Here is a 53,583-nt window from a genome sequence, read left to right on the forward strand (position 1 = left end):
GTCGCGTCGCTTCGCGATGTCGCTGCGCTCCACCCTTGACCGCCCGTCCCGCCACGGACATACGAGGACAGCCGGGAAGCCCCCAAAGGAACGGGCCGGTTCCAGATTTCAGGGACGGGGCGTCGGAGATGCGCGGCGGCGGTCGAGGGGCGCGTCAAATCGCTACACGCTCCTGCGAGACGGCGCCTGCGAGCCCCTTGGGCTGGGCAAAAGCCGCCCACGATCGCTACACGCGCCTGCATCACGCGTCCGCGAGCCTCCGTGGCCGGGCATAAGCCGCCATCGATCGCTACGCGCTCCTGACAGACGGCGCCTGCCAGCCCCTTGGGCTGGACATAAGCCGCCATCGATCACCACACACGCCCCCATCACGCGTCCGCGAGTCTCCGTGGCCGGGCATAGGCCGCAGAAACCTTCCGCCACCCCTCATAGAGGGCGTCCACCCCTGTCGTAGGGGAGGAAAAGCGTCAGATGACGGCTGGAGCGATGCCAATCCATGTCTGGGCGAATCCGCCCCCCAAAGAGCCCTCAATATGCCCCAATTACCCCTGTCTGTACCAGCAGGTGGGATCTCACCGTGACCTTGGTGGGGGTTGGCATCGGCTGAGCCGATGCTTCGCCCTCCCGCCCCCCAATATCGCCCCTCTCAGCCCCGGACAAGGGCCGGACGCCGTCAGCGAGGAGCGCGTAGCGATCGATGGCGGCCTATGCCCAGCCCAAGGGACTCGCAGACGCCCTCTCGCAGGAGCGCGTAGCGATTGTTGGCGGCTTATGTCCAGCCCCAGGGGCTCGCAGACGCCGTCCGTCAGGAGCGCGTAGCGATTTGGGGCGCCCGGGGCTCCGCCCGGGCATCTCCGACGCCGGGTCTCGGAAAGGGAACACCCGGCCCGTTCCTTCGGGGGCTTCCCGGCAGTCTTTCGGATTTCCGTGGCGGGACGGGCGGTCAAGGGTGGCCGAAGGCCATCACGAAGTGACGCGACCGGAGGGAGCGCCCTTGACGGGCCGGCCCGACGCGGAGAGACGATGGGACTGACGGGAAACCCTCGAACCGTCCCTGATCCCGCCCCAGCGGCTCCCGACCCCCGAAGCCCCCATCAAGGCCCCCGCCCCCGCCCCGCGAATCCCGCCCCGCCTCCGTCCCCTACAGGTAGTCCTCCAGTCGCCCTATCCGGTAGCCCTGTTCCTGGATGCGCTGGAGCATGCGGGTCGTCATCTGGATTTCCGTCGCGCCTTTGAGTTCGGACGGGCCGCGGAAGTGGGCCAGGATGATGTCACCGGGCTGGAGGGCGGAGCCCTGGGCGTACTGGAAGTTGTTGATCTGCATCGACACCCGCCACAGGAGCACCGACGAGACACCGCACTCCGAGGCCGCCCGGAGGGTGTCGTCGTTGTAGTTGCCGAAGGGCGGGCGGAAGAGCGGCGGGCGCTGGCCGAAGCGCTTTTCCAGCTTGTCCTGCTGGCCGCAGATCTCCTTCTTCTGCGCCTCGAAGGAGAGGGTCCGCAGGTTCGGGTGGGTCAGCGTGTGGTTGTTCACCGTGCTCGCCGAGCCGTTGTCGCGGAGCTTCTCGAAGTGCCCGTAGTCCGACGAGGCCACGCTGTCCGTGAGGAACATGCTGATCGGCAGCTTGAGGTCGGCCGCCATCTTGAGGAACTCGGGGTCCTTCTCGGCGCCGTCGTCAAAAGTCAGGAAGACTATTTTCTCCTCGGCCGGCAGGGGTATTCGGTCTATCACCGGGACCTTGCCGGGGGCCGCCTTCGGGATCTGCGGCTTCTGGGCGGGCTTCGGCGCGTACTGGACGGGGGCCGTCAGGCCCCACTTCTTGTACGCCTCGTCGGAGGCACCCCCCTGCGCACCGGCGGAGTCCGGCGCAGGAGCCGTCGCAGACGCCGATGCGGACGGCGTCTGCGACGGCTCCTGCGTCGCCTTGCGGCCCAGCCGTTCGATGGGGTCCACGCTCTCCCCGCACCCCGTCAGGGAGAGCGCGAGCGCGCCGGCCGCCAGCGTTCCGGCTACCAACCGGCGCGCATACCTCACAAGTAGTCCTCCAGGCGAGCCACGGCATATCCCTTGTCCGTGACGGTCTTCATGACATGACGGATCATGTCAGGCATCGTGCCCTTCCAGTCCTCCTTACCCCGGAAGTGCGTGAGGATGATGTCACCGGGGTGCAGGTCGCGGTCCCACTCCCGGTAGTCCATGCGGTTCGTGAACGCCTCGGCGTTCCACAGCGGGACGGCCTTGATGCCGCAGGACTTCGCCGCCTTGAGGGTGTCGTCGTTGTAGTTGCCGTACGGCGGCCGGAAGAGGGTCGGCCGCTTGCCGAACGTCTTCTGGATGGTGTCCTGCTGGCCGCAGATCTCCTCGCGCTGCTGCTCGTACGACAGCCCGGGCATGTAGCGGTGGTTGAGGGTGTGGTTGTTCAGGGTGACGCCGGCTGCCTGCATCTGCTTGAAGTACGGGTAGTCGTCCTTCACCAGGTAGTCGCTGAGGAAGGCCGTGTACGGGATCTTCAGCTCCTGCATCATCTTCAGGAACTCGGGGTCCTTCTCCGAGCCGTCGTCGATGGTCAGGAAGACGACCTTGTCCTCCGTGGGGACGGTGGTGAAGACCGGGGGCAGTTCGTCCTCTTCGTGGTTCCACACCTCGAAGCCGTCGCGCGTGCTGATGTGCGGCTTCTCCTTCGGCGCCGCGGGGGCGGCGAGCGGCACCTTGCGCAGCCCCCACTTCTTCGCCGCGGCGATGCGCGCCTGCTGCAGCGCCTTGGCCTTCTCGGCGGCGCTGAGCGCACCCGCGGCGCCCGCCTCCGAGCCCTTGGCGGCCTTCGACTTCTCGACCTTGTCCGGGGCCCCCGACTGCCCCGAGCCGCACGCCGTGCCGAGGGCGGCTACCAGCAGGGCGGCCACGGCCACCCCGAACCGGCCGCGCGGACCCGCCGCGTACCGGTGACCCAGTTGCGTCTTATCTTCCCTTTGTCCGACTAGCTGCATAGCAGCGCATCCTGGCACCCGACACGCGGGCTTCCCGGACGACACCGCGCACCGGGGTGCGACGTTCCTCCGACCGGCCCACACACCCCGTCGCCGACAATGGACCCGTGACCCCCGAAGACTTCGCCGCCCTCCTCACCCCCGAGGGCCGCGCCCTCCTCGACTCGCTCCGCGACTACGACCCCGCCCGGGAGCTGGCCGTCGCCACCCGGCTGCGCCGCGAGCACCCCGCAGGGCTGGTTTCCGCGGCCCTCGGGCAGGCCCGGCTGCGGCAGCGCGCGGTGGCGAAGTTCGGGGCCGAGGACGCCTTCCGGATGTACTTCACCCCCGGCGGTGGCGAGATGGCCACCCGCGCGTCCGTGGCCTCGTACCGGGCCGAGCGGCTCGCTGCCCTCGGCGTACGCAGCCTCGCGGACCTGTGCTGCGGCATCGGCGGGGACGCCGTGGCCCTGGCCCGGCTCGGCATCCGGGTGCTCGCGGTGGACCACGACCCGCTGACGGCCGCCGTCGCGCGGGCCAACGCCGAGGCGCTGGGCCTGGCGGACCTGATCGAGGTCCGGGAGGCCGACGTGACGGAGGTGGACACCTCCGGCCACGACGCCGTCTTCATCGACCCGGCCCGGCGCGGGGGCCGCGGCCGGATCTTCGATCCGGAGTCCTACTCGCCGCCGCTGTCGTGGGCCGTGGAGGCGGCCCGCGCGGCGAAGTACGCCGCCATCAAGATCGCCCCCGGGATCCCGCACGAGGCGGTCCCGGCGGAGGCCGAGGCCGAGTGGATCTCCGACCAGGGGGACGTCAAGGAGGCCGTGCTGTGGTTCGGCACCGCCCCCGGGACCGTGCGCGCCACCCTGCTCCCCGGGCCGCGCGAGCTGCACACCGCCGATCCGCTGCCCGATCCGGAGGCCGGCCGGGTGGGCCGCTGGCTCTACGAGCCCGACGGCGCCGTGATCCGCGCCCACCTGGTCGCCGAGGTCGCCGAGCAGCTTCAGGGCCGGCTCATCGACCCGACCATCGCCTACATCACCGCGGACGAACTGCGCGCGACGCCGTACGCGACGGCGTACGAGATCACCGACGTGCTGCCCTTCGGCCTGAAGAAGCTGAAGGCCCTGCTGCGCGAGCGCGGGGTCGGGATCCTGACCGTGAAGAAGCGCGGTTCTGCGGTCGAGCCCGAGGAGCTGCGCAAGAAGGTCAAGCCGCAGGGCCCGAATGCGGCGACGGTCTTCCTGACCCGGGTGGCGGGAGCCCCCTCGATGCTGATCGGCGCCCCTGCAGCGGCCGTACCGCCCGGGGCGTAGGCGCCCCGGGCCGGGCTCAGCCCCCCTCGACCTCCACCGACTCGAAGCGCCAGCGGTGCACCGCGCGCGTGATCAGGTCGGCGGCCGGTTCGGGCAGTTCGGGGAGGTCCGCCGCGAGGCCTTCGGCCGCTTCCCACCAGGTGATCACGAGCACCCGGTCCTGCGGGGCCCGGAACACCTCGCGGCGTACCGGATCCCGGGCGAGGACCTGGGCGCGGGCCCACTCCAGCAGCTCGTTGCCCCGGCCGTCGGCGGCCCGGGCCTCCCACATCAGGACGACGGTGCTCACGAGTACAGGTTGTCCTTGCTCAGCTCGTGCACGTGGTCATGGTCGTGGCCGTGGCCGTGGCCGTGCGAGTGGCCGTGATCGTGGCCGTGGGACGTCCCCGGCACGTGCGGGTCCGTGACCGGCAGCGAGGAGTCCGCCGACAGGTCCCAGTCCGAGGCGGGCCGGTTCCGCTTGACCATCTCCGCGCCCAGCGCGGCCACCATCGCGCCGTTGTCCGTGCACAGCTTCGGCCGCGGCACGCGCAGGACGATCCCCGCGGCGTCGCAGCGCTCCTGGGCGAGCGAGCGGAGCCGGGAGTTGGCCGCCACACCGCCGCCGATCATCAGGTGGTCGACGCCCTCGTCCTTGCACGCCCGGATCGCCTTGCGCGTCAGGACGTCCACCACGGCCTCCTGGAAGGACGCGGCCACATCGCGCACCGGCACCTCCTCGCCCGCGTTCCGCTTCGCCTCGATCCAGCGGGCGACGGCCGTCTTCAGGCCGGAGAAGGAGAAGTCGTACGCGGGGTCGCGCGAGCCCGTCAGGCCGCGCGGGAAGTTGATCGCCTTCGGGTTGCCCTCCTTCGCGAGCCGGTCGATGACCGGGCCGCCGGGGAAGCCGAGCTGCAGCACGCGCGCGATCTTGTCGAAGGCCTCGCCCGCGGCGTCGTCGATGGTCGCGCCGAGCGGTCGTACGTCGGAGGTGATGTCCGGGGCCAGCAGCAGCGAGGAGTGCCCGCCGGACACCAGGAGCGCCATCGTCGGCTCGGGCAGCGGGCCGTGCTCCAGCTGGTCGACGCAGATGTGCGAGGCCAGGTGGTTGACGCCGTACAGGGGCTTGCCCAGGGCGTACGCGTAGGCCTTGGCGGCCGAGGTGCCCACCAGCAGTGCCCCGGCGAGGCCGGGACCGGCCGTGACGGCGATGCCGTCGAGGTCGCGGGCGCTGACGCCGGCCTCCTTCAGGGCGCGCTCGATGGTGGGGACCATCGCCTCCAGGTGGGCCCGCGAGGCCACCTCGGGCACGACGCCGCCGAAGCGGGCGTGCTCGTCGACGCTCGACGCGATCGCGTCCGCGAGGAGGGTGGTGCCGCGGACGACGCCGACGCCGGTCTCGTCGCAGGACGTCTCGATGCCGAGGACGAGCGGTTCGTCAGCCATTGCTCTCACTGCTCTCAGTTCGTGCTTGTGCGGGGTCGGTCAGTCGCATGACGAGCGCGTCGACGTTGCCCGGCTGGTAGTAGCCGCGCCGGAAGCCGATGGGCTCGAACCCGAAGCGCTCGTAGAGCTTCTGTGCGCGGGTGTTGTCCACGCGCACCTCCAGCAGCACCTCGGCGCATTCGAACGCGGTGGCGGCGCGCAGCAGGTCGGTCAGGAGCCGGGCGCCGAGCCCGGTCCCCCACTGGTCGCGGGCGGCCGCGATGGTCTGTACGTCGGCCAGGTCGCCGGCGGCGGCCAGCCCGGCGTAGCCGACGAGGCGGCCGTCGGGCGTCTCGGCGACGACGTAGCGGCGGGTGGCCTGCGGGCCGCGCGCGTGGGCCAGTTCGGACCAGAACATCCCGGCGGACCAGGCGTCCTCGGGGAAGAGGTCGTGCTCGAGTTCCAGCACCGGCGCGATGTCCCACCAGCGCATCTCGCGCAGAACCGTCTCGGCCGTGGTCACTGCGGGGTGACCACCTTGTAGTTCTTGGGCACCTGCGCGTCGGGGCGGCGCAGGTAGAGCGGGGTCGGGGGGAGGAACTCCGCGCCCGCAGCGAGTCGTTCCGCGGCGAGGGAGGCCAGCGCGGCGGCCGACTGGTGCTCGGGGCCGCGGGCGTCCGGGAACACCTCGGGGTACAGGAGCGCGCCCTGGCCCACCGCGGGCACTCCCGCGACCTGCTCGGCGATCTCCGCCGGGCGGTCCACGGCGGGCTCGCCGACGCGCGTGCGCGGGTCCTCGTAGCGTGCCCAGTAGACCTCCTTGCGCCGCGCGTCGGTGGCGACGGTGAAGGGGCCCTCCATCCCGGCGGTGCCCGCGGCGTAGGCGAGTCCGTCGAGGGTGCACACGCCGTGGACGGGCACGCCCAGCACGGCGGCGAAGGTGGAGGCGGTGACGAGGCCGACGCGCAGTCCGGTGTAGGGGCCGGGTCCGACGCCGACCACGATGCCGGTGACGGCGTCGAGCTTCAGCCCGGCCTCGGCGAGGATCCGGTCCACGGAGGGGATGAGCAGCTCCCCGTGGCGGCGGGCGTCGACCTGGCTGGACTCGGCGACGACGGACTCGCCGTCGTGCAGGGCGACGGTGACGGCGGGCGTGGCGGTATCTACTGCGAGCAAGAGCACGCGAACAGCCTACGACTCCGGCGGCCGCGCCCCTTGCGCCCGGTCGTTGAGCGGGGCGGCTGCTACCTTTCGACCGAGGGATCACGAGGGATCACGTCAGCGCGGAGAGGTGGAGCAAGGTGGCACGCAGCAGCTCGGGAATCGTGGCCGGGCTCACCGCCGCGGCGATCGCCGCCGTCGGCTTCCTCGGCTACCAGGCCTCCGCCACGGCGCCGGCACACCCCCCGCAGGCGGCCGCGCAGGAGCCGGCGCCCGCCGCGAGCCCGGCGGCCGCGGGCAAGCAGGATCCGGCGAAGCCGGTGCCCGTGCCGGAAGGTTCCGGCACGGGTGTGCGCGTCGTGTACTCGGTGGGTCAGAAGCGGGTGTGGCTGGTGGGGGACGCCGCGCAGCAGCCGCAGCCGAAGTCGTTCACGGTGATGCCGAGCACGGTGCACCCGAAGCCGGGCACCTACGTCGTCGGTTCGCGTTCGGGCTCGGTCACGGGCTCGGACGGTGTGCCGATCGAGCACGTCGTCCGGTTCGCCACCCAGGAGGGTGTGGCGGTCGGTTTCAGCGCGCGCGTGGACGGCACGACCCCGGAGCCCGACCCGAACAAGAAGACCGGCGGCATCCGCATGACGCGCGCCGACGGCGACGCGATGTGGGCCTTCGCGACGATCAATTCCAAGGTCGTCGTCACGCCCTGACGGGCCGGCCCCCGCTTCACCCGTACGGGCGACCCGCCAGGGCCCGTACGTTCGGTATGAGCCCCTCAGGCCCCTTCGGGCCCTTCAGGCCGCTTCGGATGCCGGAGCGGCCTGTTCGCGCACGCCGCCCTCGGGCCCGTCCTCGCGCGGCGGGCGTTCTTCGCGCGAGGGCGGCGTCGAGACGGCGGTGGCGGCCATTCCGGCGGCCAGCAGCACGTGCATGGAGACGGCGGACGGGCGGGGGTGGCGCTGTGCTCCTGCTGGTGCCGACATGGCTGCCTCCTGGACCCCGGGACACCGTACTTAGGCATACCTAAGAAACTCTCGGTACCATGTCATCACGAGCGCCGCCGCCCGCGCAATATCTTGCCGACGCGTTGTCGGTACGTTTACTCCGAGAGCGCTCCGGCCAGGGCGTCCAGCCCCGCTCCGGCGCCCCAGCGCGCCCCGACCCCGCGCACGGACACCTCGCGCACGTCGTCCAGGACCTCCTCGTGGCCGACGGCCCGCGCGATCACCACGTGCAGCCTGTCGTCGGAGAGGTCCTCGACCTTGCCGTCGCCCCACTCGACGACGACCACGGACTCGGGCAGCGAGACGTCGAGGTCCAGGTCCTCCATCTCGTCCAGTCCGCCGCCCAGGCGGTACGCGTCCACGTGCACCAGCGCCGGGCCGCCGGTCAGCGAGGGGTGCACCCGGGCGATCACGAAGGTCGGCGAGGTCACTGCCCCGCGCACGCCCAGGCCCTCGCCCAGGCCGCGGGTCAGCGTGGTCTTGCCGGCGCCCAGTTCACCGGTCAGCAGGACGAGGTCGCCGGGGCGCAGCAGGCCGGCGATGCGCCGGCCCAGCTCCTGCATCGCGTGGGGTGAGTCGACGGTGATCCGGGTCCGTGTGCCGTGCCCGGACTCAGCTGCCGGTGCCTGGCTGCGCTGTGCTTCCAGCGGTACTTCTTCCATGCACGCCAACGTTAGTCGCTACCGGGACCGGCACCGCCCCGGTGCGGGCCAGCAGCTCGGTGAGCAACCGCGTCACCGTCTCCGGGCGCTCCAGCATCATCAGGTGCCCGGTGGACTCCAGGACGACGAGCTCGGCGGCGGGCAGCACGTCCTTGATGGACACGCTGTGCCCCGGCGGGGTGATCATGTCCTTGTCCCCGGCGATGACGGTGACCGGGATGCCGGCGAACTGCTGGAGCGCGGCGGTCTTGTCGTGGGTCTGGAAGGCCGGGTAGAACTCCGCGACGACGTCGATCGGCGTGCCCTCGATGAGCCGCTCCGCGAAGCGCGCGACGCCCGGGTCCACGTCGCGGGAGCCGAACGAGTACATCTTGATCATGCCGGCGAAGAGGTCCGCGGTGGCCCGGCGGCCCTTCTCGACCAGTTCCACCTGCGATCCGAGGGCCTTCAGCACGCCCGGCAGGATCCTGCGCACGGCGCCCATGCCGGCGGCGGGGAGCCCGTACGTCACCTCGTCCAGGCGGCCGCTGGAGGTGCCGACCAGGGCCACGCCGACGACGCGGTCGCGTACGAGGTCGGGGTACTGCTCGGCGAATCCCATGATGGTCATTCCGCCCATCGAGTGACCCACCAGGATCAGCGGGCCCTCGGGAGCGGCGGCGTCGATGACGGCCTTCAGGTCCCGGCCGAGCTGCTCCATGGTCAGCGGCTCGCCGTCGGCCTGGGCCAGGCCGCGCCCGCTGCGCCCGTGGCTGCGCTGGTCCCAGTAGACGGAGCGGACCACGCCGCGCAGGGCCGCCCGCTGGAAGTGCCAGGAGTCCTGGGCGAGGCAGTAGCCGTGGCAGAAGACGACGGTGGCCGGGGGCTCGGCCTTGCGCCGCAGCCGGCGCCGCTTGCCGTCCTCGGGGAGTTCGTCGACCTCGTAGTAGAGCTCGGTGGCGTCCTCGGCCCGGCAGGTGCCCTCGGTGCCGCGCAGGGAGCCGTAGTCGCCCGCGGCGTCGAGGGCCAGGCGGGCCTTGCGGCGCATGCCGCGTCCGACGGTGATCCGCTCGACCGCGACACCGGCCGCCGCGCCCGCGGCTATCACGCCGATGGCGGCGCCGGCCCAGCCGGCCCTGCGCCAGTTCTCGCTCACGCCGCCGCCCTCACTCCGTTCAGCCGCCCAGGTACACCCGGGGCACGCGTCCACCGATACGGGTGACGATCTCATACGCGATCGTGTGCGCCGCTTGTGCCCAGTCCTCGGCGGAGGGTTCACCGCGTTCCGCGTCCCCGAAGATGACGACCTCGTCACCGGCGCGGGCCCGGTCTCCGTCCAAGTCGACCACGAACTGGTCCATGGCGACGCGTCCGGCGACGTGGCGGATCTTGCCGCCGACGAGCACCGGGCCGGCGCCCGACGCGTGGCGCGGGATGCCGTCGGCGTAGCCGGCCGGGACCAGCGCGAGGGTCGTCTCGCCGCCGGTGACGTAGTGGTGGCCGTAGCTGACGCCGTGCCCGGCGGGCACCGTCTTGACCAGGGCGAGGGAGGCCTTGAGGGTCATGGCGGGCCGCAGGCCGAGCTGGGCCGGGGTCCCGATCTCGGGTGCGGGCGAGACCCCGTAGACGGCGAGGCCGGGGCGCACCAGGTCGAAGTGCGACTCGGGGAGGGTGAGGGTGGCGGGCGAGTTGGCCATGTGCCGGACCTCGGGGTCGATGCCCTCCTTCTCCGCGTACGCGAGCATCTCGCGGAAGGCGTCGAGCTGGAGCTTGATCGAGGGGTGGCCGGGCTCGTCGGCGCAGGCGAAGTGCGACCAGACGCCGGTGACCTTGACGGTGCCCTCTGCCTCGGCGGCGACGGCCGCGCCGACCAGGGCCTCCCAGTCGGCGGGCTGGCAGCCGTTGCGGCCGAGGCCGGTGTCGGCCTTGAGCTGGACGCGTGCGGTGCGGCCGGCCGCGCGGGCGGCCTCGCGCACCTCGTCGAGGGCCCACATTCCGCTGACGGAGACGTCCAGGTCGGCCTCGACGGCCTCGCGCCAGGGCCCGCCGGGGGTCCAGAGCCAGCACATGATCCGGCCTTCGAGCCCGGCGGCGCGCAGCGCGAGGGCCTCGTCGGGGGTGGCGGTCCCGAGCCAGGTGGCGCCGGCCTGCCGGGCGGCCCTGGCGCACTCCACTGCCCCGTGCCCGTAGGCGTTCGCCTTGACGACCGCCATCAACTCGGACCGGGGCGCCCGCTCGCGCAGTGCGCGCACGTTGTCCCGTACGGCGTCAAGATCGATCTCGGCGTACACGCGCGTCGCTGTCTCGTTCATCGCCCACAGTCTCTCAGAATCCCTGCCGGGCCCTGGTGCGGGCGGCCGATGAGGCGGACAATTCCGCCGGCGCGGCGCGCGGGGGTGCGGGTCGCCGCTGGGGGCAGGGCCGCGCAGTCAGGGGTGGGTCGCGTCCTGCCAGGCGGTGGGGAGGGCCTCGGCCAGCTGGTGGGCCAGCAGGGGGCCGCCCGTGCGGCGGGCCGCCAAGCCGTGGAGGTACGCCGCCACCGAACCGGCGTCCGCCCCGGACAGTCCGGCCGCCAGGAGGGAGCCGGCCAGTCCGGACAGCACGTCCCCGCTGCCCGCGGTGGCCAGCCACGGCGAGCCCGTCGGGTTCACACGGACCGGCCGGCCGCCGGCGGAGGCGACCAGCGTCGTGGACCCCTTCAGCAGGACCGTCGCCCCGTACCGCTCCGCCAGCCGCCGTACGGCCGCCAGCCGGCCCGCCTCCACCGATTCCCGCGACACCCCGAGCAGCGCCGCGGCCTCCCCCGCGTGCGGGGTCAGCAGGGTCGGGGCCGTCCGCGCGCGCAGCACCGCCGGGTCCAGACCGCGCAGCCCGTCCGCGTCGACGAGTACCGCCGCGTCGCCCGCGAGGAGGTCGGCGACCTCACCGGCGCGCCCCTCCCCCAGCCCCGGGCCGATCACCCACGCCTGTACCCGCCCGGGGCCGATGAGCGTCTCGGGGTAGCGGGCCAGGACGGCGTCCGCCGCCGGGCCGACGTAGCGCACCGCGCCCGCGCCGCCGCGGAGGGCTCCCGCCACGGCCAGCACTGCCGCTCCCGGGTACTGGGCCGACCCGGCGACGATCCCGACGACGCCGCGCCGGTACTTGTCGCTCGACGCCGTCGGCTCCGGCAGCAGCCCCGCCACGTCGGCGTGCTGGAGGACCTCCAGCTCCGGCTCCGGCAGCTCCAGCCCGATGTCCACCAGGTGCGGCGCGCCCGCCCGGGAGGCGCCGGGGTCGATCAGCAGTCCCGGTTTGTACGCCCCGAACGTCACGGTCACGTCGGCGGTGACGGCGGGCCCCGCCACCTCCCCCGTGTCGGCGTCCACGCCGCTGGGCAGGTCCACGGCGACCACGGGGATCCCGGACGGGATCCGCTCCGCCAGCGCGGCGCCCGCGGGCCGCAGCCCGCCCCGGCCGCCGATCCCGAGCAGGCCGTCCACCACCAGGTCCGCCCGCTGCGGTACGGCCTGCTCCAGCCGCCCGCCGGCGGCCCGCAGTGCGGCCAGGCCGCCCGCGTGCATCCGTTCGGGGTCCATCGGCACGGCCGTCACCCCGGCGCCGCGCCGCGCCAGCCGCGCGCCGGCGTACAGGGCGTCGCCGCCGTTGTCGCCGGGGCCGACGAGCAGCACGACCCGGGCCCCGTAGACCCGGCCGCGCCGCCGCGTCAGCAGTCCCGCGCAGGCGGCGGCCAGCCCGGCCGCCGCCCGCTGCATCAGGGCGCCCTCCGGCAGCCGGGCCATCAGCTCCCGCTCGGCGGCCCGTACGGTGTCCACGCTGTAAGCAGTACGCATGGGGTCAACCCTCGGCGATCACCACGGCGGAAGCCACACCGGCGTCGTGGCTCAGCGAGATGTGCCAGGACTTCACGCCCAGCGCCAGCGCCCGCGCCTGGACCGTGCCCGACACGCGCAGCCGCGGCTGCCCGCTGTCCTCCACGTAGACCTCGGCGTCGGTCCACAGCAGCCCGGCCGGCGCGCCGAGCGCCTTGGCCAGCGCCTCCTTGGCGGCGAACCGCGCGGCGAGCGAGGCGGTCCCGCGCCGCTCGCCGCTCGGCAGCGTCAACTCGGCCTCGACGAACAGCCGCCCGGCGAGGCCCGGCGTGCGCGCAAGCGCCGCGCCGAACCGCTCGATCTCCGCCACATCGATCCCGACGCCGACAATCACTCGGCCCACCCCACTACCCGACTACTCCACCGTCACGGACTTTGCGAGGTTACGCGGCTGGTCCACCTCGTTGCCCCGGGCCGTCGCCAGCTCGCAGGCGAACACCTGCAACGGCACCGTCGCCACCAGCGGCTGGAGCAGCGTCGGCGTCGCCGGGATGCGGATCAGGTGGTCCGCGTACGGGACGACCGCCTCGTCGCCCTCCTCCGCGATCACGATGGTCCGCGCCCCGCGCGCCCGGATCTCCTGGATGTTCGACACGATCTTGTCGTGGAGCACCGACCGGCCGCGGGGGGAGGGGACGACCACGACCACCGGCAGGTCCTTCTCGATGAGCGCGATCGGCCCGTGCTTGAGCTCGCCCGCCGCGAAGCCCTCGGCGTGCATGTACGCCAGCTCCTTGAGCTTGAGCGCGCCCTCCAGCGCCACCGGGTAGCCCACGTGGCGTCCGAGGAAGAGCACGGTGTTCTTCTCGGCGAGGGAGCGCGCGAGTTCACGGACCGGCTCCATGGTCTCCAGGACCGTGTCCACGGCCGCGGCGATGTCCGACAGCTCGCGGATCACCGCCTGGATCTCGTCGCCCCACTTGGTGCCGCGGACCTGCCCGAGGTACAGCGCGACCAGGTAGCAGGCCACGAGCTGCGTCAGGAAGGCCTTGGTCGAGGCGACGGCGACCTCCGGACCGGCGTGCGTGTAGAGCACGGCATCCGACTCGCGGGGGATCGTCGAGCCGTTCGTGTTGCAGATGGCCAGCACCTTGGCGCCCTGCTCGCGTGCGTGGCGCAGCGCCATCAGGGTGTCCATGGTCTCGCCGGACTGCGAGATCGCGACCACCAGCGTCCGCTGGTCCAGGATCGGGTCGCGGTAGCGGAACTCGCTCGCCAGCTCCGTCTCGCACGGGATGCGGGTCCAGTGTTCGATGGCCAGCTTCGCGATCATGCCCGCGTGGTAGGCCGTACCGCACGCCACGATCACGACCTTGTCGACCTCCCTGAGCACCGAGACGGGGATGCGCACCTCGTCCAGGGTCAGCGAGCCGCTCGCGTCGATCCTGCCCAGGAGGGTGTCGGCGACAGCCTTCGGCTGCTCGGCGATCTCCTTGAGCATGAAGTAGTCGTATCCCCCCTTCTCGGCCGCCGAGGCGTCCCAGTCCACGTGGTACGCCCGCACGGTGGCGGGCGAACCGTCGAAGTTGGTCACCGTGACCCCTTCGCGGCGGAGTTCGACGACCTGGTCCTGCCCCAGCTCGATCGCGGACCGCGTGTGGGCGATGAACGCGGCCACGTCCGAGGCGAGGAAGTTCTCTCCCTCTCCAACGCCCACCACCAGGGGCGAGTTCCGGCGCGCGCCGACCACCACGTCCGGTTCGTCGGCGTGCACGGCCACCAGGGTGAAGGCGCCTTCGAGACGGCGGCACACCTGCCGCATCGCCTCGGCGAGGTCGCCGGTGGCCGAGAACTGCTCGGCCAGCAGGTGCGCCACGACCTCGGTGTCGGTCTCGGACTCCAGCCGGTGTCCGCGCTCGGCGAGCTCCTCCCGCAGCGCGGCGAAGTTCTCGATGATGCCGTTGTGCACGACGGCCACGCGCCCCGAATTGTCGAGGTGCGGGTGGGCGTTGACGTCGGTGGGCCCGCCGTGGGTCGCCCACCGGGTGTGCCCGAGTCCCGTGGAACCGGCCGGCAGCGGGTGCGCGACCAGTTCCTTCTCCAGATTGACGAGCTTGCCGGCCTTCTTGGCGGCGGCCATGCTGCCGTCGGCGAGCACGGCGACCCCTGCCGAGTCGTAGCCGCGGTACTCCAGTCGCTTGAGTCCGGCGATGACCACATCGAGCGCAGACTGCGCTCCCACGTAACCCACAATTCCGCACATACGGCGCAGCGTACGCCGTGGTCGGCCGTGTGCCCCGTAGCCGAACAAGACGAAAACCCCGCCTCGGCGCATACGCCGGGGCGGGGTTGACGGTCTGTTCGACGGCCGGACTCAGCCGAGCTTCTTGACCTGTGCGTCGATCACGGTCTTGGGCTGCTCCGCCGTCACGCCGAAGGCGTAGAAGGTGGCCAGCGCGTTGCCCTTGCGCACGATGACGAAGTGGTTGGCGGACTTCTCGCCGTCGTCCAGGTCCATGGTCAGGGTGAAGGCCGCGGCCTCGTCCCCGGCGGTGACAGCGGCACCCGGCTTGACGTCGAGGTACTTCACCTTCTCGCCGCCCTCGGTGACCGTGTAGCCGCCGGAGCAGGCCGCTGCAGCCGTCTTGAGGGCGGCGAACGCCTCCTCGGCGCCCTTCGCGTCGTACGAGCCGACGCTGACCAGCGTCTGGGTGGCGCCGAGCGCCTCCAGGCCCGCCTTCAGCTTGTCCTCGGGCGAGGCGTCGGCGGCCGCCTCCTTCGGCTTGGCCTTGGTCGTCGTACGGCCGATGCCGGTCGCGGTGCCCACCTTCTGGCCCGACTGGGCCTGCATCAGCGGCTTGCACTCGGCCTTGTCGACCGTGGCCCCGGCCGATTCGGTGGCGGCCTTCGCCGCGCCCTCGGCGGAGACGATCTGGTCCGGCAGATCGGCCTGGGTGACGACCAGGGCCGTGGCCTCGGCGTCCGTCTTGCCCTTGGCCGCGGGCGCGGCCTGCGAGGAGGCGGGGGCCGACGGCTTGGCGTCCGCCTTGGTGTCCGCCTTGTCGGAGCCGCAGGCGGTGGCCAGCAGGGCCAGCGAGACGGCGGAGGCGGACAGGACGGAACGACGGATCAGACTGCTGCGCACGGAAAATCTCCCCCATTGGGTGAAACGAAAGCGGTGGAACGGCCTCGGACGACGCCCCTCCCCAGGTGCGCGCCGGACCACGATGATCAGAAATGTACGCGGCCCCGCCGACAGCGACTCACCCGAACGCGCCGTTCCCGGCCGATCGTGACCTGGGCGAGACCGGTGACGCGCCGAATCGAGACCACCCCGGCCGTCCACCCCCCGGCCACGTGACCGACCCCACCACCCACGACGGCCCCCGAGCCCCGACAATGGCGGTGTGATCACTTCGCCGCCACGAAGCAACACGCCCGCGGGTGCAACGGAGCACACCGGCCGGGAGGGTCAGCCCCCGCGCGCCGCGCACCGCCGCGGCCCCGAGGCCTCGCCGTACGTCGACCTCACCCGGGCCGAGTGGAGCGCCCTGCGCGAGCGGACGCCGCTGCCGCTCACCGCCGACGAGGTGGAGCGCCTGCGCGGCCTGGGCGACGTCATCGACCTCGACGAGGTCCGCGACGTCTACCTGCCGCTCTCGCGCCTGCTGAACCTCTACGTCGGCGCCACCAGCAACCTGCGCGGAACCCTCAACACCTTCCTCGGCGACGCCGGCAACGGCCACGGCGCGCAATCCGGCACCCCCTTCGTCATAGGGGTGGCCGGTTCGGTCGCCGTCGGCAAGTCCACGGTGGCCCGTCTGCTGCAGGCCCTGCTCGCCCGCTGGCCCGAGCACCCGCGGGTGGAGCTGGTGACCACCGACGGCTTCCTGTACCCGATGAAGGAGCTCCAGCGGCGCGGGCTCACCTCCCGCAAGGGCTTCCCCGAGTCCTACGACCGCCGCGCGCTCACCCGCTTCGTCGCCGACATCAAGGCCGGCAAGGACGAGGTGCGGGCCCCGGTCTACTCGCACCTGATCTACGACATCGTGCCGGGCGAGGAGCTCGTCGTACGCCGCCCGGACATCCTCATCGTCGAGGGCCTCAACGTGCTCCAGCCGGCGCTGCCCGGCACCGACGGCCGGACCCGCGTCGCCCTCGCCGACTATTTCGACTTCAGCGTGTACGTGGACGCCCGCGCCGAGGACATCGAGCGGTGGTACCTCAACCGCTTCCGCAAGCTGCGCGAGACCGCCTTCCAGAACCCCTTCTCGTACTTCCGCAAGTACACGCAGGTCTCCGAGGAGGAGGCCATGGAGTACGCGCAGACGATGTGGCGGACGATCAACAGGCCCAACCTGCTGGAGAACGTGGCGCCCACCCGCGGGCGTGCCACCCTCGTCGTCCGCAAGGGCCCGGACCACAAGGTGCAGAAGCTGAGCCTGCGCAAGCTGTAGTGGTTAGGGTGCGGGCATGCTGCATCTGCGGATGATCACCCCGCACCACCTCACCGAGCAGGTGGTGGAGCTGATCGACCGGACGGTCGGCACCACCCACCTGGTCGTCCTCCCGGGCGCCGCCCGCGACCCGGCGGGCGACCTCGTGCTCTGCGACGTCGCCCGCGAGTCGGCCGACGAGCTGCTCCAGGACCTGCGCGGACTCGGCATCGACAAGAGCGGTTCCATCGCCGTCGAGAACATCGACCTGTCGATCTCCCGGCGCGCCGACGAGGCGGAGGAGGAGGCACCGGGCGAGGCCGCCGACGCGGTGGTCTGGGAGCAGCTCGCCGAATCGACGCACGAGGACTCCACCCTCACCATCACCTACGCCGCCTTCATGATCCTGGCGACGATGATCGCGGCGTGCGGTGTCGTGCTCGACAACGCCGTGCTGATCGTGGGCGCGATGGCGGTCGGCCCCGAGTTCGGCCCGCTCGCCGGCGTCTGCACCGGTCTGGTGCAGCGCAGGCCCGGACTCGCCTGGCGCTCGTTCGTCGCGCTGGCGGTCGGCTTCACGGCGGCGATCGTGGCGACGACGGTCTTCAGTCTGGCCATGGACGCGCTGGGCCTCTTCCACGAGCACCTGCTCGAGAACGAACGGCCGAACACCAGCTTCATCTGGCAGCCCGACCCGTTCTCGTTCGTCGTGGCGCTGCTCGCCGGCGTGGCCGGCATGCTGTCGCTCACGTCGGCGAAGGCCGGCGCCCTGGTCGGCGTGGCGATCTCCGTCACCACGGTCCCGGCGGCCGCCAACGCCGCCGTGGCCCTCAGCTACGGCGACCTCGGCCAGATGTGGGGCTCCGGCATCCAGCTGGCGCTCAACCTCGGCGGCATCATCCTCTCGGGCACGCTCACCCTGATCGCCTGGAAACTGCTGTGGCGCACCCAGCAGAACCGGATGATCCGGAAACCGGGTGCGCCACACAGGCCTGGCGGCGGAATCTAGCTCCGCGCAGGAGCTAGCCGAGCGCCGACTTCACGGCGTCCGCGAGCCGGCCGGCGACCGCGCGGGCCTGCTCGATGTCGGCGGCCTCGACCATCACCCGCACGAGCGGCTCCGTACCGGACGAGCGCAGCAGCACCCGGCCGGTGGTGCCCAGCTCGCGCTCGGCGTCGGTCACCGCAACCGCCAGCTCGGCCGAGGTCGTCACCCGGGACTTGTCCACGTCGGGGACGTTGACCAGGACCTGCGGCAGCCGCTGCATGACGCCCGCCAGCTCGGCCAGCGACTTGCCGGTGGCCGCGACCCGCGCCGCGAGCAGCAGGCCGGTCAGCGTGCCGTCGCCGGTGGTCGCGTGGTCGAGGATGATCACGTGGCCGGACTGCTCGCCGCCGAGCGCGTAGCCGTGCTCCTTCATCGACTCCAGCACGTACCGGTCGCCGACCCCGGTCTGGACGACGTGGATGCCCTCGCCCTCCATGGCCAGCTTGAAGCCCAGGTTGGACATGACGGTGCCGACCACGGTGTTCTCGCGCAGCTGGCCGGCCTCGCGCATGGCCAGCGCCAGCACCGCGAGGATCTGGTCGCCGTCGACCTCGGCGCCGCTGCCGTCCACGGCCAGGCAGCGGTCCGCGTCGCCGTCGTGCGCGATGCCGAAGTCGGCGCCGTGCTCGACCACGGCCGCCTTCAGCAGGCCGAGGTGGGTGGAGCCGCAGCCGTCGTTGATGTTCAGGCCGTCCGGCTCGGCGCCGATCGTGACGATCTCCGCGCCGGCCCGGGCGAACGCCTCCGGCGAGACGTAGGCGGCCGCGCCGTGCGCCTCGTCCAGGACGATCTTCAGGCCGTCGAGACGGTTGGGGAGGACGCCGATGAGGTGGGAGACGTACTTCTCGAAGCCCTCGGTGTAGTCCGAGACGCGGCCGACACCGGAGCCGGTGGGCCGGTCCCAGGGGGCGCCGGTGCGGTGCTCCTCGTAGGTCGACTCGATGCGGTCCTCCAGCTCGTCGGCGAGCTTGTGGCCGCCGCGGGCGAAGAACTTGATGCCGTTGTCGGGCATGGCGTTGTGGCTGGCGGAGAGCATCACGCCGAGGTCGGCACCCAGCGCACCGGTGAGATACGCCACCGCCGGGGTGGGCAGCACACCGACGCGCAGGACGTCCACGCCCGCGCTCGCGAGGCCGGCCACGACCGCGGCCTCGAGGAATTCACCGGAGGCCCGGGGGTCCCGGCCGACCACGGCGGTCGCCCGGTGGCCTTCGAAGGTGCCCGCCTCGGCGAGTACGTGGGCAGCCGCCACGGAGAGGCCGAGCGCGAGCTCCGCCGTCAGATCCGCGTTGGCGACGCCGCGTACACCGTCCGTCCCGAAGAGTCGTCCCACTGTTGTCCTCCCGAGTTTGCGCTTCGCGTATGACCGCTTGTGTCAGGTATTTGCCGCTTGTGGCGGTAAACGAACCGCCCCGACAGCACAGAGAGTGCTGCCGGGGCGGTTTCGTTGCAGAACAGCAGGCGCAGATTAACGCTTGCTGTACTGCGGAGCCTTACGGGCCTTCTTGAGACCGGCCTTCTTGCGCTCGACCGCACGGTCGTCGCGGGAGAGGAAGCCGGCCTTCTTCAGCGCCGGGCGGTTGTTGTCCACGTCCGCCTCGTTCAGCGCGCGGGCCACACCGAGGCGCAGGGCGCCGGCCTGGCCGGAGACGCCGCCACCCGAGATGCGGGCGATGACGTCGTAGCGGCCGTCGAGCTCCAGGAGCTTGAAGGGCTCGTTGACTTCCTGCTGGTGCACCTTGTTGGGGAAGTAGTCCTCAAGGGTGCGACCGTTGATCTTCCACTTGCCGGTGCCCGGAACGATCCGGACGCGGGCGATGGCGTTCTTGCGACGGCCCAGGCCGGCGGCCGGCTGGGGGTCGCCGAAGCGACCGGCAAGGGACTCGGAGGTGTAGTCGCCCTCGACGACGACCTCAGACTCGGTGGTGTACTCCTCGACGCCCTCGAACTCGTCGACGGGGGTCTCGGCGGTGGTCTCGGCCACGATGCTCCTCAGAATTCTCTGTGTCTTAGGGGGTGGCCGGAACTACTGCGCGACCTGGGTGATCTCGAACGGCACCGGCTGCTGGGCAGCGTGGGGGTGCTGGTCGCCCGAGTAGACCTTCAGCTTCGAGAGCATCTGACGGCCCAGGGTGTTCTTGGGGAGCATGCCCTTGACGGCCTTCTCGACGGCCTTCTCCGGGTTGTTCGCCAGGAGGTCGTCGTAACGCACGGCGCGCAGACCGCCCGGGAAACCGGAGTGGCGGTACGCCATCTTCTGGGAGGCCTTGTTGCCGGACAGGTGAACCTTGTCGGCGTTGATGATGACGACGAAGTCGCCCATGTCCATGTGGGGGGCATAGGTCGGCTTGTGCTTGCCCTTGAGGAGGGCAGCGGCCTGGGTCGCCAGACGGCCGAGGACGACGTCCTGGGCGTCGATGACGAGCCACTGGCGCGAGATGTCGCCGGGCTTGGGGCTGTACGTACGCACGCGTATGCCTTCGCTTCTTCAGTGGTGGGTCATCCCATAGGGCGCAAAGCCCAGCGGGAAGGGTCCTGACAGGGTCACCACGGACGATCACGACAGCCCACGTTCACTTCGGGGACGCAACCCGTGTGAACGGCCAACTGCTGGTCATCGGTCCGGTGGACCGGCGTAAGGCCCTTTCACGTGAGAATGAGAAAGCCAATACGCATAACAAACCAGCAGGATACCCAAGCAGACCCGTACGGGTCAAAACGCGGTCCGCGATGCCGATTCTGCTGGCGTCGCGGCGCACTCCGGTTCGGTCCTGGGTGGGGACCCCGCAGTTGTTACGGGCTCCAGAATAACCCGACCGGAGCGCAGTGCACGACGCGCCAGCACAATCGCGAGCCCGCACAGGGTGGCGCAGTCCTTGAAGGCGCGTCGCTTGTGGGCCAGCTCGGAGGGCCACGGGACCAGGGCCAGCTGCGGTGTCAGGGCCAGCCAGAACCAGGGAGAACGGGCCGTCGAGCCAGGTCGCACCACCGAGGCGAGCAGCAGCGGCAGCACCACGAGGAGGTAGTGGTCGAAGGACGGCCGCGACACCAGGAATGCGGCGAGCATCACCATGCAGGCGGTCTCCACGAGACGCAGCTCACCGCCGTCGCCGTCCCGATCCGTACGCCGCCACCGCGCCCAGGCCGCCCACAGCCCGGCCGCGGCCCCCGCGAAGGCCACCAGCACCGCCAGCGGCTGCGGCACCCCCAGCCGCGGCAGCACCGCTATCGGCGAGGCGTCCCAGGGCAGCGCGTACGCGTCCTGCCCCTGGAGCAGGAACGGCAGGGTCTTGGTGAAGAACAGCGACGGGCTCGGCATCATCAGCGCCCCGGCCAGCGAGATCCCCAGCGGCACCAGCACCGCCGCGGCCAGCCCCCGCCACTGCCGGGCCAGCAGGAAGAGCAGCCCGATCGGCACCAGCATCGGCTTGCAGGCGATGGCCAGCCCGACCACCAGCCCGGCCGTCCCCCACGACCGCCGGTGCGCGAGCAGCAGCGCCACGGGCAGCGCGGCCGCCGAGATGGCCGTCCAGTTGCCGATCAGCACCAGGTTCACGTACGGCTTGTAGGCCAGGGCGAACACGGCGAGACCGCCGACCGCGAAGCGCGAGCGCAGCGGCACCGAGAACAGCCGCAGGGCGGCCATCCAGCCGATGCCCAGCAGCCCCGACATCCCGACCGGCAGGATCCAGCGCAGCACCCCGCGCGGGACCAGCGCCTCCGGTACCGCCATGACCACGGCACTGGGCAGGTAGAGGAAGCGCTTGTCCTCGTACGGCGACCCGCCCTCCAGCAGCGTCTGCGCCGCCTTGACGACGAAGGCGTTGTCCGAGCCCCAGTTCGCCCGCAGGCTCGTGGAGACGCAGATCCCGAGGAGCACCGCGAGGGAGAGCACGCGCCAGGACCGGGGGGCCGGCCGCAGCAGCCGGTCGACGAGCCGGTTCCCGGACCTCAGCGCCTCCCACCTCATGAGCCAGATGCCAGGCCTCAGGCCCACGACGCCCCTCCCTCACCATCAGCGCTTGCGCTCGACCCTGCGTTCGTCCCAGACGGGCTCCTGAGTCTCCCGCACAACACCGTCCGAACCGAAGACCAGGTAACGGTCAAATGTGCGCGCGAACCAGCGGTCGTGGGTGACGCACAGCACGGTCCCGTCGTAGGACTCCAGGCCGTCCTGGAGGGCCTCCGCGGACTCCAGGTCCAGGTTGTCCGTGGGCTCGTCCAGCAGGAGCGCCGTGGTGCCCGCCAGCTCCAGCAGCAGGATCTGGAAACGCGCCTGCTGGCCGCCCGAGAGCTTCTCGAAGGGCTGCTCGGCCTGGCGCTCCAGCTCGTAGCGGCGCAGGGCCCCCATCGCCTGCCCCAGGGGCTTGGCCGCCTCCGTCCACAGGATCTCGACGAGGGTGCGGCCGAACAGCTCCGGGTGGGCGTGGGTCTGCGCGAAATGGCCGGGAACCACCCGTGCGCCCAGCTTCCAGTCGCCGGTGTGCTTGACGTCCTCGCCCGCCAGCAGCCGCAGGAAGTGCGACTTGCCCGAGCCGTTCGAGCCGAGCACCGCGACCCGCTCCCCGTAGAAGACCTCAAGGGAGAACGGCTTCATCAGCCCGGTGAGCTCCAGGTTCTCCACGGTCAGCGCGCGCACGCCCGTACGGCCGCCCTTGAGCCGCATCTTGATGTCCTGCTCGCGCGGCGGCTCCGGCGGCGGGCCGGCCTCCTCGAACTTCTTGAAGCGGGTCTGCATCGCGTGGTAGCGCGAGGCCATGTCGGGGCTGCTCGCGGCCTGGTTGCGCAGCCGCAGCACCAGGGCCTTGAGCCGGGCGTGCTCCTCGTCCCAGCGCCGCTTGAGCTCCTCGAAGCGGGCGAAGCGCTCCTTGCGGGCCTCGTGGTAGGTGCCGAAGCCCGCGCCGTGCACCCAGACGTCCGAGCCGGTCGGGCTCGCCTCCAGGCTGATGATCTTCTCGGCGGCCTGGGTCAGCAGCTCCCGGTCGTGGGAGACGAAGAGGACCGTCTTGCGGGTCGCCTTCAGCTGCTCCTCCAGCCACCGCTTGCCCGGGACGTCGAGGTAGTTGTCCGGCTCGTCGAGCAGCAGCACCTCGTCCGGCCCGCGCAGCAGCGCCTCCAGCACGAGCCGCTTCTGCTCACCGCCGGAGAGCGTGCGCACCTCGCGGAACTGGGCGGAGTCGTACGGGATGGCCAGGGCGGCCGTCGTGCACACGTCCCACAGGGTCTCCGCCTCGTAGCCCTGTACGTCGGCCCAGTCGCTGAGGGCCTGGGCGTAGGCCATCTGCGCGGCCTCGTCGTCCACCGTCATGATCAGGTGCTCGGCGCGGTCGACGGCCTTCGCGGCCTCCCGGATCCGCGGCTGGGACACCGAGACCAGCAGGTCCCGTACGGTCGTCTCGTCGCGTACGGAGCCCACGAACTGGGACATGACCCCGAGCCCGCCGCTGATGGTCACGCCGCCGCCGTGCGGCTGGAGCTCCCCGGAGATCAGCTTCAGGAGGGTGGTCTTGCCGGCGCCGTTCGCCCCGACCAGGGCGACCACCGCCCCCTCCCCCACGCGGAAGGAGACGTCGGGGAGCAGCACCCGGCCGTCGGGAAGGTAGTACTCCAGGTGGCTGGCTTCGAGATGTCCCATGCCGGGCATTGTCCAGGTCGGCGCGCGATACGCCCAAACGATTTGGCGGCGGCTCAGCAGCAGCCGGCTCCCGGCAGGGTCCGCATGTTGCGGGCTTCCCTGCTGCGGGCGGCCAGCAGCTCGTCGGCCGGGTAGCCGACCTCCTCCAGGGTCAGCCCGTGCGGCTTGACCACGTGCACCGAGGAGTCCCGTACGCCGGCCGCCAGCACCTTGCCGGGCCAGTCGGTGGGCCGGTGGCCGTCTCCGACGTGCAGCAGGGCGCCCACGAGGGAGCGGACCATGTTGTGGCAGAAGGCGTCGGCGCGGACGGTCGCGGTGACGATGCCGTCCTCGGCGCGCTCCCAGCTGAGCTGCTGGAGCGTGCGGATGGTCGTGGCGCCCTCGCGCTTCTTGCAGTAGGCGGCGAAGTCGTGCTCGCCCAGCAGCGCGGTGGCCGCCTCGTTCATGGCGTCCACGTCGAGGGGCCACTGGTGCCAGAGCACGTGGCCGCGGCGCAGCGGGTCCACGCCCCCCTGGTGGTCGCCGACGCGGTAGGCGTAGCGGCGCCAGATGGCGGAGAAGCGCGCGTTGAAGCCCTCGGGGGCCTCGGCGACCTTCCACACCCGTACGTCGTGCGGCAGGCGGCCGGCGAGGCGGCGCAGCAGCAGGGCGCCGTGCTCGGCCCAGACCTCCTCGGCGAGGTCGAACTGCGCGACCTGCCCGCGGGCGTGCACGCCCGCGTCCGTACGCCCGGCCACGGTCAGCTCGACCGGCTCCTTCAGCCGCATCACGGTCTGCAGGGCGCTCTCCAGCTCTCCCTGGACGGTCCGCAGCGTGCGCTGCTTCGCCCAGCCGGAGAAGTCCTTGCCGTCGTAGCTCAGGTCCAGCCGTACCCGGACGTGCCCGGGTTCCACCTCGTCACTCACGTGACCGATCCTCTCAGAAGGCCTTTGACCACAGGAAATGCAGAACGGGCCCGCCCCGGGAAGGGGCGGGCCCGTTCAGAGCCGATCAAGCAAGCTCGATCCCGTAGCGGGATCAGGCCTCCTTGGTCTCCTCGACCTCGGTCTCGGTGGCCTCGGCCTTGGCCTCCGCCTCCTTGACCGCGCGCTTCGTGGCGGCCTCGGCCTCACCGGTGGCCTGCTGGGCGACCGTCAGGGCCTCGACCAGCTCGATCACGGCCATCGGGGCGTTGTCGCCACGACGGTTGCCGATCTTGGTGATGCGCGTGTAACCACCGGGGCGGTTCTCGTAGCGCGGGGCGATCTCGGTGAACAGCGTGTGCACGATGCTCTTGTCCGTGATCGTCTGCAGCACCAGGCGACGGTTGTGGATGTCGCCCTTCTTGGCCTTGGTGACCAGACGCTCGGCGTAGGGACGCAGGCGGCGGGCCTTGGCCTCGGTGGTGGTGATGCGGCCGTGCTCGAAGAGCGCCTTCGCGAGGTTCGCGAGCAGGTGCTTCTCGTGTGCGGCGGAGCCGCCCAGGCGGGCACCCTTTGCGGGACGCGGCATTGTTACTCCTTCAAATCTGCACCGGCCGTGTCAGGTACCGGTGTCAGTTCCCTCAAGCGGTCGCGAGAGGGGGTGTGGGGGGCGCGAGCCCCCCACAAGCTTTCTCAGTACTGCTCGGTCTCGACGAAACCGGCGTCCGCGTCGTCGTCGGCGCCGAAGGCGTCGGCGGCGGCGGTCGGGTCGAATCCGGGCGGGCTGTCCTTGAGGGCCAGGCCCATGCCGGCCAGCTTCGCCTTGACCTCGTCGATCGACTTCGCACCGAAGTTGCGGATGTCGAGCAGGTCGGCCTCGGAGCGGGCGACGAGCTCACCCACGGAGTGGATGCCCTCGCGCTTGAGGCAGTTGTACGACCGAACGGTGAGCTCCAGCTCCTCGATCGGCAGCGCCAGGTCGGCGGCCAGGGCGGCGTCCGTCGGGGACGGGCCCATGTCGATGCCCTCGGCGTCGATGTTGAGCTCGCGGGCCAGACCGAACAGCTCGACCAGGGTCTTGCCGGCGGACGCCATGGCGTCGCGCGGGCGCATGGCCTGCTTGGTCTCGACGTCGACGATCAGCTTGTCGAAGTCGGTGCGCTGCTCGACTCGGGTCGCCTCGACCTTGTAGGTGACCTTGAGGACCGGGCTGTAGATGGAGTCGACCGGGATGCGGCCGATCTCCTGGCCCAGCTGCTTGTTCTGGACGGCGGAGACGTAGCCGCGACCGCGCTCGACGGTCAGCTCCATCTCCAGCTTGCCCTTGCCGTTGAGCGTGGCGAGGACGAGGTCCGGGTTGTGCACCTCGACACCGGCCGGGGGCGCGATGTCGGCAGCGGTGACCAGGCCGGGACCCTGCTTGCGCAGGTACATCACGACCGGCTCGTCGTGCTCCGAGGAGACGACCAGCTGCTTGATGTTGAGGATGATGTCCGTGACGTCTTCCTTGACGCCCGGCACGGTGGTGAACTCGTGCAGGACGCCGTCCACGCGGATGCTGGTGACAGCGGCACCCGGGATGGAGGACAGGAGGGTACGGCGCAGGGAGTTGCCGAGGGTGTAGCCGAAGCCCGGCTCCAGCGGCTCGATCACGAAGCGCGAGCGGTACTCGTCAACGACCTCTTCGGTCAGCGACGGACGCTGAGCGATAAGCATGTCTGTGTTCCTTCATTCGTGGACGCCCACTATTTGACGCCCGACGGGGCCGTACCGGGGTACGGCTACTGCAAGGGTACGGGCGGTACGTCCCCCGAAGGGGTCGTACCGCCCGGACACTCAAGAACGCACAGGTGCGTCCGCTGCGTCAGACGCGGCGGCGCTTCGGCGGGCGGCAGCCGTTGTGCGGGGTGGGGGTGACGTCCTGGATCGAGCCGACCTCGAGGCCGGTGGCCTGGAGGGAGCGGATCGCGGTCTCACGGCCGGAGCCGGGACCCTTGACGAAGACGTCGACCTTGCGCATGCCGTGCTCCTGCGCGCGACGGGCGGCCGACTCGGCGGCCATCTGCGCGGCGAAGGGGGTGGACTTGCGCGAGCCCTTGAAGCCGACGTGGCCGGCGGAGGCCCAGGAGATCACGTTGCCGGACGGGTCCGTGATCGAAACGATGGTGTTGTTGAACGTGCTCTTGATGTGGGCGTGCCCGTGAGCGACGTTCTTCTTTTCCTTGCGGCGCACCTTCTTGGCAGCGCCCTGACGACCCTTGGGGGGCATCTAAATCTCCTACGGGAGGTGGTCGGTCCTACAGCGCAAGACCGCTGAACAGGACTACTTCTTGCCCGGCTTCTTCTTACCGGCGATCGCGCGACGCGGGCCCTTGCGGGTACGCGCGTTCGTGCTGGTGCGCTGACCGTGCACCGGGAGGCCGCGACGGTGGCGGATGCCCTGGTAGCACTGGATCTCGATCTTGCGGCGGATGTCGCCCTGGATCTCGCGGCGGAGGTCACCCTCGGTACGGAGGTTGGCGTCCACGTACTCGCGGATCTTGACGAGGTCCTCTTCGGCCAGGTCACGAACGCGGGTGTTCGGGTTCACGCCGGTGGAGGCGAGGATCTCCTTGGACCGGGTGCGCCCGATACCGAAGACGTAGGTGAGTGCGATCTCCACACGCTTTTCGCGCGGGATGTCAACACCGGAAACGCGTGCCATTCAATGGCTCCTGTGTGTTCGGGGGTCTTCCACAGAACCGATCCCGACCGCCGACCACCCGTGTCGGGTGATGGTACGTCCGGGTCCCCGGCCCCCGCCGGAGGTGCCGCCGGCCCTTTGCCGGGCTGGGCGGGTTCTGCGTATGTACGTTTTCTTACGTCGCGCGAAGAACTGCGTTAAGGCAGGTCGGTCGGCGTGCGTCAGCCCTGGCGCTGCTTGTGGCGCAGGTTGTCGCAGATGACCATGACCCGGCCGTGACGGCGGATCACCTTGCACTTGTCGCAGATCTTCTTGACGCTCGGCTTGACCTTCATGTTGGTGAGGTTCTCCGGGTCAGTGCCACCACCCGCACCGGGACGGACGCCCAGGCAGGAGTGAGAGCAAGATCTACTTGTATCGGTAGACGATCCGGCCACGCGTCAGGTCGTACGGAGAGAGCTCCACAACGACCCGGTCATCGGGCAGGATGCGGATGTAGTGCATGCGCATCTTCCCGCTGATGTGCGCGAGGACCTTGTGACCGTTCTGGAGTTCCACCTTGAACATGGCGTTCGGGAGGGACTCGATCACGGTGCCCTCGATTTCGATGGCACCTTGCTTCTTGGCCACGCTTCGCCTTTCGAATCGGCTACCTTGATCGGCCCCGTGCGCCATGCAGGCATGGAAGTGCACGAGAGCCGACGAGTCAGTCTACGTCAGGGCACCCAGAAAGACGAATCCGGAAAGTTTGCCCCAGAGTCTAGATCATTAACCGAGGGGGTCCGGGGCCGTGGTGACCCCGTACTCCGCCAGCTTCGCCTTGCCGCAGTCCGGGCTGGTCAGGACGATCGGACCGGCCTCCGTCAGCGCGATGGAGTGCTCCCAGTGCGAGGACCAGGTGCCGTCCGTCGTGATGACCGTCCAGTCGTCCGAGAGGACCTCCGTCTGGGCGGTGCCCAGGGAGACCATCGGCTCGATCGCCAGGCAGACGCCCGGAACGAGCTTGATGCCCTTGCCCCGCTTGCGCGAGACGTAGTTCAGCAGGTGGGGGTCCATGTGCATCTCGGACCCGATGCCGTGGCCGCCGTAGTCCTCGATGATCCCGAACTTGCCGAGGCTGTGCTCACCGGTGGAGGGGCGGGGCTGGCGCTTGATGTACGTCTCGATCGCCTTGGAGATGTCCACGAGGCGGTTGCCCAGCTTCATCGCGGCGATGCCGGCCCACATCGACTCCTCCGTCACCCGGGAGAGCTCCACGAGCTCGGGCGCGTGACCGGTGCCGACGAAGGCGGTGTACGCCGCGTCGCCGTGCCAGCCGTCCACGATCGCGCCGGCGTCGATGGAGATGATGTCGCCGTCCTTGAGGACGGTCTTGTCGTCCGGGATGCCGTGGACGACGACCTCGTTGACCGAGGTGCAGATCGTCGCGGGGAAACCGCCGTAGCCGAGGAAGTTCGACTTCGCCCCGGCGTCCGCGATGACCTTGCGGGCCACCATGTCCAGATCCCGCGTCGTGGCGCCCGGCACGGCCGCCTCACGGGTCGCCGCATGGATCGCGGCGACGACCAGCCCCGCCTCGCGCATCTTCGCGATCTGCTCGGGGGTCTTGATCTGCACCATGTGGGCGTGCCTTCCGTCTTCTGCGGCTGGACCGCCGCCGCTCTCGCGGACGTGGTCGCTGTCCGCTGTGGTTGCTCAATTATTGGCTGATGTCGTGCCGCGGCGCGTCACGCAGACGGCCGCGGTGCCCCGAGGGGACACCGCGGCCGTGCCTGCACAGCAAGGGGGTGACTACTTCTTGAGAGCGTCCATGGCGCGCTTCGTGACGTCCGACACCTCACCGAGGGCCGGGATGGTCACCAGCAGGCCCTGGGCCTTGTAGTAGTCGATGATCGGCTCGGTCTGCGTGTGGTAGACCTCCAGCCGGTTGCGGACCGTCGCCTCCGAGTCGTCACCGCGCTGGTACAGCTCGCCGCCGCAGGTGTCGCAGACACCCTCGGCCTTCGGCGGGGCGTACGTCACGTGGAAGACGTGCGAGGAGTCGTTGCGGCAGATCCGGCGACCGGCGATGCGCTTGACGACCTCGTCCTCCTCGACCTCCAGGTCGAGGACGGCGTCGAGCTTCATGCCCTCGGCCTGGAGCATCACGTCGAGCGCCTCGGCCTGCGAGACGTTGCGCGGGAAGCCGTCGAGCAGGAAGCCGCCCGCGGCGTCGGGCTGCTCCATCCGGTCCTTCGCCATGCCGATGGTCACCTCGTCGGGCACCAGGTCGCCGGCGTCCATGAACGCCTTCGCCTGCTTGCCCAGCTCGGTGCCCTGGCTGATGTTGGCCCGGAACAGGTCGCCCGTGGAGATGTGCGGGATCGACAGGTTCTTGGCAAGGAACGCGGCCTGCGTTCCCTTGCCCGCACCGGGCGGTCCGACGAGGACGATTCGCATCAGCGGAGGAACCCTTCGTAATTACGCTGCTGGAGCTGGCTCTCGATCTGCTTCACGGTTTCCAGACCCACACCCACGATGATCAGGATGCTCGTCCCGCCGAACGGGAAGTTCTGGTTCGCTCCGAAGCCGGCCAACGCCATCGTCGGCACAAGAGCGATGAGACCCAGGTACAGCGACCCCGGCCAGGTGATCCGGTTGAGCACGTAGCTCAGGTACTCGGCGGTGGGTCGACCGGCACGGATACCCGGGATGAACCCACCATACTTCTTCATGTTGTCTGCAACTTCCTCGGGGTTGAACGAGATCGCCACGTAGAAGAACGCGAAGAAAACGATCAGGAGGAAGTAGGCCGCGATGTAGTACGGGTGGTCGCCCTTGACGAAGTGCTTCTGGATCCAGTTGGCCCAGCCCGCGGTGGAACCGCTGAACTGCACGACCAGCGCCGGGATGTAGAGCAGCGACGAGGCGAAGATGACGGGGATGATGCCCGCCTGGTTCACCTTGAGCGGGATGTAGGTAGAGGTACCGCCGTAGGCACGGCGGCCGATCATGCGCTTCGCGTACTGGACCGGGATCCGGCGCTGCGCCTGCTCGACGAAGACCACCAGGCCGACCATCGCGAGGCCGACCAGCATGACGACGCCGAACTCGACCCAGCCGTCGGCGATCTTGCCCTGGAGCTTGATCTGCCAGAGGGCGCCGATGAAGCCGGCGGCGATCGAGATGAACATGAGGATCGACATGCCGTTGCCGATGCCGCGGTCGGTGATGAGCTCACCGAGCCACATGACGACGCAGGTACCGGCGGTCATGGTGACCACCATGACGACCGTGGTGAAGATCGACCGGTCGGGAACGATCTGGCTGGCGACCTGGCAACCCTGGAACAGGGCGCCGGTACGGGCGGTGGCGACGAGGCCGGTGCCCTGGAGGATCGCGAGCGCGACCGTCAGATAGCGCGTGTACTGAGTGATCTTCGCCGTGCCGGACTGGCCCTCTTTCTTGAGGGTCTCCAGCTTCGGGATGACCACGGTCAGCAGCTGCAGAATGATGCTCGCCGTGATGTACGGCATGATGCCGAGCGCAAAGATCGTGATCTGCAGCAGCGCACCGCCGCTGAACATGTTGACGAGGCCGAACAGACCATTGCTGCTTCCGGCCTGTTCCACGCAGATCTGTACGTTCTTGTAGCTCACGCCGGGGACGGGGACATGAGACCCGAGCCGGAACAGCACGATGATGCCGAGCGTGAAGAGCAGCTTCTTGCGCAGGTCGGGCGTCTTGAACGCCCGGGCGAACGCGGTGAGCACGGTGCCTCCTGCGACCCCCGCGCTACTGCGTCAGAGGTGACGGTCTGAGGGATCGACGTATACGACAAAGCAATGGTGCACGCCACCTTACCGGCGAGTGTGCCCCCCGTGGAACGACCAACCGGGGATGCCCCATATGTGAGGCATCCCCGGTCGGGTTTTGAGCTATTCAGCCACTGAAATCGTCTTAGACGAGCTCGGTGACGGTACCGCCGGCAGCGGTGATCTTCTCCTTGGCGGAGGCGGAAACGGCGTCAACCGAAACCTGCAGCGCCACGGAGAGCTCGCCCTGGCCCAGGACCTTGACGAGGCTGTTCTTGCGAACCGCGCCCTTGGCGACCAGGTCGGCCACCGTGACTTCTCCACCCTCGGGGTAGAGAGCGCCGAGCTTGTCCAGGTTGACAACCTGGAACTCGGTGCGGAACGGGTTCTTGAAGCCCTTGAGCTTCGGCAGGCGCATGTGGAGGGGCATCTGCCCACCCTCGAAGCGCTGCGGGATCTGGTAACGGGCCTTCTGGCCCTTCGTACCACGACCGGCCGTCTTACCCTTCGACGCCTCACCGCGACCCACACGGGTCTTCGCGGTCTTGGCACCGGGGGCGGGACGGAGGTTGTGGGCCTTCAGCGGGCTGTTCTCAGCCATGATTAGTCAACCTCCTCAACCGTCACGAGGTGGCGGACGGTGTGAACCATTCCGCGGAACTCGGGGCGGTCCTCCTTGACGACGACGTCGTTCAGGCGCTTGAGCCCGAGCGAACGCAGCGTGTCGCGGTGGTTCTGCTTGCTGCCGATGTACGACTTCGTCTGCGTGATCTTGAGGCGGGCCATCAGACACCCGCCCCAGCGCGCGCACGGAGAAGAGCCGCGGGAGCGACGTCCTCGAGGGGCAGACCACGGCGAGCCGCGATCTCCTCGGGACGCTGCAGGCCCTTGAGGGCCTCCACGGTCGCGTGCACGATGTTGATCGCGTTGTCGGAGCCGAGCGACTTCGACAGGATGTCGTGAACGCCGGCGCACTCCAGAACGGCGCGCACCGGGCCACCGGCGATAACACCGGTACCGGGGGAAGCAGGCTTCAGCAGGACAACGCCGGCCGCCTTCTCGCCCTGGATCGGGTGCGGGATGGTGCCCTGGATGCGGGGAACCTTGAAGAAGTTCTTCTTGGCTTCCTCGACGCCCTTGGCGATGGCCGCGGGAACTTCCTTGGCCTTGCCGTAACCGACACCTACGGTGCCGTCACCGTCACCCACCACGACGAGCGCGGTGAAGCTGAAGCGACGACCACCCTTGACAACCTTGGCGACACGGTTGATCGCGACAACGCGCTCAACGTAAGCGGTCTTCTCGGCGGCAGCGCCACCGTCGCGACCCTTCCGGTCCCGCCGCTCGCCGCCACCGGCACCGCTTCCGCGGCGCTGGGGTCCAGCCATTGGATTACCTCTCTCTGTTACGTCCGTGAGTCCCGGAACCGGGGCTTAGAACTTCAGCCCGGCTTCGCGGGCGGCGTCAGCCAGAGCGGCAATGCGCCCGGCGTATCGGTTGCCACCGCGGTCAAAGACGACGGTCTCGACACCCGCGGCCTTGGCACGCTCGGCGACGAGCGCGCCGACGGCCTGGGCCTGGGAGCTCTTGTCGCCTTCGCCACCGCGGATCGAAGCGTCCAGGGTCGACGCCGACGCCAGGGTGTGGCCCTGGAGGTCGTCGATGACCTGAGCAACGATGTTGCGGTTGGAACGCGTCACGACGAGGCGCGGACGCTCCGCCGTACCCGAGACGTTCTTGCGGATGCGGATGTGGCGGCGAGCCTTGGCAGCGCGCTTGTACGCGTCGCCCTTGGCGATCTTCACACCGTATGCCATGGCTACTTACCAGCCTTTCCGACCTTGCGGCGGATGACCTCGCCGGCGTACTTGACACCCTTGGCCTTGTACGGGTCGGGCTTCCGCAGCTTGCGGATGTTGGCGGCGACCTCGCCGACCTTCTGCTTGTCGATGCCCTCGACCGAGAACTTGGTCGGCGACTCGACCTTGAAGGAGATGCCCTCGGGCGCCTCCACCAGGATCGGGTGGCTGTAGCCGAGCTGGAACTCCAGGTTGGAGCCCTTCGCGGCCACGCGGTAACCGACACCGCTGATCTCGAGAGCCTTGACGTATCCCGTGGTCACACCGGTGATCATGTTCGCCACCAGCGTGCGGGACAGGCCGTGCAGGGCCTTGTTCTGACGCTCGTCGTTCGGACGGGTGACGTTCAGAACGCCGTCCTCGTCCTTGACAACTGCGATGGGCGCCTTAACGGTGTGCGCGAGGGAACCCTTGGGGCCCTTCACGTTGACCGTCTGGCCATCGATGGTGACGTCCACACCGGCGGGAACCTGGATGGGGAGCTTGCCGATTCGCGACATTGCTTTTCCTCCGTTCCCGACTACCAGACGTAGGCGAGGACTTCCCCACCTACGCCCTTCTTGCCTGCCTGCTGGCCGGTCAGGAGACCGTGGGACGTGGAGATGATCGCCACGCCCAGGCCGCCGAGGACCTTCGGCAGGTTGGTGGACTTCGCGTACACGCGCAGACCGGGCTTCGAGATCCGCTTGATGCCCGCGATGGAGCGCTCACGGTTCGGCCCGAACTTCAGCTCGAGGACGAGGTTCTTGCCGACCTCGGCGTCCTCGACCTTCCAGCCGGTGATGAAACCCTCCTGCTTGAGGATCTCCGCGATGTGCGACTTGATCTTGCTGTGCGGCATCACGACGGTGTCGTGGTACGCCGAGTTAGCGTTACGCAGACGCGTGAGCATGTCTGCGATGGGGTCAGTCATGGTCATGAAGTGGCCTTCGGCCTCTCTCGCCGGGGTTTCCTGTATGCGCCATCCCTCTCCCCACTCAGTGGCGGGACGGGTGCGGCACGGGGACCTACGGCGTAGTAAGTCGATAGGGCGGCGGACGCCCAACCCCACAAGCCTACGGCATGTGGGCAGGGCGGTCCGCCGACCTGATGCTTACCGAGAGCGTCTGGAAAACCTCAACACCCAAAGGGCGTGGGGATTACCAGGAGCTCTTGGTCACGCCCGGCAGCTCGCCACGGTGAGCCATCTCACGGAGGCACACGCGGCAGAGGCCGAACTTGCGGTACACGGAGTGGGGGCGACCGCAGCGCTGGCAGCGGGTGTACGCACGCACACCGAACTTGGGCTTACGGGCAGCCTTCGCGATGAGAGCCTTCTTCGCCATCTCGCTTACGCCTCCTTGAAGGGGAAGCCGAGGTGACGAAGGAGCGCGCGGCCCTCAGCGTCGTTGGTCGCCGTGGTGACCACGGTGATGTCCATACCCCGGGTACGGTCGATCTTGTCCTGGTCGATCTCGTGGAACATGACCTGCTCCGTGAGACCGAAGGTGTAGTTGCCACGGCCGTCGAACTGCTTCGGCGACAGACCACGGAAGTCACGGATACGCGGCAGCGCGAGCGACAGCGTACGGTCCAGGAACTCCCACATGCGGTCACCACGGAGGGTGACGTGGCAGCCGATCGGCTGACCCTCACGCAGCTTGAACTGCGCGATGGACTTGCGGGCCTTCGTGACGGCCGGCTTCTGACCGGTGATCGTCGTCAGGTCGCGGATGGCGCCGTCGATCAGCTTCGAGTCACGGGCGGCGTCGCCGACACCCATGTTCACGACGATCTTGACGAGGCCGGGGATCTGCATGACGTTCTCGTAGGAGAACTCCTCACGCAGCTTGCCCGCGATCTCCTCGCGGTACTTCGTCTTCAGACGCGGAGTGGTAGCCATCAGATGTCCTCACCCGTGCGCTTGGCAACGCGGATCTTGTTGCCCTCGTCGTCGAAGCGGTAACCGACGCGGGTGACGACCTTCTTGCCGTCCTTCTCCACGACCAGCTGGACGTTGGACACGTGGACCGGAGCCTCGGTGATCACGATGCCACCGGCCTGGTTCTGGCCAGCCTTGGTGTGCTTCTTGACCCGGTTGACACCCTCGACCAGGACGCGGTTCTCGGCGGGGAAGGCGACGATGACCTTGCCCTGCTTGCCCTTGTCCTTACCGGTGATGACCTGTACCAGGTCGCCCTTCTTGATCTTCATGCTTACAGCACCTCCGGCGCGAGCGAGATGATCTTCATGAACTTCTTCTCGCGCAGCTCACGGCCGACGGGGCCGAAGATACGGGTGCCGCGAGGGTCGCCGTCGTTCTTCAGAATGACGGCGGCGTTCTCGTCGAAGCGGATGTACGAGCCGTCCTGGCGGCGGCGCTCCTTGACGGTGCGAACGATGACCGCCTTGACGACGTCACCCTTCTTCACGTTGCCACCGGGGATCGCGTCCTTGACGGTGGCGACGATGACGTCACCGATGCCCGCGTAGCGGCGACCGGAGCCACCGAGAACACGGATGCAAAGGATCTCCTTGGCACCAGTGTTGTCGGCGACACGCAGTCGCGACTCCTGCTGGATCACGTCTATCTCCTGTTTGTCTGCCGGTTCCCGGCGGGGGCCGCGCTAGTGCGGAGCCCCCACCGAGCCTGGCGGAACGAACCTAAGGGAAACCCCTCAGGTGCTTACTTGGCCTTCTCGAGGATCTCGACGATGCGCCAGCGCTTGCTCGCCGACAGCGGACGCGTCTCCATGATGAGGACGCGGTCGCCGACGCCGGCAGCGTTCTGCTCGTCGTGAGCCTTGAGCTTGTTCGTACGGCGGATGACCTTGCCGTACAGCGCGTGCTTGACGCGGTCCTCGACGGCGACGACGACGGTCTTGTCCATCTTGTCGCTGACGACCAGACCCTCACGGGTCTTGCGGAAGCCGCGCTCGGTCTTCTCAGTCACGTTGTTCTCGCTCATCAGGCGTTCTCCACCGTCTCGATACCGAGCTCACGCTCGTGCATCAGGGTGTAGATGCGAGCGATGTCCTTACGGACGGACTTGAGCCGGCCGTTGTTCTCCAGCTGGCCGGTGGCCGCCTGGAAACGGAGCTTGAACAGCTCCTCCTTGGCCTCGCGCAGCTTGGCAACGAGCTCCTCGTTGCCGAGCTCGCGGAGCTCGGACGCCTTGGTTCCCGTCGCCATCACGACTCACCTGCCTCGCGCTTGACGATCCGGCACTTCATCGGCAGCTTGTGGGCCGCACGAGTGAGGGCCTCACGCGCAATCTTTTCGTTCGGGTAGGACAGCTCGAACATGACCCGGCCCGGGTGCACGTTCGCGATCCACCACTCCGGGGAACCCTTACCGGAACCCATGCGGGTCTCGGCAGGCTTCTTCGTCAGCGGACGGTCCGGGTAGATGTTGATCCAGACCTTGCCGCCACGCTTGATGTGGCGGGTCATCGCGATACGAGCCGCCTCGATCTGGCGGTTCGTCACGTAGGCGGGGGTGAGCGCCTGGATGCCGTACTCGCCGAACGAGACCTCAGTACCGCCCTTGGCCATACCGCGGCGCTTCGGGTGGTGCTGCTTGCGGTGCTTGACCCTACGAGGGATCAGCATGTCGGTCAGGCCTCCGTTCCGGTGCTCTCGGCCGGAGCGGCGGCGGGAGCGTCGGCCTTGGGGGCCTCGGCACCAGCAGCCTGCTGCGGCTTGCGGCCACCACGGCCGCCGCGCTCGCCACCACGGCCACCACGGCCGGCGGGACGGTCGCCAGCGCCGGCACCACGGGCCGGGCGGTTACCCGCACGGGCCGCAGCGTTCTCGGCGCGAACCTCGGCGATGTTCTTGACGTCGCCCTTGTAGATCCAGACCTTCACGCCGATACGGCCGAAGGTGGTCTTGGCCTCGAAGAAGCCGTAGTCCACGTTCGCGCGCAGCGTGTGCAGCGGCACACGACCCTCGCGGTAGAACTCGGAGCGGGACATCTCGGCGCCGCCGAGACGGCCGCCACACTGGATCTTGATGCCCTTGGCGCCGGCCTTCATCGTGCCCTGCATGCTCTTACGCATGGCGCGACGGAAGGAGACGCGGGAGGAGAGCTGCTCGGCAACGGCCTGAGCAACCAGCTGAGCGTCGAGCTCGGGGTTCTTGACCTCGAGGATGTTCAGCTGGACCTGCTTGCCCGTGAGCTTCTCGAGGTCACCGCGGATGCGGTCGGCCTCGGCGCCACGGCGGCCGATGACGATGCCCGGACGAGCGGTGTGGATGTCCACACGCACGCGGTCACGGGTGCGCTCGATCTCAACCTTCGAGATGCCGGCGCGCTCCATGCCGGACGTCATCATCCGACGGATGGCGACGTCTTCCTTGACGTAGTCCTTGTACAGCTTGTCGGCGTACCAACGCGACTTGAAGTCGGTGGTGATGCCGAGCCGGAACCCGTGCGGGTTTACCTTCTGGCCCATTACCGGGAACCTTCCTTGCTGCTGACGACCACGGTGATGTGGCTGGTCCGCTTGCGGATCCGGTAGGCACGGCCCTGGGCACGCGGACGGAACCGCTTCAGGGTCGGGCCCTCGTCCACGTACGCCTCGCTGATGACCAGCGTGGAGGCGTCCGGGTGGTTGTAGTTGTGTGCGGCGTTGGCAATGGCGCTGTCCAGCACCTTGCCGACCGGCACGCTCGCGGCCTGCGGGGCGAAACGCAGGACCGCCTGAGCCTCCGTGGCATCCATGCCACGGATAAGGTCCACCACGCGGCGGGCCTTCATGGGCGTGACGCGGATGTACCGCGCCTGGGCCCTGGCTTCCATGGTTGTCCCTTCGGTGTAAGTCATAGTCGTAACCACCCCGCCTTTAGCGGCGCTTCGACTTCCGGTCGTCCTTGACGTGGCCGCGGAAGGTGCGAGTCGGCGAGAACTCGCCGAGCTTGTGGCCGACCATCGACTCGGTGACGAACACCGGGACGTGGGTCTTGCCGTTGTGCACCGCGATGGTGTGACCCAGCATGCTGGGGATGATCATCGAGCGACGGGACCAGGTCTTGATGACGTTCTTGGTGCCGGCTTCGTTCTGGGCGTCCACCTTCTTTACGAGGTGGTCGTCGACGAAGGGCCCCTTCTTGAGACTGCGCGGCATCTAAACCCGCTCCTAGCGCTTCTTGTTCGTCTTGCGGCGGCGGACGATGTACTTGTTCGAAGCCTTCTTCGGCGAACGAGTACGACCCTCCTTCTGACCCCACGGGGAGACCGGGTGGCGACCACCGCTGGTCTTGCCCTCACCACCACCGTGCGGGTGGTCAACCGGGTTCATCGCGACACCGCGGACGGAGGGGCGAACGCCCTTCCAGCGCATGCGGCCGGCCTTGCCCCAGTTGATGTTCGACTGCTCGGCGTTGCCGACCTCGCCGACCGTGGCGCGGCAGCGCGCGTCGACGAGACGGATCTCACCGGACGGCATACGAAGGTGGGCCATCACGCCCTCCTTCGCCAGCAGCTGCACGGAGGCACCAGCGGAACGCGCGAACTTGGCGCCGCCACCGGGGCGGAGCTCGATCGCGTGGATCGTGGTACCGACCGGGATGTTGCGGAGCGCGAGGTTGTTGCCCGGCTTGATGTCGGCCGTGGGGCCGTTCTCGATCCGGTCACCCTGCTGCAGACCGCGCGGCGCGATGATGTAGCGCTTCTCGCCGTCGGCGTAGTGCAGCAGCGCGATGCGCGCGGTGCGGTTGGGGTCGTACTCGATGTGCGCGACCTTGGCCGGCACGCCGTCCTTGTCGTGACGACGGAAGTCGATCACGCGGTAGGCGCGCTTGTGGCCACCACCCTGGTGGCGAACGGTCACACGACCGGTGTTGTTACGGCCGCCCTTGCTGTGCAGGGGGCGGACCAGCGACTTCTCCGGCGTGGACCGCGTGATCTCGACAAAGTCGGCGACGCTGGAGCCACGACGGCCCGGGGTCGTCGGCTTGTACTTGCGGATACCCATTTCTCAGTCCTCGTCCGATTCCGGACGACTAGACCTCCGTTAGGAGGCCTGGCCGCCGAAGATGTCGATACGGTTGCCCTCGGCAAGGGTCACGATGGCGCGCTTGGTGTTGGCGCGCTTGCCGAAACCGGTCTTGGTGCGCTTGCGCTTACCCTGACGGTTGATCGTGTTGACCCCGGTGACCTTGACCGAGAAGACCGCCTCGACGGCCTGCTTGATCTGGGTCTTGTTGGCGCCGGGCGCGACGATGAACGTGTACTTGTTCTCGTCCAGCAGCGCGTAGCTCTTCTCCGAGACGACCGGCTTGATCAGCAGGTCGCGCGGGTCGGTGAAGGTCTTGCTGGTAACGGTCGCCTCAGACATCAGGCGTCGCTCCCTTCGGTCTCATCGGCCTTGGGGCCAGACACGAAGGACTCGAGCGCGGCCTGGGTGAAGACCACGTCGTCAGAGACGATCACGTCGTACGTGTTCAGCTGGCCCGGCTCCAGGATGTGAACCTGGGGCAGGTTGCGGGCGGACAGCCACGCGGCCTCGTCGGCACGCTCGACGACCAGGAGCAGGTTCTTGCGCTCCGAGATCTTGCCGAACAGCGTCTTGGCGGCCTTCGTGGAGACGGCACCCTCGACCACGCCGGTGACGACGTGGATGCGGGAGTGACGCGCACGGTCCGAGAGGGCACCGCGGAGGGCGGCGACCTTCATCTTCTTGGGGGTCCGCTGCGAGTAGTCACGCGGCTGCGGGCCGTGGACGACGCCACCGCCGGCGAACTGCGGAGCGCGGGTCGAACCCTGACGGGCGCGGCCGGTGCCCTTCTGGCGGTAAGGCTTCTTGCCACCACCACGGACTTCGCCACGGGTCTTGGTCTTGTGCGTACCCTGACGGGCAGCGGCCAGCTGGGCGACGACGACCTGGTGGATCAGCGGAACGCTGGTCTTCGCGTCGAAGATCTCCGCGGGGAGCTCGACGGTACCGGCCTTGTCGCCTGCCGGCGAAAGGATGTCAATGGTGCTCATTAACCTCAAGCCCCCTTGGCCGCGGTACGGACCAGGACGAGGCCGCCGTTCGGACCGGGGACTGCGCCCTTGATGAGGAGCAGACCCTTCTCCGCGTCTACCGCGTGGATGGTCAGGTTCTGGGTGGTGACGCGCTCGTTACCCATGCGACCGGCCATGCGCATGCCCTTGAAGACACGCCCAGGGGTGGCGCAGCCACCGATCGAACCGGGGGAGCGGTGCTTGCGCTGCACACCGTGACCGGCGCCGAGGCCCCGGAAGTTGTGCCGCTTCATGACACCGGCGAAGCCCTTGCCCTTGCTGTTGCCCGTGACGTCAACCTTGACGCCGGACTCGAACACCTCAGCAGTGATCTCCTGGCCGAGCGTGTACTCGCTGGCGTCGGAGGTGCGGAGCTCCACCAGGTGGCGGCGGGGGGTCACGTCGGCCTTGGCGAAGTGGCCCTTGAGGGGCTTGTTCACCTTGCGCGGGTCGATCTCGCCGAAGGCGATCTGGACCGACTCGTAGCCGTCGATGTCGTTCGTACGGACCTGGGTAACGACGCAGGGCCCGGCCTTGACGACGGTCACCGGGACGACACGGTTGTTCTCGTCCCAGACCTGGGTCATGCCGAGCTTCTCGCCCAGGACGCCCTTGATCTGCTTTGCCATCTTCTCGACGCCTCTCAGAGCTTGATCTCGATGTCAACGCCGGCCGGAAGGTCCAGGCGCATCAGCGAGTCAACGGTCTTGGGCGTCGGGTCGAGGATGTCGATCAGGCGCTTGTGCGTGCGCATCTCGAAGTGCTCGCGCGAGTCCTTGTACTTGTGCGGCGACTTGATGACGCAGTACACGTTCTTCTCAGTGGGCAGCGGCACCGGGCCCGCGACCGACGCACCAGTGCGCGTCACCGTCTCGACGATCTTCTTCGCCGAGGAGTCGATGACCTCGTGGTCGTAGGCCTTGAGCCGGATGCGGATCTTCTGTCCCGCCATGGCTACTCCGTAGTCCTGTCTCTGTGTGGAAACGCTCTGGCTCCCGGTCGGCTGCGGGACGGGGTCCCGCGGCCTCTCCTCCGACCCACGCGGTCGGGCGTGTCGCACTCCCTCTACAGAAAATTCCCATACGGAAATTCCCTCGTCCAAGGGGGTGCGGTCCCATGACCGCGATTCGGGGGAGAAACACCCACCGAGTGCCTGGTGGGCACCGTGCTGACACTTCCCAGAAGATTCCCGTACGTCCGCCCCCATTGCTGCCCCGAGAGGCAGATTAAGGACGACGAGTACTGTGGGACTCGCTTCCGGTCCTCCCGGCGGGAGGCGCGCAGCATCGGCACTCAGCCGAGCAACTTGAGTAGTCTGCCATACGAGACACGTACCTGGCCAATCGGGCCGAAGAGAATACCCCGCCACGCTGAGTGGTCAAACTGCGCCGCGCCCTTTGCCCGGCGGGGCCCCTCCCCCGGTCGCGTCAGGTCCGCGAGACCGTCCCGCAGCCCTCCGGCGAGCCCGCCTCGATGCCCTTGCTCCGGTCGTACGGGTCCTTGGGCGGCCCGGAGGGCGTGGGTCCGGCCGCGGGGTCCGCGTCGAAGCCCGGGTGCAGGTAGCCGTCGTACACCTCGCAGGCGCTGTTGGCGAGGTCGACGCGGTAGTCGGAGAGCCGCAGCCGGCCCGCGGTGACCTGCCACTTGCGCGGGTCCGCGACCGTGAAGGTGATCTCGCGGCGCACGATGGTCCGCTCGACCTGGTCCGCGCCCGGTGCGGCCTTCACCAGCGGGTACACGAACGAGTAGTCGAGCCGGACGTCGGCCTGGCCCTGTTCCTTCCCGGCTTCCACCCACATCCGGCCGCGGACCTTGACCACGTCGCCCACGGGCTTGACCTCGGCCGGCTTGTACCGGGTGAAGAGGTTCACCGGGTCCTGTTCCCTGCCGGGCTGGGCCAGTGACTTCTCCAGGTGCTCGGAGGCCTCGGTGTTCTTGGGGTCCAGCAGCGCCAGGGCCGCCTCGGGGCGCTCCCCCTTCAGCACCGCCGGGTCGAGGTTGGCCGCGACCAGGAACGCCTTGGCGTTCCGGAGCGTCTCCGCGATCTTCTCCTTGGACACCCCGCCGACGGCGGTGGCCTCCGGGAGCTCGATGCCGGCGGCGCCGTCCGCCCACTGCAGGGCCGGGGAGCCGCGGAAGGGGTCCTGCAGGGTCGGCCGGTCCGGGTCCACGGACGGCGGCGGGGCGGTCGGGCGGTCGGTCTCGGCGGCCAGCGGGCCCGCCTTCCGGGCGTCCTCCCGGGCCTCGGCCTTGCCCGTGAGGCGGTCGATCACCAGCTCGGGCCGTACGGCGATCAGCGCGAGCCCGGCGATGGCCACGACGGCCGCGACGGCCTTGAGTCGGCGCGGCCGCCGGCGTTCTCGCCACGCGGGGCCGGTGCGCCATCCCGGTGGCTCCTGGCCCTGGGTGGCGCGCAGCCGCTCGGTCACCATGCGCGCCCGTGCGGAGGGCTCCTTCGGCGCGCCCCCGGCCCCCTGGGCGGCCTGCTCCATGAAACGGGCCCACTCCTCGTCGGAGACGCCCGGTCCGTTGTCGTCGTTCTTCCCCATGCCCTGTCCTCGTCCGTTCCCCGCCCGACATGTGCGAGGGGCTCCGCACCGGATGGTGCGGAGCCCCTCACCTGCGCAAAGACGTTTCTTCCGTCAGCGGAAGTAGCCCGTGATGTCCGCGATGAGATCCACGGAACCCGAGTTGTTGTAGAAGCTGACCTTGCCGTCCACGACCGGTACGACCACCAGGTTGGGGATCGTGAGGCCCGCGGTGAAGTTCAGGTTCGACGCGCTCGTACGGGTCGTACCGCTCGGGAAGACCGACACGAAGCTGGCCTCGGTCGGGTTGGTCGCGGTCACGTTCAGCACCACGGCCTTGATCCCGGTGGCCGGGACTCCCCCGATGCCGGCGACGGGCAGCGTGACGACGCTTCCGCCGCTGACCGGGCCCTGGCGCACGCCCGTGCCCGTACGGGTGTCCATCAGGCGCTTCGGACCGAAGTTCGCGTGCGTGGCGCCCGCGTCGCCGTCCGAGAAGTAGCCGGTGATGTCCGCGATCAGGTCGACGGTGCCCTGGTTGTTGAAGAAGCTGACCTTGCCGTCCACGACCGGCACGACCACCAGGTTGGGGATCGTCTGGCCCGGGGTGAAGTTCAGGTTCGACGCGCTGGAGCGGGTCGTGCCGCTCGGGTACACCGACACGAAGCTGGGCTGCGTCGGGTTCGTCGCCGTCACGTTCAGCACCACGGCCTTGACGCCGGTGGCCGGGATGCCGTCGACGCCCGCCACGGGCAGGGTGACCACGCCGCCGGTGCCGACCGGGCCCTTCGGGACGCCGAGGCCCTCACGGGTGTCCATGAGGCGCTTCGGGCCGAAGTTGGTCTGGGTGGCGCCGTCGGCGGTCGAGGTGAAGTAGCCGGTGATGTCGGCGATCAGGTCGACGGTGCCCTGGTTGTTGTAGAAGCTGACCTTGCCGTCCACGACGGGCACGACCACCAGGTTGGGGATCGTCCTGCCCGGGGTGAAGTTCAGGTTCGACGCACTGGAGCGGGTCGTACCGCTCGGGTACACCGACACGAAGCTGGGCTGCGTCGGGTTGGTCGCCGTCACGTTCAGCACCACCGCGGTGGGCGTGCCACCGGTGGCCGCGGTCACCGGCAGGGTGACCACTTCGCCGCTGCCGACGGGGCCCTTGCGGACACCGAGGCCCTCACGGGTGTCCATCAGGCGCTTCGGGGCGAGGGGGACGAACTTGGCGCCCTTGACCTCGGCCTCGACGGTGACGGCGAGGCTCGTGGAGACCTTGCCGTTCACGGCGGTCGCCCGGACCCGGACCTCGTGCCTGCCGTCGGTCACGACGGCCGTCGCCCTGCGGGCCGCGCCGTCGGTGACCGCGGTGGCCTCGCCGTCCACGAGCAGCTCGAACTTGGACAGCCGGCCGGTGGCCGTGCTGGTGGTCCAGTCGACCGTCAGGGCGGCGCCGCTCGGGAGGGTGGCGCCCGGCGTGGCCGTCGCCCCGTTCACCGAGGCGATCTTCAGCTGGGCCGCGGGGCCCGTCTGCCGGAGCGCTTCCAGCTGCGGGTAGAGCGCGTTGCCCGGGCACTGGGTGTTGAAGCCGTCCCGGTGGCCCGAGAGCGACTTGAACTCGTACTGCTGGCCGGCGGTGTAGCTCTTGCCGAAGTAGTTCGCCTGGGTGGCGCCCGCGGTCAGCGTCGCGGTGCCGCTCATGTCGCCGTCGTACTGGCCCAGCTTGTAGGCCGCGACCTTGGAGATGGCGCCCAGCGCGGCGGTCGAGGCCCCGGCGGTGGTGTAGTCGCCGAGGACGGAGACGCTCGTCGACTCGGCGTTCCAGCCGTAGGTGTGCGCGCCCTGGACGGGCTGGTCCACACCGCCCTGGCGGCCCTCGAAGACCGTTCCGCACTTGTCGACGAGGAAGTTGTAGCCGAGGTCGCGCCAGCCGTTGCCCTGTACGTGGTAGACGTGCAGGCTGCGGACGATGGCGGCGGACTCGGAGCACTCGTACGGGGCGGTGGCCGCGGTGTGGTGGACGAAGACCGCCTTGATCTTCCCGCCGGGCAGGTAGATCGGGCCCTCGTTGTTCAGGGACTCGTCGGCGCCCCACTGCACGCGCGAGACCACGTCCGGCCGCGGGGCGGTCGATTCCGGTCCCGGCGTCGTCGGCGCGGGGTCCACCGCGGGGAGGGCGAAGGCGGCCGGCCCGAGGCCCAGGTCGCCCTTCTTCTTCGCCTTGGCGGCGCCGGCGCCCGGGTCCACCAGGTTCAGCTCCATGCCGGCGGGGAGCGTGCCGCCCCCGGTCACCCGTACCTCGGCGCCGTCGGACGGGCCGACCCAGACCGGCTCGGTGGCGCCGCGCAGGCCCGGGCGCTTGCCGTCGAGGCCGGACTCGGCCTGCTCCAGCACGACCCACTTCGACCACTTGCCGCTGTCGGCGTCCCGGGTGCGGGCCTCGATCCTGCCCTTCACCTCGGCCTCGGGGTCGGTCCAGGAGACGCCGAGGAGCCCGAACGGCTCGGTGTCCTGCTGGGAGAGGACGGCCTCGCCCCTGCCCTTGGGCTTGAGGGCGAGCTTGTGCAGCTCCCCCGCGACCGGACCCTTCTCGCGGGCGCGGGCGCTGTAGGGCGACACCTCGCCCTCGTCCGAACCGCCCGTGCCGCTTGCGACGCCCTGGATGCCCAGGACCGCCACGACGCCGAGCGCGGCGGCCAGAGCCGTCCCGCGCGCACGACCTATTTTCAAGTTGTCCCCAACCCCTATGCAGATCCCGCCAGGTGACAGCACTGGCCGACGGGATCCTACTGGTCGCGGCGACGGCCCATCAGGGTGGGACGGGGGCTGCGAACGTGATGCGCGTCGCAGCCGGATCGCACAGGGTTGCTATTCCACCGACTTGTCCTTGAACGGCGCCTTGCGGCCGCAGATCGCGGGCCAGTCCTTGGCCACGATGTTGGCGCACCAGATCTCGCCGTCGTCCTCGAACTGCTTCCACAGCTTGACGTCGAGGTTCTCGCAGTCCTTGTTCGGCGCGAAGCGCGGGCACTTGCCGCTCGGCAGCTTGATGTTGTGCGCGCGCCAGGCGTCGAGGCCCATGAGGTCGGTGTCCTCGTGCGTCGGCATGTAGCGGTTGGCCGACCAGGAGGCGCCCATGGTGGCGAACAGCGCGACCGCGCACACCATGCCTGCGGAGAGCTGACGGATCGTCCGGCGCGCAATGACGGGCGCGGACGGGGCCGCGGAGGCGGGCCGCAGGGTCCGCTCGGCCCAGCCGGAGCCCCGCTGGACCGCCGACATCACGCCGAGGACGGCCAGGATCATCAGCGAGTACATGATGATCCAGGTGGTCCGGGGGAAGAGCTGCACCGCCTTGTCGTGGGCCATGTGCGAGGCGAACCAGAAGCGGGCCAGCCAGGCGCCGGCGAGCACCGCCGCGGCGGTGCGGACCATGACGTTGCGCAGGCCGAGGCCGACTCCGAGGCCCACGCCCAGGATCAGCAGCAGTGCGAACCCGGTCTGGCCGGCCATCTCGCCGGAGACCGGCCACTGGTTGTACTTGATGTAGCCGGTCCGGTCGGAGATCCAGCCCAGGACGTACGCCGGGTCCGCGTAGACGCCGAGGTAGGCGTACCGGTCCGGGGTCTGCGAGCCCAGCCGCACCATCTGGTAGAGCAGCGGGGCGCCGATGATCCCGGCGGTGACCAGCACGGACCCGACGAACAGCGCCGCCCGCTTCACCGCGGGGGCGCCGGCCCGCCACGGGAAGAGGAAGAGGAAGAGGACCGCGGCGCCGGGCGCGGCCCAGACGAACCAGCCCGAGTACCAGAGGAAGAGCGCCCCGAAGATCGCGCCGAGGCCCACGCCCCGCAGCACCAGGGACTTCGGGGTGCGGCCGGCCGACCGGCGCAGCTCGCGGAGGCAGTACCCGAGGAGCGGCAGCAGCACGATCATCACGACGTGGCTGTACGGGCGGACCGGGTCGAGGAAGAGCACGGCCGACGGGACGGCGATCAGCAGCGCCCAGAAGGGACGCAGCAGCAGCCGCCACGCCAGGTACGCCATCGGGCCGACCAGGGCGCTGCAGACGATCTGGAGGTCGTGCAGGGCGAAGCCCGCGCTGCCGAGGCCGTCGTAGCGGACCTTGGCCCACAGGGCGATCAGCGCCGGGAACGCGGGCGGGTAGATGCCGGACATGCCCTCGCCCGACAGGAACGAGTTGGCCATCTCCACCAGAACGCTCGGGTCGCCCTCCTGGCCGCCGAGCGGGTGCGGGGTGCCGCGCAGCGCGACGACGACGCCGCCCGCCACCACGCCGGTGACCAGCCCGGCCAGGGCGGCGCAGACCAGCCGCTTGACGAGTTCGTGGCGCCGGACGGAGCCACGGTAGGCCGTGTACAGCAGCAGTCCGAGCAGCGGGAGCCCGAGGACGGCCACGTACAGCTGGAGCTTGGCGAGTCCGCTGACCTGGCCGAGACGGTTCATCGGGTTGACGCTGATGTGCCGGCTCAGCAGCGTGAATCCGAGGGCCGCCACCACGCTGACGACGACCTCGGCCAGGATCTGCACCCACCTCCGGGACATCCACACCCGGATCCCTGAGAGGGCCGGGCGGCTCTTGCCCTGTGCCGGTTCGGAGTGCCGCTGGGCCGGGGGGCCGGCTTCGCCGACCGCCTCGGGGGCCAGGTGTGTCATCTCGGTCCGTTTCGTGGTGGGCGGAGTCTGATCAGTTCTGGCCGGAGGTGAAGGCGTGCTTGGCCAGGGTGCGGGCGCCGGCCTTGTTGCCGCTGCGCAGCGCTCCGGGGAGCATCGTCAGCGCGTGCAGCCGGGAGGCGCTGTGGAAGCGGGCCGCGCGGGCCGCCTTCGGCCAGCCGCGGGCGTCCATGCGGTCCGCGACCGCGGAGAAGTACCGCTCGGCCTCGGCGAAGCGGGTGCCGGAGAAGGCCTGGACCGACGACTCGCTGACGGCGTGCCGGCGGTACTGGAAGACGGTCGTCGTGTTGTCGATGACCATCTGCTCACCGCCTTCGAGCAGGTCGACCACGAGCGCGAGGTCCTGGATCACCGAGTAGTCGTCACGGAAGTTCACCTTGCGCAGCACCTCGCCGCGCCAGGCGATCGACGGGAAGTAGAGCCAGTTGCCGCGCAGCACGCTGGCGGCCAGCTCCTCGCCGCCCATCAGGCGACGGCCCTTCACCTGGGGTGCGTACAGCCGCTTCTTGGTGTTGTCCGCCAGGCCCTGGGTCACCTGGCCCGTGCCGTCGATGACCTCGACGCCGGGCTGGACCATGCCGATGCCCGGCTGGGCGTCGACGATCGCGCGGACGGTCTCCAGGTAGTGCGGGTGCAGGACGTCGTCGCAGCCCATGATGACCACGTAGTCGGCCTCGGACAGCCGCACGCACTTCTGGAAGTTCTTGGTGATGCCGAGGTTCTGCTCGTTGCGCGTGTAGTGCACGCGGTCGTCGCCGAGCCCGGCGAACCAGCCCGGTACGTCGGGCTCCTTGCCGTCGTCGATCACGACGAGGCGGAAGTCCCGGTCCGTCTGCGCCAGGACGCTGCGGACGGCGTCCTGCATCAGCTGCACGTCCCCGTAATAGGGGAGCATGAAGTCGAAGGTCACCATGGAGCTTCAGGCCTTCACGGAGTCGGAGTCGGCCTTGGCGTCCGCGTCCGCGTCGGCGGCCGGCGTGGAGCCGGCGGCGGAGGCCGCCCCCAGCCGCTCGTCGTTGTGGCGCGTGCCCTCGTTGATGGCCACCGTCCGGGCGAGGTCGGTGATCTTCTTCTCCAGCGAGCGGAACCGCAGGAAGGTGTTGAGCGTGAGGAAGCCCATCGCGAGGACCATCACGTACAGCACCAGGTCGGTGCCGCGGCCGACGCCGAGCTGGTGGGCGAGCCAGGTGACGTCGGTGGGGCGGAGCACGGCGTACACGTTGACGACGACGAACAGGGAGAAGGCGATGCGCTTCCAGGCCCGGTTCTTCGCCTGGCTCCACGTGCGGATGAACACCAGGGCCATCGACACGGAGCCGACGATCAGGACGAGCTGGATCCAGAAGTACTTCATCGACGCCCACGCTCCCGCAGCGAAATGTCAAAGATGATGTTCACGCCGTTGATGAGGGACTGGCCCTTGGAGCGCGAGTATTCGGTGTAGAGGATGTCGACGGGCACCTCGGTGACCCGCAGGTCGGAGCCCGCGAGGAAACCGACGAGCTCGGACGCGTGCGCCATGCCGTTCATCGTGATGTTCAGCTGCTCGGCGGCCTTGCGGCTCAGGACGCGCAGACCGTTGTGCGCGTCGGTGAGCTTGAGCTTGCGGGCGGTGGGGCTGACGGCGGCGGCCGTGCGCAGGACGACCTGCTTGATCCACGGCACCTGGCCGTTCTGCTCGATGAAGCGGGAGCCGAGGACCACGTCGGCCTCGTCCCGCCGCAGCACGCCGACCATCGTCTCGACGTCCTTGGTCTGGTGCTGGCCGTCGGCGTCGAAGGTCGCGAAGTAGCGGGAACCGGGCTGGGCGATCGCGTACTTCAGACCGGTCTGGAGGGCCGCGCCCTGGCCGAGGTTGACCGGGTGGCGCACCAGGTGGGCGCCCGTGGTCGCTATGTGCGCGGCCGAGTCGTCGGTGCTGCCGTCGTCGACGACGACGATGTTGGGGAACGTCTTGCGGGCCCCCTCGACCACCTCGGCGATCACCTGGCCCTCGTTATAGGCCGGTATGACCAGCCAGACATCGTCGTATTGGGACACGGTAGCTCCAGCGGAAAGTGGCACGTACGAGTGCTCGGTGATCGGTGTGACGTCTTGGGCCGGCATGGTCATCTCCCGACCGCGCCCACGCCCGGGGCGCCGGTGTCTGCGTCGGTCGTCTGCCGGGGTGCTTCACCGGCTGCGGCCGCGGTTCCGGGGAAGCTCAGCCTGAGGGCTGCCAGCATAGCGAGCACGGTGGCCGTCGATCCCAGGGCGTAGGCGACGATCACGCGCACGGACACCTCGCCGGGGATCAGGGTGATGCCCACCAGGACCGCGGTACCGAGGGCCCAGCAGAGCAACTGCAGGTTGTGCCGCTTGAATACCATGAGCGCCTGTCCGAGGACCATCGCGAACATGTATGCCGCGGTACCGGCGGACAGCAGGAAGAAGTCGAAGCTTCCCAGCACCGGGTCCTGGATGCCGAAGAGCACCTCGATGAGCCAGGGCCCGAGGACCGTGGCGGGCACGCCGCCGAGCAGGCCGAGCGCTCCGACGACCATGGCGATCCGGCGCAGCATCGCCCAGAAGGCAACGCGGTCGCCGGCGGTGAAGGCGGCGGTCAGGCCGCTGAGCAGCGAGGCCTGGAGCGAGCCGAAGACGAAGAGCGGTACCCGCGCGAGGACCGTCGCGCTCATCAGCGCCGCGATCAGCGCGCTGTCGGTCGGTGCCAGGAGCTTGGTGCTCATCACGGCGGCGTTCACGACCAGTTGGGACAGCAGCGTGGCGCAGACGAGCAGGCCGAGGCCGCCCGACAGCTCCCGCCAGGCGATCTGCTCGCCGGGGCCGACCGCGCGCAGCAGCGCGGGCAGCGTCACCAGCGTCGCCACCACGGGCGCGACGGCCAGGATGAGGCTGAAGGCCAGCGCCGAGTGCAGTCCGAAGAGGGCGCACCCGAAGGCGAGGACGATCCGCAGCCCGCCGTCGACGGCGAGCTGGGTGCCGTACGCGCCGAAGCGGCCGAGGCCGGCCAGCACACCGCGGGTCAGGTAGCAGACGGCCATGCCGGCGAAGGCGCCGCCGAGCGCGGCCACCAGGGCGCGGTCCCCCTGGAACAGCAGGTCGGCGAGGGGCCGGGCGCCGAGGCCGAGGACCAGCAGGGTCGCGCCGAGGATCCCGGCGGTGAGCAGTCCGGCCCGGCGCAGCACCGGGGCCGCTCCCTGGCCGAGGACCACCCGGGCGGAGACGATCCGGGTGAGCTCCTGCTCCAGGGGGAAGAAGATGCCGATGCCGAGGGACATCACGATCGTCCACAGCACCGAGACGTTGGCATAACCCGCATCGGACAGGCTGTGACCGGCCACGCCCAGGTGGGCGTACGAGGCCGCGCCGAGCACGACGGTGCCGCCGGCCACCGCGACGGTGCCCGGCGGCAGCGCCGCGGTCAGCTTGTTCAGCAGGGTCTTCATCCCGTGCGGCCGTCCCGGGCCGCCTTCGCGAGCGCGGCGAAGGCGGGGGTGGCGAGCGCCTGGGCCAGCTGCTCGCGCCAGTCGGGGAGCGGCTCCAGTCCGGCCTCTTCCTTCCACGCGTCGTGCGCGAGCACGCTGAAGGCGGGACGGACGGCGGGACGGACGAACGCCTCGGAGGTGGTCGGCCGGATCCGCTCGGGGTCCAGGCCGCTCAGCCGGTAGGTCTCGCGGGCCAGTCCCATCCAGGTGGTCCGGCCGCTCGCGGTGCCGTGGTAGATCCCGCCCATGGCCCAGCCCTTGAGGGCGGCCAGGCCGAGCTCGACCAGGTGGCGGGCGAGCGCCTTGGACCAGGTGGGCTGGCCGTGCTGGTCGTCGACCACGTCGAGGGTGTCGCGCTGGGCGGCCAGCTTCAGCATGGTGGCGACGAAGTTCGGCCCGTGCTCGCCGTACAGCCAGGCGGTCCGTACGACGTAACCGTCCTGCGGCAGCAGCTCGGTGACGGCCTGCTCGCCGACCAGCTTGGAACGCCCGTAGGCGTTCACCGGTCCGGTCACGGCGTCCTCGCGGTACGGCTCCGAGGCGTCGCCGGGGAGCACGTAGTCGGTGGACACGTGGATCAGGCGCACATGGGCGGCGGCGCACGCCTGCGCGAGGACGCGCACGGCGGTGCCGTTGACGGCGGTCGCGGCCTCCTCGGCGGTCTCGGCGCCGTCCACGTCCGTCCAGGCGGCGCAGTTCACGACCACGGTGGCGCCCTCGACGGCCGCCCGGACGGCGGCCGGGTCGGTGATGTCGAGGTCGGCGCGGCGCAGGCCCACGGCCTCGATCCTGGCGCTCTTGAGGACGGCCAGGACGTCCTGGCCGAGCATCCCGCCGGCGCCGGTGACGAGCCAGCGCCCGGCCGACGAGTTGGTGCTCACTTCTGCAGGGCCGCCTTCGCCTTCAGCGGCTCCCACCAGGCGCGGTTCTCGCGGTACCAGTCGATGGTGGCCTTGATGCCGTCCTCGAAGGTGACCTGCGGGGCGTAGCCCAGCTCCGCGCCGATCTTGCTGATGTCGATGGAGTAGCGCAGGTCGTGGCCCTTGCGGTCCTCGACGTGCTCGACCATGTCCCAGCCGAGGCCCGCGGCTTCCAGCAGGACGCCGGTGAGCTCCTTGTTGGTGAGCTCGGTGCCGCCGCCGATGTTGTAGACCTCGCCGGCACGGCCCTTGCGCATGGCCAGGTCGATGCCGCGGCAGTGGTCGGAGACGTGCAGCCAGTCGCGGACGTTGCCGCCGTTGCCGTACAGCGGGACCTTCTTGCCGTCCATCAGGTTCGAGACGAACAGCGGGATGACCTTCTCCGGGAACTGGTAGTGCCCGTAGTTGTTGGAGCAGCGGGTGACCACCACGTCCATGCCGTGCGTGCGCGCGTAGGCCAGCGCCAGCAGGTCGGAGGACGCCTTGGAGGCGGAGTACGGGGAGTTGGGCACCAGCGGCCACTCCTCGGTCCAGGAGCCCTCGGTGATCGAGCCGTAGACCTCGTCGGTGGAGATGTGGACGAAGCGGCCGACGCCGTGCTTGCGGGCGGCGTCCAGCAGCACCTGGGTGCCGACGACGTTCGTCATGACGAAGGGGCCCGCACCGGCGATCGACCGGTCCACGTGGGACTCGGCGGCGAAGTGCACGACCACGTCGTGGCCGGCCATCACCTGGTCGACGGCCTCGGCGTCGCAGATGTCGCCCTTGACGAAGCGGTAGCCGGAGTGGTCCGCGACCGGGGCGAGGTTGGCCTCGACGCCCGAGTAGGTCAGCTTGTCGAAGACGGTGATCTGCGCCGTGGCGTCTGCACCGAGCTGCTGGCGGACGAATTCTGAACCGATGAAGCCGGCGCCGCCGGTCACGAGGATGCGCATAATACGAAGAGTCTAGCCGCCTGCCGAACGTCACACGCCGGACGGTCGGACCGCCCCGGCCCTCTCGCATAGGGTTCACCCATGCGTGGAATCCTTTTGGCCGGTGGCACCGGATCGCGACTCTGGCCGCTGACTCGGGCCGTCTCGAAGCAGCTGCTGCCCGTCTTCGACAAGCCGATGATCTACTACCCGCTCTCCACCCTGGTGATGGCGGGTATCAGCGAAATCCTGATCATCACCACCCCTGAAGACCGTGACCAGTTCGAGCGCCTGCTCGGCGACGGCTCGCAGTTCGGACTGCGGCTGGAATACGCGGTCCAGGAGCGCCCCGAGGGCATCGCCCAGGCGTTCGTGCTCGGCGCCGACTTCATCGGCGACGAGTCGGTCGCACTGATCCTCGGCGACAACATCTTCCACGGCAGCGGCCTCGGCACCCGCCTCGCCCAGCACACGGACGCCAAGGGCGGCCGCGTGTTCGCGTACCCGGTGGCGGACCCGACCGCCTACGGCGTCGTGGAGTTCGACGAGAAGGGCCAGGCCATCTCCATCGAGGAGAAGCCGGTCAAGCCCAAGTCCCGCTACGCGGTGCCGGGTCTGTACTTCTACGACAACCAGGTCGTGGAGATAGCCAAGGGGCTCAAGCCCAGCGCCCGCGGCGAGCTGGAGATCACCGCCGTCAACGACGCCTACCTCCAGGCCGGCGAGCTGAACGTCACCATCCTCGACCGCGGCACCGCCTGGCTCGACACCGGGACCTTCGTCTCGATGGTCCAGGCCTCCGAGTTCGTCCGCGTGATCGAGGAGCGTCAGGGCTTCAAGATCGGCTGCATCGAGGAAGCGGCCTGGCGGGCCGGCCTCATCGACTCCGCCCAGCTGCGTGCGCTCGCCGAACCGCTGACCAAGAGCGGCTACGGCACCTACCTCCTGGCCCTGCTCGACGAGGAGGAGGGCAAGTGAAGTTCCGCGAACTCTCCATCGCGGGCGCCTTCGAGGTGACCCCGCAGCTGCACGGCGACCCGCGCGGCCTGTTCACCGAGTGGTACCGCTTCGACCGCCTGGCGGAGGTCGTCGGCCACCCGCTGAACCTGGCCCAGGCGAACCTCTCCGTCTCCGCCGCCGGCGTGGTCCGCGGCATCCACTTCGCCGACGTGCCGCGCGGCCAGGCCAAGTACGTGACCTGCGTGCGCGGTGCCGTGCTCGACGTCATCGTGGACCTGCGGGTGGGCTCCCCCACCTTCGGCAAGTGGGAGGGCGTGCGCCTCGACGACGTCGACCGCCGCGCCGTCTACATCCCCGAGGGCCTCGGCCACGGCTTCTGCGCCCTGACCGACGACGCGACCCTGTCGTACCTGTGCTCGGAGACGTACAACCCGACCG

At 69.7% G+C, this 53,583-nt stretch carries 65 protein-coding genes (1 of these 65 only partly in view); 6 read left to right on the forward strand and 59 right to left on the reverse strand.

The genetic code is table 11. The features are described 5' to 3' along the window. Positions 1–1,141: 1,141 nt before the first annotated feature. Together IG86_RS0126905 and IG86_RS0126910 are read right to left on the reverse strand one after the other, a co-directional pair. Positions 1,142–2,017 (reverse strand): polysaccharide deacetylase family protein, encoded by an 876-nt coding sequence (locus tag IG86_RS0126905; protein ID WP_030900311.1) that lies wholly within the window; start codon positions 2,015–2,017, stop codon positions 1,142–1,144. A 14-nt stretch (positions 2,018–2,031) separates the two neighbouring features. Next, on the reverse strand, positions 2,032–2,988 hold the full coding sequence (locus IG86_RS0126910) for a polysaccharide deacetylase family protein (RefSeq protein ID WP_037943146.1): 957 nt from the start codon (positions 2,986–2,988) through the stop codon (positions 2,032–2,034). 107 nt (positions 2,989–3,095) lie between these two features. Here IG86_RS0126910 and IG86_RS0126915 point away from each other — a divergent pair, with 107 nt between their 5' ends. Continuing rightward, on the forward strand, positions 3,096–4,286 hold the full coding sequence (locus IG86_RS0126915; RefSeq protein ID WP_037943148.1) for a class I SAM-dependent methyltransferase: 1,191 nt from the start codon (positions 3,096–3,098) through the stop codon (positions 4,284–4,286). A 16-nt stretch (positions 4,287–4,302) separates the two neighbouring features. Here IG86_RS0126915 and IG86_RS0126920 read toward each other — a convergent pair whose 3' ends face one another. The 4 genes from IG86_RS0126920 to tsaB are packed head-to-tail and all read right to left on the reverse strand — an operon-like array spanning position 4,303 to position 6,872. After that, positions 4,303–4,575: a hypothetical protein gene (locus IG86_RS0126920; RefSeq protein ID WP_199826061.1), complete on the reverse strand. Its 273-nt coding sequence runs from the start codon at positions 4,573–4,575 to the stop codon at positions 4,303–4,305. Next, positions 4,572–5,711 (reverse strand): tRNA (adenosine(37)-N6)-threonylcarbamoyltransferase complex transferase subunit TsaD, encoded by a 1,140-nt coding sequence (gene tsaD / locus IG86_RS0126925; RefSeq protein WP_030900319.1) that lies wholly within the window; start codon positions 5,709–5,711, stop codon positions 4,572–4,574. Before tsaD ends, IG86_RS0126920 begins: the two co-directional genes overlap by 4 nt. Next, on the reverse strand, positions 5,704–6,183 hold the full coding sequence (gene rimI, locus IG86_RS0126930; RefSeq protein ID WP_030825893.1) for a ribosomal protein S18-alanine N-acetyltransferase: 480 nt from the start codon (positions 6,181–6,183) through the stop codon (positions 5,704–5,706). The genes tsaD and rimI overlap by 8 nt, the downstream gene beginning before the upstream one ends. Positions 6,184–6,209: 26 nt before the next feature. Further along, entirely contained in the window at positions 6,210–6,872 is a 663-nt protein-coding gene (gene tsaB / locus IG86_RS0126935) for a tRNA (adenosine(37)-N6)-threonylcarbamoyltransferase complex dimerization subunit type 1 TsaB (RefSeq protein ID WP_030900321.1), read from the reverse strand. A gap of 119 nt (positions 6,873–6,991) precedes the next feature. Between tsaB and IG86_RS0126940 the strand changes: the two genes are divergently transcribed. Continuing rightward, complete coding sequence (locus IG86_RS0126940) at positions 6,992–7,558, forward strand: hypothetical protein (RefSeq protein ID WP_078848488.1); 567 nt, start codon at positions 6,992–6,994, stop codon at positions 7,556–7,558. Positions 7,559–7,642: 84 nt separating this feature from the next. Here the strand turns inward: IG86_RS0126940 and IG86_RS42455 are convergent, their stop codons facing one another. The 8 genes from IG86_RS42455 to IG86_RS0126980 form a co-directional block, all read right to left on the reverse strand. Continuing rightward, positions 7,643–7,831 (reverse strand): hypothetical protein, encoded by a 189-nt coding sequence (locus IG86_RS42455; protein WP_107051907.1) that lies wholly within the window; start codon positions 7,829–7,831, stop codon positions 7,643–7,645. Positions 7,832–7,947: 116 nt separating this feature from the next. Further along, positions 7,948–8,514 (reverse strand): tRNA (adenosine(37)-N6)-threonylcarbamoyltransferase complex ATPase subunit type 1 TsaE, encoded by a 567-nt coding sequence (gene tsaE / locus IG86_RS0126950; RefSeq protein WP_324610393.1) that lies wholly within the window; start codon positions 8,512–8,514, stop codon positions 7,948–7,950. Beyond that, positions 8,465–9,724 (reverse strand): alpha/beta fold hydrolase, encoded by a 1,260-nt coding sequence (locus tag IG86_RS0126955; protein WP_078906051.1) that lies wholly within the window; start codon positions 9,722–9,724, stop codon positions 8,465–8,467. Before IG86_RS0126955 ends, tsaE begins: the two co-directional genes overlap by 50 nt. Then, on the reverse strand, positions 9,669–10,805 hold the full coding sequence (gene alr, locus IG86_RS0126960) for an alanine racemase (RefSeq protein ID WP_030900327.1): 1,137 nt from the start codon (positions 10,803–10,805) through the stop codon (positions 9,669–9,671). Before alr ends, IG86_RS0126955 begins: the two co-directional genes overlap by 56 nt. A gap of 117 nt (positions 10,806–10,922) precedes the next feature. Beyond that, a complete protein-coding gene (locus IG86_RS0126965; RefSeq protein ID WP_030900329.1) occupies positions 10,923–12,326 on the reverse strand; it encodes a bifunctional ADP-dependent NAD(P)H-hydrate dehydratase/NAD(P)H-hydrate epimerase in 1,404 nt (467 codons plus the stop codon). A gap of 4 nt (positions 12,327–12,330) precedes the next feature. Further along, positions 12,331–12,699: a holo-ACP synthase gene (locus tag IG86_RS0126970; protein WP_030653694.1), complete on the reverse strand. Its 369-nt coding sequence runs from the start codon at positions 12,697–12,699 to the stop codon at positions 12,331–12,333. A 21-nt stretch (positions 12,700–12,720) separates the two neighbouring features. Beyond that, positions 12,721–14,568: a glutamine--fructose-6-phosphate transaminase (isomerizing) gene (glmS, locus tag IG86_RS0126975; RefSeq protein ID WP_030825910.1), complete on the reverse strand. Its 1,848-nt coding sequence runs from the start codon at positions 14,566–14,568 to the stop codon at positions 12,721–12,723. A 111-nt stretch (positions 14,569–14,679) separates the two neighbouring features. After that, entirely contained in the window at positions 14,680–15,450 is a 771-nt protein-coding gene (locus IG86_RS0126980) for a hypothetical protein (RefSeq protein WP_030825913.1), read from the reverse strand. Positions 15,451–15,712: 262 nt separating this feature from the next. Here IG86_RS0126980 and coaA point away from each other — a divergent pair, with 262 nt between their 5' ends. Both coaA and IG86_RS0126990 read left to right on the forward strand, forming a co-directional pair. Beyond that, positions 15,713–16,762 carry a type I pantothenate kinase gene (gene coaA, locus IG86_RS0126985; protein ID WP_030825916.1) on the forward strand — a complete coding sequence of 350 codons (1,050 nt, stop codon included), beginning with the start codon at positions 15,713–15,715 and terminating at the stop codon, positions 16,760–16,762. Between the two features lie 16 nt (positions 16,763–16,778). After that, positions 16,779–17,750, forward strand: coding sequence for a DUF389 domain-containing protein (locus IG86_RS0126990; RefSeq protein ID WP_030825919.1), 972 nt, complete (start codon positions 16,779–16,781; stop codon positions 17,748–17,750). A 13-nt stretch (positions 17,751–17,763) separates the two neighbouring features. Here IG86_RS0126990 and glmM read toward each other — a convergent pair whose 3' ends face one another. From glmM to rfbB, 45 genes are all read right to left on the reverse strand, one after another. Next, positions 17,764–19,122 carry a phosphoglucosamine mutase gene (gene glmM, locus IG86_RS0126995; RefSeq protein ID WP_030825920.1) on the reverse strand — a complete coding sequence of 453 codons (1,359 nt, stop codon included), beginning with the start codon at positions 19,120–19,122 and terminating at the stop codon, positions 17,764–17,766. A gap of 135 nt (positions 19,123–19,257) precedes the next feature. Further along, positions 19,258–19,773, reverse strand: a complete 516-nt coding sequence (gene rpsI, locus IG86_RS0127000) for a 30S ribosomal protein S9 (RefSeq protein ID WP_030773858.1) — start codon at positions 19,771–19,773, stop codon at positions 19,258–19,260. Between the two features lie 42 nt (positions 19,774–19,815). Further along, complete coding sequence (gene rplM, locus IG86_RS0127005; RefSeq protein ID WP_030031260.1) at positions 19,816–20,259, reverse strand: 50S ribosomal protein L13; 444 nt, start codon at positions 20,257–20,259, stop codon at positions 19,816–19,818. Positions 20,260–20,502: 243 nt separating this feature from the next. Further along, positions 20,503–21,786: a glycosyltransferase family 87 protein gene (locus IG86_RS0127010; RefSeq protein ID WP_030900332.1), complete on the reverse strand. Its 1,284-nt coding sequence runs from the start codon at positions 21,784–21,786 to the stop codon at positions 20,503–20,505. Positions 21,787–21,804: 18 nt separating this feature from the next. Continuing rightward, complete coding sequence (locus IG86_RS0127015) at positions 21,805–23,424, reverse strand: ABC-F family ATP-binding cassette domain-containing protein (protein WP_030900334.1); 1,620 nt, start codon at positions 23,422–23,424, stop codon at positions 21,805–21,807. A gap of 53 nt (positions 23,425–23,477) precedes the next feature. Continuing rightward, positions 23,478–24,329 (reverse strand): tRNA pseudouridine(38-40) synthase TruA, encoded by an 852-nt coding sequence (gene truA, locus IG86_RS0127020; RefSeq protein WP_030900336.1) that lies wholly within the window; start codon positions 24,327–24,329, stop codon positions 23,478–23,480. A gap of 112 nt (positions 24,330–24,441) precedes the next feature. Continuing rightward, complete coding sequence (gene rplQ, locus IG86_RS0127025) at positions 24,442–24,915, reverse strand: 50S ribosomal protein L17 (protein WP_030653663.1); 474 nt, start codon at positions 24,913–24,915, stop codon at positions 24,442–24,444. A gap of 104 nt (positions 24,916–25,019) precedes the next feature. Beyond that, entirely contained in the window at positions 25,020–26,042 is a 1,023-nt protein-coding gene (locus IG86_RS0127030; protein WP_007265920.1) for a DNA-directed RNA polymerase subunit alpha, read from the reverse strand. Positions 26,043–26,190: 148 nt separating this feature from the next. Further along, the gene (rpsK, locus tag IG86_RS0127035; RefSeq protein ID WP_003956432.1) at positions 26,191–26,595 is read right to left on the reverse strand and encodes a 30S ribosomal protein S11; all 405 of its coding nucleotides are present in this window, start codon (positions 26,593–26,595) and stop codon (positions 26,191–26,193) included. Positions 26,596–26,649: 54 nt separating this feature from the next. Next, positions 26,650–27,030 carry a 30S ribosomal protein S13 gene (gene rpsM, locus IG86_RS0127040; RefSeq protein ID WP_007265919.1) on the reverse strand — a complete coding sequence of 127 codons (381 nt, stop codon included), beginning with the start codon at positions 27,028–27,030 and terminating at the stop codon, positions 26,650–26,652. Positions 27,031–27,230: 200 nt separating this feature from the next. Continuing rightward, entirely contained in the window at positions 27,231–27,344 is a 114-nt protein-coding gene (rpmJ, locus tag IG86_RS0127045) for a 50S ribosomal protein L36 (RefSeq protein ID WP_003956441.1), read from the reverse strand. A 73-nt stretch (positions 27,345–27,417) separates the two neighbouring features. Beyond that, positions 27,418–27,639, reverse strand: a complete 222-nt coding sequence (gene infA / locus IG86_RS0127050; protein ID WP_003956442.1) for a translation initiation factor IF-1 — start codon at positions 27,637–27,639, stop codon at positions 27,418–27,420. A gap of 138 nt (positions 27,640–27,777) precedes the next feature. Then, entirely contained in the window at positions 27,778–28,629 is an 852-nt protein-coding gene (gene map / locus IG86_RS0127055; RefSeq protein WP_030653658.1) for a type I methionyl aminopeptidase, read from the reverse strand. Positions 28,630–28,800: 171 nt separating this feature from the next. Further along, a complete protein-coding gene (locus IG86_RS0127060) occupies positions 28,801–29,448 on the reverse strand; it encodes an adenylate kinase (protein WP_030825929.1) in 648 nt (215 codons plus the stop codon). Beyond that, positions 29,448–30,761 (reverse strand): preprotein translocase subunit SecY, encoded by a 1,314-nt coding sequence (secY, locus tag IG86_RS0127065; protein WP_030653651.1) that lies wholly within the window; start codon positions 30,759–30,761, stop codon positions 29,448–29,450. Before secY ends, IG86_RS0127060 begins: the two co-directional genes overlap by 1 nt. A 187-nt stretch (positions 30,762–30,948) precedes the next feature. After that, a complete protein-coding gene (gene rplO / locus IG86_RS0127070; RefSeq protein ID WP_030026337.1) occupies positions 30,949–31,404 on the reverse strand; it encodes a 50S ribosomal protein L15 in 456 nt (151 codons plus the stop codon). A 2-nt stretch (positions 31,405–31,406) separates the two neighbouring features. Beyond that, entirely contained in the window at positions 31,407–31,589 is a 183-nt protein-coding gene (gene rpmD, locus IG86_RS0127075) for a 50S ribosomal protein L30 (RefSeq protein ID WP_005313525.1), read from the reverse strand. Next, the gene (gene rpsE / locus IG86_RS0127080; protein ID WP_007265914.1) at positions 31,589–32,191 is read right to left on the reverse strand and encodes a 30S ribosomal protein S5; all 603 of its coding nucleotides are present in this window, start codon (positions 32,189–32,191) and stop codon (positions 31,589–31,591) included. The genes rpmD and rpsE overlap by 1 nt, the downstream gene beginning before the upstream one ends. 45 nt (positions 32,192–32,236) lie before the next feature. Then, a complete protein-coding gene (gene rplR / locus IG86_RS0127085) occupies positions 32,237–32,620 on the reverse strand; it encodes a 50S ribosomal protein L18 (protein ID WP_030008471.1) in 384 nt (127 codons plus the stop codon). Positions 32,621–32,622: 2 nt separating this feature from the next. Beyond that, positions 32,623–33,162 carry a 50S ribosomal protein L6 gene (rplF, locus tag IG86_RS0127090; RefSeq protein ID WP_030653648.1) on the reverse strand — a complete coding sequence of 180 codons (540 nt, stop codon included), beginning with the start codon at positions 33,160–33,162 and terminating at the stop codon, positions 32,623–32,625. A gap of 20 nt (positions 33,163–33,182) precedes the next feature. Next, positions 33,183–33,581 (reverse strand): 30S ribosomal protein S8, encoded by a 399-nt coding sequence (rpsH, locus tag IG86_RS0127095; protein ID WP_007265911.1) that lies wholly within the window; start codon positions 33,579–33,581, stop codon positions 33,183–33,185. A gap of 220 nt (positions 33,582–33,801) precedes the next feature. Further along, positions 33,802–33,987 (reverse strand): type Z 30S ribosomal protein S14, encoded by a 186-nt coding sequence (locus IG86_RS0127100; protein ID WP_003956452.1) that lies wholly within the window; start codon positions 33,985–33,987, stop codon positions 33,802–33,804. Positions 33,988–33,992: 5 nt separating this feature from the next. Next, positions 33,993–34,544: a 50S ribosomal protein L5 gene (gene rplE / locus IG86_RS0127105; protein WP_030026331.1), complete on the reverse strand. Its 552-nt coding sequence runs from the start codon at positions 34,542–34,544 to the stop codon at positions 33,993–33,995. Further along, the gene (gene rplX, locus IG86_RS0127110) at positions 34,544–34,855 is read right to left on the reverse strand and encodes a 50S ribosomal protein L24 (protein ID WP_030026329.1); all 312 of its coding nucleotides are present in this window, start codon (positions 34,853–34,855) and stop codon (positions 34,544–34,546) included. The genes rplE and rplX overlap by 1 nt, the downstream gene beginning before the upstream one ends. Before the next feature lie 2 nt (positions 34,856–34,857). Continuing rightward, a complete protein-coding gene (gene rplN, locus IG86_RS0127115) occupies positions 34,858–35,226 on the reverse strand; it encodes a 50S ribosomal protein L14 (protein WP_003956455.1) in 369 nt (122 codons plus the stop codon). A gap of 101 nt (positions 35,227–35,327) precedes the next feature. Beyond that, positions 35,328–35,609 (reverse strand): 30S ribosomal protein S17, encoded by a 282-nt coding sequence (gene rpsQ / locus IG86_RS0127120; RefSeq protein WP_030008467.1) that lies wholly within the window; start codon positions 35,607–35,609, stop codon positions 35,328–35,330. After that, a complete protein-coding gene (gene rpmC / locus IG86_RS0127125; RefSeq protein WP_007265907.1) occupies positions 35,609–35,833 on the reverse strand; it encodes a 50S ribosomal protein L29 in 225 nt (74 codons plus the stop codon). The genes rpsQ and rpmC overlap by 1 nt, the downstream gene beginning before the upstream one ends. Next, positions 35,833–36,252 carry a 50S ribosomal protein L16 gene (gene rplP, locus IG86_RS0127130; protein ID WP_030653642.1) on the reverse strand — a complete coding sequence of 140 codons (420 nt, stop codon included), beginning with the start codon at positions 36,250–36,252 and terminating at the stop codon, positions 35,833–35,835. The genes rpmC and rplP overlap by 1 nt, the downstream gene beginning before the upstream one ends. 5 nt (positions 36,253–36,257) lie before the next feature. Beyond that, positions 36,258–37,097 carry a 30S ribosomal protein S3 gene (rpsC, locus tag IG86_RS0127135; RefSeq protein ID WP_007265905.1) on the reverse strand — a complete coding sequence of 280 codons (840 nt, stop codon included), beginning with the start codon at positions 37,095–37,097 and terminating at the stop codon, positions 36,258–36,260. Then, entirely contained in the window at positions 37,097–37,444 is a 348-nt protein-coding gene (rplV, locus tag IG86_RS0127140; protein WP_007265904.1) for a 50S ribosomal protein L22, read from the reverse strand. The genes rpsC and rplV overlap by 1 nt, the downstream gene beginning before the upstream one ends. Positions 37,445–37,487: 43 nt before the next feature. After that, entirely contained in the window at positions 37,488–37,769 is a 282-nt protein-coding gene (rpsS, locus tag IG86_RS0127145) for a 30S ribosomal protein S19 (protein WP_007265903.1), read from the reverse strand. A gap of 12 nt (positions 37,770–37,781) precedes the next feature. Next, complete coding sequence (gene rplB, locus IG86_RS0127150) at positions 37,782–38,618, reverse strand: 50S ribosomal protein L2 (protein ID WP_030026325.1); 837 nt, start codon at positions 38,616–38,618, stop codon at positions 37,782–37,784. 39 nt (positions 38,619–38,657) lie between these two features. Beyond that, positions 38,658–38,981 carry a 50S ribosomal protein L23 gene (rplW, locus tag IG86_RS0127155; RefSeq protein ID WP_007265901.1) on the reverse strand — a complete coding sequence of 108 codons (324 nt, stop codon included), beginning with the start codon at positions 38,979–38,981 and terminating at the stop codon, positions 38,658–38,660. Then, complete coding sequence (rplD, locus tag IG86_RS0127160) at positions 38,981–39,631, reverse strand: 50S ribosomal protein L4 (protein ID WP_030653638.1); 651 nt, start codon at positions 39,629–39,631, stop codon at positions 38,981–38,983. Before rplD ends, rplW begins: the two co-directional genes overlap by 1 nt. A gap of 5 nt (positions 39,632–39,636) precedes the next feature. Beyond that, positions 39,637–40,281 carry a 50S ribosomal protein L3 gene (rplC, locus tag IG86_RS0127165; RefSeq protein WP_007265899.1) on the reverse strand — a complete coding sequence of 215 codons (645 nt, stop codon included), beginning with the start codon at positions 40,279–40,281 and terminating at the stop codon, positions 39,637–39,639. 14 nt (positions 40,282–40,295) lie between these two features. Next, positions 40,296–40,604, reverse strand: a complete 309-nt coding sequence (gene rpsJ / locus IG86_RS0127170; protein WP_003948644.1) for a 30S ribosomal protein S10 — start codon at positions 40,602–40,604, stop codon at positions 40,296–40,298. 475 nt (positions 40,605–41,079) lie between these two features. Next, positions 41,080–42,201, reverse strand: a complete 1,122-nt coding sequence (locus IG86_RS0127175) for a hypothetical protein (RefSeq protein WP_030825932.1) — start codon at positions 42,199–42,201, stop codon at positions 41,080–41,082. Between the two features lie 93 nt (positions 42,202–42,294). Further along, positions 42,295–44,898, reverse strand: coding sequence for a peptidoglycan recognition protein family protein (locus IG86_RS40170; protein WP_157854899.1), 2,604 nt, complete (start codon positions 44,896–44,898; stop codon positions 42,295–42,297). Between the two features lie 138 nt (positions 44,899–45,036). Continuing rightward, a complete protein-coding gene (locus IG86_RS0127185) occupies positions 45,037–46,734 on the reverse strand; it encodes a chromate transporter (RefSeq protein ID WP_157854900.1) in 1,698 nt (565 codons plus the stop codon). A gap of 142 nt (positions 46,735–46,876) precedes the next feature. Further along, a complete protein-coding gene (locus tag IG86_RS0127190; protein ID WP_030825951.1) occupies positions 46,877–47,776 on the reverse strand; it encodes a glycosyltransferase family 2 protein in 900 nt (299 codons plus the stop codon). Between the two features lie 6 nt (positions 47,777–47,782). Beyond that, a complete protein-coding gene (locus IG86_RS0127195; RefSeq protein WP_078848490.1) occupies positions 47,783–48,217 on the reverse strand; it encodes a DUF2304 domain-containing protein in 435 nt (144 codons plus the stop codon). Next, positions 48,214–48,903 carry a glycosyltransferase family 2 protein gene (locus tag IG86_RS0127200; RefSeq protein ID WP_030653618.1) on the reverse strand — a complete coding sequence of 230 codons (690 nt, stop codon included), beginning with the start codon at positions 48,901–48,903 and terminating at the stop codon, positions 48,214–48,216. Before IG86_RS0127200 ends, IG86_RS0127195 begins: the two co-directional genes overlap by 4 nt. A 68-nt stretch (positions 48,904–48,971) precedes the next feature. Next, positions 48,972–50,312 (reverse strand): lipopolysaccharide biosynthesis protein, encoded by a 1,341-nt coding sequence (locus tag IG86_RS0127205; protein WP_199814483.1) that lies wholly within the window; start codon positions 50,310–50,312, stop codon positions 48,972–48,974. Further along, positions 50,309–51,181: a dTDP-4-dehydrorhamnose reductase gene (gene rfbD, locus IG86_RS0127210; protein WP_030825958.1), complete on the reverse strand. Its 873-nt coding sequence runs from the start codon at positions 51,179–51,181 to the stop codon at positions 50,309–50,311. Before rfbD ends, IG86_RS0127205 begins: the two co-directional genes overlap by 4 nt. A gap of 47 nt (positions 51,182–51,228) precedes the next feature. Further along, a complete protein-coding gene (gene rfbB / locus IG86_RS0127215; RefSeq protein WP_030900351.1) occupies positions 51,229–52,206 on the reverse strand; it encodes a dTDP-glucose 4,6-dehydratase in 978 nt (325 codons plus the stop codon). A gap of 81 nt (positions 52,207–52,287) precedes the next feature. On the opposite strand from rfbB, the gene rfbA reads away from it, so the two are divergent. Both rfbA and rfbC read left to right on the forward strand, forming a co-directional pair. Further along, positions 52,288–53,163 carry a glucose-1-phosphate thymidylyltransferase RfbA gene (gene rfbA, locus IG86_RS0127220; RefSeq protein WP_030026474.1) on the forward strand — a complete coding sequence of 292 codons (876 nt, stop codon included), beginning with the start codon at positions 52,288–52,290 and terminating at the stop codon, positions 53,161–53,163. Then, positions 53,160–53,583, forward strand: the 5' portion of a protein-coding gene (gene rfbC / locus IG86_RS0127225; protein WP_030653604.1) for a dTDP-4-dehydrorhamnose 3,5-epimerase. Its footprint extends 176 nt past the window's final position; only the first 424 of its 600 coding nucleotides appear in the window; its start codon is at positions 53,160–53,162; its stop codon lies off the right edge, out of view. Before rfbA ends, rfbC begins: the two co-directional genes overlap by 4 nt.

Source organism: Streptomyces virginiae, assembly GCF_000720455.1.
Taxonomy (GTDB): domain Bacteria; phylum Actinomycetota; class Actinomycetes; order Streptomycetales; family Streptomycetaceae; genus Streptomyces; species Streptomyces virginiae.

What these genes read in the sequence shown, in the direction of transcription:
- IG86_RS0126910 (WP_037943146.1), bottom strand. Translation starts at nt 2,988, where the DNA reads ATGCAGCTAGTCGGACAAAGGGAAGATAAGACGCAACTGGGTCACCGG.
- tsaD (WP_030900319.1), bottom strand. Translation starts at nt 5,711, where the DNA reads ATGGCTGACGAACCGCTCGTCCTCGGCATCGAGACGTCCTGCGACGAG.
- rimI (WP_030825893.1), bottom strand. Translation starts at nt 6,183, where the DNA reads ATGCGCTGGTGGGACATCGCGCCGGTGCTGGAACTCGAGCACGACCTC.
- IG86_RS42455 (WP_107051907.1), bottom strand. Translation starts at nt 7,831, where the DNA reads ATGTCGGCACCAGCAGGAGCACAGCGCCACCCCCGCCCGTCCGCCGTC.
- tsaE (WP_324610393.1), bottom strand. Translation starts at nt 8,514, where the DNA reads ATGGAAGAAGTACCGCTGGAAGCACAGCGCAGCCAGGCACCGGCAGCT.
- IG86_RS0126955 (WP_078906051.1), bottom strand. Translation starts at nt 9,724, where the DNA reads ATGAGATCGTCACCCGTATCGGTGGACGCGTGCCCCGGGTGTACCTGG.
- alr (WP_030900327.1), bottom strand. Translation starts at nt 10,805, where the DNA reads ATGAACGAGACAGCGACGCGCGTGTACGCCGAGATCGATCTTGACGCC.
- IG86_RS0126965 (WP_030900329.1), bottom strand. Translation starts at nt 12,326, where the DNA reads ATGCGTACTGCTTACAGCGTGGACACCGTACGGGCCGCCGAGCGGGAG.
- glmS (WP_030825910.1), bottom strand. Translation starts at nt 14,568, where the DNA reads ATGTGCGGAATTGTGGGTTACGTGGGAGCGCAGTCTGCGCTCGATGTG.
- IG86_RS0126990 (WP_030825919.1), top strand. Translation starts at nt 16,779, where the DNA reads ATGCTGCATCTGCGGATGATCACCCCGCACCACCTCACCGAGCAGGTG.
- IG86_RS0127015 (WP_030900334.1), bottom strand. Translation starts at nt 23,424, where the DNA reads ATGGGACATCTCGAAGCCAGCCACCTGGAGTACTACCTTCCCGACGGC.
- rplQ (WP_030653663.1), bottom strand. Translation starts at nt 24,915, where the DNA reads ATGCCGCGTCCCGCAAAGGGTGCCCGCCTGGGCGGCTCCGCCGCACAC.
- IG86_RS0127030 (WP_007265920.1), bottom strand. Translation starts at nt 26,042, where the DNA reads ATGCTTATCGCTCAGCGTCCGTCGCTGACCGAAGAGGTCGTTGACGAG.
- rpsK (WP_003956432.1), bottom strand. Translation starts at nt 26,595, where the DNA reads ATGCCCCCCAAGGGTCGTCAGGGCGCTGCCAAGAAGGTGCGCCGCAAG.
- rpsM (WP_007265919.1), bottom strand. Translation starts at nt 27,030, where the DNA reads ATGGCACGCGTTTCCGGTGTTGACATCCCGCGCGAAAAGCGTGTGGAG.
- rpmJ (WP_003956441.1), bottom strand. Translation starts at nt 27,344, where the DNA reads ATGAAGGTCAAGCCGAGCGTCAAGAAGATCTGCGACAAGTGCAAGGTG.
- map (WP_030653658.1), bottom strand. Translation starts at nt 28,629, where the DNA reads ATGGTGCAGATCAAGACCCCCGAGCAGATCGCGAAGATGCGCGAGGCG.
- IG86_RS0127060 (WP_030825929.1), bottom strand. Translation starts at nt 29,448, where the DNA reads ATGCGAATCGTCCTCGTCGGACCGCCCGGTGCGGGCAAGGGAACGCAG.
- rplO (WP_030026337.1), bottom strand. Translation starts at nt 31,404, where the DNA reads ATGGCTGAGAACAGCCCGCTGAAGGCCCACAACCTCCGTCCCGCCCCC.
- rpmD (WP_005313525.1), bottom strand. Translation starts at nt 31,589, where the DNA reads ATGGCCCGCCTCAAGATCACGCAGACGAAGTCGTACATCGGCAGCAAG.
- rpsE (WP_007265914.1), bottom strand. Translation starts at nt 32,191, where the DNA reads ATGGCTGGACCCCAGCGCCGCGGAAGCGGTGCCGGTGGCGGCGAGCGG.
- rplR (WP_030008471.1), bottom strand. Translation starts at nt 32,620, where the DNA reads ATGGCATACGGTGTGAAGATCGCCAAGGGCGACGCGTACAAGCGCGCT.
- rplF (WP_030653648.1), bottom strand. Translation starts at nt 33,162, where the DNA reads ATGTCGCGAATCGGCAAGCTCCCCATCCAGGTTCCCGCCGGTGTGGAC.
- rpsH (WP_007265911.1), bottom strand. Translation starts at nt 33,581, where the DNA reads ATGACCATGACTGACCCCATCGCAGACATGCTCACGCGTCTGCGTAAC.
- IG86_RS0127100 (WP_003956452.1), bottom strand. Translation starts at nt 33,987, where the DNA reads ATGGCGAAGAAGGCTCTCATCGCGAAGGCTGCCCGTAAGCCCAAGTTC.
- rplE (WP_030026331.1), bottom strand. Translation starts at nt 34,544, where the DNA reads ATGGCTACCACTCCGCGTCTGAAGACGAAGTACCGCGAGGAGATCGCG.
- rplX (WP_030026329.1), bottom strand. Translation starts at nt 34,855, where the DNA reads ATGAAGATCAAGAAGGGCGACCTGGTACAGGTCATCACCGGTAAGGAC.
- rpsQ (WP_030008467.1), bottom strand. Translation starts at nt 35,609, where the DNA reads ATGAGCGAGAACAACGTGACTGAGAAGACCGAGCGCGGCTTCCGCAAG.
- rpmC (WP_007265907.1), bottom strand. Translation starts at nt 35,833, where the DNA reads ATGGCGACGGGAACCAAGGCGTCCGAGCTCCGCGAGCTCGGCAACGAG.
- rplP (WP_030653642.1), bottom strand. Translation starts at nt 36,252, where the DNA reads ATGCTGATCCCTCGTAGGGTCAAGCACCGCAAGCAGCACCACCCGAAG.
- rpsC (WP_007265905.1), bottom strand. Translation starts at nt 37,097, where the DNA reads ATGGGCCAGAAGGTAAACCCGCACGGGTTCCGGCTCGGCATCACCACC.
- rplV (WP_007265904.1), bottom strand. Translation starts at nt 37,444, where the DNA reads ATGGAAGCCAGGGCCCAGGCGCGGTACATCCGCGTCACGCCCATGAAG.
- rpsS (WP_007265903.1), bottom strand. Translation starts at nt 37,769, where the DNA reads ATGCCGCGCAGTCTCAAGAAGGGGCCCTTCGTCGACGACCACCTCGTA.
- rplB (WP_030026325.1), bottom strand. Translation starts at nt 38,618, where the DNA reads ATGGGTATCCGCAAGTACAAGCCGACGACCCCGGGCCGTCGTGGCTCC.
- rplW (WP_007265901.1), bottom strand. Translation starts at nt 38,981, where the DNA reads ATGTCTGAGGCGACCGTTACCAGCAAGACCTTCACCGACCCGCGCGAC.
- rplD (WP_030653638.1), bottom strand. Translation starts at nt 39,631, where the DNA reads ATGAGCACCATTGACATCCTTTCGCCGGCAGGCGACAAGGCCGGTACC.
- rplC (WP_007265899.1), bottom strand. Translation starts at nt 40,281, where the DNA reads ATGGCAAAGCAGATCAAGGGCGTCCTGGGCGAGAAGCTCGGCATGACC.
- rpsJ (WP_003948644.1), bottom strand. Translation starts at nt 40,604, where the DNA reads ATGGCGGGACAGAAGATCCGCATCCGGCTCAAGGCCTACGACCACGAG.
- IG86_RS0127175 (WP_030825932.1), bottom strand. Translation starts at nt 42,201, where the DNA reads ATGGGGAAGAACGACGACAACGGACCGGGCGTCTCCGACGAGGAGTGG.
- IG86_RS0127185 (WP_157854900.1), bottom strand. Translation starts at nt 46,734, where the DNA reads ATGTCCCGGAGGTGGGTGCAGATCCTGGCCGAGGTCGTCGTCAGCGTG.
- IG86_RS0127190 (WP_030825951.1), bottom strand. Translation starts at nt 47,776, where the DNA reads ATGGTGACCTTCGACTTCATGCTCCCCTATTACGGGGACGTGCAGCTG.
- IG86_RS0127195 (WP_078848490.1), bottom strand. Translation starts at nt 48,217, where the DNA reads ATGAAGTACTTCTGGATCCAGCTCGTCCTGATCGTCGGCTCCGTGTCG.
- IG86_RS0127205 (WP_199814483.1), bottom strand. Translation starts at nt 50,312, where the DNA reads ATGAAGACCCTGCTGAACAAGCTGACCGCGGCGCTGCCGCCGGGCACC.
- rfbD (WP_030825958.1), bottom strand. Translation starts at nt 51,181, where the DNA reads ATGCTCGGCCAGGACGTCCTGGCCGTCCTCAAGAGCGCCAGGATCGAG.
- rfbB (WP_030900351.1), bottom strand. Translation starts at nt 52,206, where the DNA reads ATGCGCATCCTCGTGACCGGCGGCGCCGGCTTCATCGGTTCAGAATTC.
- rfbA (WP_030026474.1), top strand. Translation starts at nt 52,288, where the DNA reads ATGCGTGGAATCCTTTTGGCCGGTGGCACCGGATCGCGACTCTGGCCG.